This is a genomic window from Komagataeibacter sucrofermentans DSM 15973, assembly GCF_040581405.1.
Lineage (GTDB): Bacteria > Pseudomonadota > Alphaproteobacteria > Acetobacterales > Acetobacteraceae > Komagataeibacter > Komagataeibacter sucrofermentans.
Genome location: NZ_CP137157.1, coordinates 192724 through 247598 on the forward strand (window position 1 = coordinate 192724; position 54875 = coordinate 247598).

Genomic DNA, 54875 nt, shown 5'->3' on the forward strand with positions numbered 1-54875 from the left:
TACGCAGGTATCAGGGCCAGCAAGCATCGGGCTGGGCCTGGCTGTGGCGGTGGGGCTTGTGGCGAGCGCGGTGTTCCTGCGCCGCAATGAACAGCGCCTGACCGCGCAGGCCCTGCGTGAGGCCGAGGCGGAAAATGCGGCAGACGGAACACGCGCCGCCTGAACGTTGTGGTCAGGCGCTTTTGGCCAGCGGCTGCTGCGTCTGTTGAAGCTGGGTTGGCCCGGGCAGGCGGGTGAGCAGATGCGGGCGCTCATGATCTGGCAGCAGGTCGGCCAGCGTTGTTGAATCCAGCACGCTCATGAAGGCGCCGAGCGCGGTGGAGAGCACGCCGCGCAGCTTGCACATGTCCGACAGGATGCAGCAGTTGCCATCGGCCTGGCTGGGTTCACAATGGACCAGCTGCAGGTCATCCTCGGTCTGGCGCACGACATCGCCAATGCGGATATCTTCGGGGGCATGGCCAAGGATAAGGCCACCACCACGACCGCGCCGCGCATCAATCAGCCCAAGGCGGGACAGTCGGTGAATGACCTTGACGAGGTGATTCTCGGAAATGTCATACGCGCCGGCTATCTCATGGATCGAGACACGCCTGTCGGCATGCAATCCCATGTATAACAGCGTACGTAAGGCATAATCGGTGTGCAGGGTCAGGCGCATACCGATAGCTAGCATGGCGTGAATGAGCAGAAACAGACCTCTATAAATTGCATAATAAATGCATATTAAAGGGCAAAACTCCCTCCAGGCCTTGGTTTTGGGGCCTTGATTGCGCTTAAAGACGACAGATTCGGTGCTGTAGTATCACGGTAATGTGATTGAAGTAACAGATAACCACCATCATCCTGCCTCTATCCCTTCGGGCGGGTCCGGTTTGCGTTCTGGTATGGAAAAACACGGCTCATTCTGCAATAAAAAACAATATTTTCAGTAGTTTAATATTTAAAACCTGTGGTTGTGCACCCTGCCTTGCTGTGGAAAGGAAGGGAAGCTGACACACGTTTTCATCATGCGAGTGATTAGGGTGAGCAATAAGCAGTTGCATCAGCGGTGTCAGGACGCGCGTTTCCATGCGCCGGGCCGGAGCCTGGCACGGGCCAGCTCTCGTTGCCCCGCATTGAGACAATACTAAAAAATGAGGGAAAACTGCCAAAAACAGGCATATCTTGCATTGCCATGCCATCATTCGTGGCAGGGGTTCGTGCAGGCGCGTAGCCGCATCCATCATGCCGCCTGCATCTTGGAATGCGATTCGTATTCCCTTTTCCCGCACCGGCTGGGAGGGGAATCATGGGGCAACACCGCTGCCCGCCAGCCTGACCTTGTGGTGATATATCGGCCAAGGTGGCCAGAAACTGCCGCCAACCCATGGCTGGCCAGCCTGCATGCATGTCCATCTGCTTTGTTTCTTCCTTGCCCGTCCCGGTGCGCCCTACGGGTCAAGGAAAAGATAATGCATCAGGCGCATGATCGCGCAGCAATGTCTCCATAATCACATTCTATTCAAAAGGGTAGGGGGGTATGCGTATAACAGTTGTGTGATGTCGGCCCTGCCTGCCCGTCCGCTCAGGGGTGGGCTATGCGTCTGCCTTGCAAAACCGGGGGGGCGTGCGTTACTCCCGGCGTTATCTTCTGATCAATGGCAGCAGGATGAGTGATTTGGCCGAGCCCGGAAAACGTAATGCCAGCGGACGCACGCGCGCCATTGTGGTCGCGCTGTTGCTCGGCGTGGTCGTGGGGCTGGGGCTGCATGCGGCGGGGCCTGCTGCGGTCGAGGGCGCCACCCGCTGCGCAACCCTGCTGACGGGGCTGTTCCTGCGGCTTGTGCGCATGATCATCGCCCCGCTTGTTTTTGCCACCCTTGTGTCGGGCATTGGCAGCCTTGGTGATGGCACGCAGGTGCTGCGCATCGGGGGGCGCATCCTGCTGTGGTTTATCGTCGCCTCCTTCCTGTCGCTCGTGACCGGCCTGCTTGCCGCCAACCTGCTCCAGCCCGGCGTGGGCTTTACCGTGCCCACGGCAGCAGGCGATATGGGGCTGGCGCATGCGCATTTTGATCCGGTCGAGTTCGTGCTGCATGTGGTGCCCACCAGCATTTTCGATGCCATGGGCCGCAACGACATCCTGCAGATCGTGGTGTTCTCTGTCCTGTTCGGCCTGGCGCTGCCCGCGGCGGGCAAGGGGGCGCAGCGCATGATCCTGCCCTGGACGGCCGAACTCGCCCGCATCATGCTGCGCATGACCGATATGGTGATGTATGCCGCCCCCGTGGCCGTGTTCGGCTCGGTCATGGGCAGCGTGGCCCATAGCGGCATTGGCATTCTGGGCATGTTTGGCGTGTTTCTGTGCAAGTTCTACGGCACGCTGGGCGTGCTGTGGGTGCTGCTCACCGCCATGACCTTCTGCGTGCTGGGGCGGCGCGTGTTCGCGCTGGCCAGGCTGCTGATCCAGCCCATCCTGCTTGGCTTCGCCACCGCGAGCAGCGAGGCCGTCTACCCGCTGCTGGTCGAGCGGCTGGAGCTGTTTGGCGTGCCCGACCGCATCAGCGGCTTCGTGCTGCCGCTGGGCTACAGCTTCAACCTTGATGGCTCGGTGCTGTTCCAGTCCTTCGGCGCGCTGTTCATTGCGCAGGCCTATGGCATCCACATCCCCGTAGGCCAGCAGATCGCGATGGTGCTGGTGATGATGCTGAGCAGCAAGGGCATTGCGGGCGTGCCGCGCGCGGCCCTGGTCACGCTGGCTGCCGTCATGCCGCAGTTCGGCCTGCCCGAGGCGGGGCTGGCGCTGATTCTGGGCATTGACCATTTTCTCGACATGGCGCGCACGGCCACCAACGTGCTGGGCAATGGCTATGCCGCTGCCGTCGCCGCCCGGTGGGAAGGCGAACTGGCCGACCACGCGCTGGAGGAGGGGGCGTAACGCCCTGCAGGGTATGAAAAGTTTCTGATGAGGCTTTTTGCAGAAAGCTTCACAAAGAATGCCGCCTTTTTGAAAAAAGGCGGCATCCAAAAACTTCTGTTTTAGGCTTTTGCCAGCGCCGCGCGCAGCTTTTCATCCAGCACGTCAAGGAAAGGCTGGGTATCGAGCCATTTGGTGTCCTTGCCCACGAGCAGGGCGAGGTCCTTGGTCATCTGCCCGCCTTCCACCGTCTCGATGCACACGCGCTCGAGCGTATGGGCGAAGTGGGTGACATCGGGCGTGTCATCGAACTTGCCGCGATAAGCCAGGCCGCGCGTCCAGGCAAAGATCGAGGCGATGGGGTTGGTGCTCGTCGGCCGCCCCTTCTGGTGTTCACGGAAGTGACGGGTCACGGTGCCGTGGGCGGCTTCCGCCTCCACCACGTCGCCCGTGGGGTTGAGCAGCACCGAGGTCATCAGGCCAAGGCTGCCGAAGCCCTGGGCCACGATGTCGCTTTCCACGTCGCCATCATAGTTCTTGCACGCCCAGACATAGCCGCCCTTCCACTTGAGCGCGCAGGCCACCATGTCATCAATCAGGCGGTGCTCGTAGGTCAGGCCCAGCTTTTCAAACTCGGCTTTGAACTCACGCTCGTACACCTCCTGGAACACATCCTTGAACATGCCGTCATAGGCCTTGAGGATGGTGTTCTTGGTGGACAGGTAGACCGGCAGCCTGCGGTCGCGCCCATAGGCCAGCGAGGCACGGGCGAAGCCCTCGATCGAGGCGCGGGTGTTGTGCATGCCCAGCGCCACGCCGGGGCCCTTGAAGTCATGCACGTCGAGCACCTGCTCGGGGCCGCCATCGGCGGGGGTGTAGCGCAGCGTGACCTGGCCGGGGCCGGGAATGCGGGTTTCAGCCGCGCGGTAGATGTCGCCATAGGCATGGCGGCCGATCACGATGGGCTGGGTCCAGTGCGGCACGAGGCGCGGCACGTTGGAACAGATGATGGGTTCGCGGAAGATGGTGCCATCAAGGATGTTGCGGATGGTGCCGTTGGGCGAGCGCCACATCTTTTTCAGGCCGAATTCTTCCACCCGTGCCTCATCGGGGGTGATGGTGGCGCATTTCACGCCCACGCCGTAGCGGCGTACGGCCTCGGCGGCTTCCACGGTCACACGGTCATCGGTCTCGTCGCGGTGGGTGATGCCGAGGTCATAATATTTCAGGTCGATATCGAGATAGGGCAGGATCAGCCGCTCGCGGATGAAATGCCAGATGATGCGGGTCATCTCGTCGCCATCCATCTCGACAACGGGATTCTTGACCTTGATCTTTGCCATGGTACGTCTTTGTGCCTTTGTTGAATCTGGTTTTTTTGAAGGGTGTTTTTTTGTGGCGCCCGTCTGCGCGGGCCCTCCCGGCGGTCAGCATTATTAGGCGCGTGCCCGGACGATAAAAAGCATTGCCGCGCGCCGGTTCGTTCACAAACGTGCCAGCCATGATGCGCGTGGCCGTTCGCCGCCATTGCGCGCGGGTCTACCCGCCTGTGCGCACCCATGGCATGAAGGCGGCATGAACTGGCATTTTCCCCCATGCAGCCTGTTGCGCAGGCCCCGGTCATGGCGGCAGGCCTGGCCCGATGCGCTGTTGGGGCTGATGGCTGGCCTCGCGCTGCTGCCCGCCTGCACGGCGTTGCAGGGCATTGCGCGCGCGCTCATGCTGTGGGGGGTGGTGGCGCTGGTTTTTAACAGCAGGCGGGTGCTGCTCGCCTGCCTGCTGCCTGCCGTCGTGCTGCTGCCCGGCGCGCTGTATTACATCCATATCAGCGGGGTGCCCCCGGGTTATCCGTTATGGCTGATCCTGTTCTACTGCTCGGTGCCTGTGGTGATGGGTTATGTCGCCCCGGTGCTGCCGTGGCTGTGCGCGTGGGCGGTGTTCTGGTCGGGACTGGCCGCGCTTTACGTATCGCGCCCGCGCGGGGCGGTGGTGCCGTGGCCTGCCCGGTGGCGTCTTGGCGCGGTGGCGGTGCTGGTGGCGCTGACGGTCGTGCCGCTGATCCGGCTGTGGCACAGCCTGCCGCCCACCCGCGCAGGCACGGAAAACCCGCTGGTGGCCATCCATGCCCGCTTTGACCGCGCCTGGCCGTGGAGCCTGCTCAGCGGCTATGCCGCAGCCCGGCGCGAGACATGGCGCGTGACCGCCATGGCGCGGCGGATCAGCCATGAGCCGGTTCACTTCCTGGCCCCGCCCGCCATCGATGCGCCGCAGGTGATCGTGCTGGTCATTGGCGAGAGCGCGCGCCGCGACCACCATCACGGCTTTGGCTACCCCCTGCCCACCACGCCCGAAATGGACCAGCTGCCCGGCCTGCTGCGCTTTGACAATGTGGTCACGCCCTTTGACTACACAGTGGGCGCGGTGCCGGTCATCCTGTCGGGCTATGACCGGCTGCGGCCGGGGGCCGTGCCGGGGCATGACCTTATATCAGTATTCAATGCGGCGGGGTTCGATACGTGGTGGATCAGCAACCATCCCCGTCTTGGCCCGTATGACAGCGTGATCGGGGCCTATTCGGAGCAGGCGCACCATATCGCCTACACTACCGTGCAGGGCGGCGTGATGAGCCGGCCCGTGCTTGATGAACGGATGCTGCCGGTGTTCAATCAGGCCGTTGCCGGGGCGAAGGGGCCGGTGCTGATCGTGCTGCACCTGTTTGGCAGCCACGAGAACGCGGCAGACCGCTCCCCGCCGGGCTTCGCCCATCTGGGCAGCGCCTATGACAACAGCATTGCCTATACCGACCATATCCTCGCCCGCGTGCAGGCCAGCCTGCAGGCGCGCGGGGGGGTGTCGGCCCTGTTCTACGTGCCTGACCATGGGGTGCGGGTGAATGAATGCACGGGGGGCATCCCTGCGCATGGTGATGTGCGCGCGGCGTATGAAGTGCCGCTCTATTTCTGGGCCTCGCCTGACTGGCAGGCCACCCACGCTCCGGCCATGCAGGCTGCGCGCGCCAACGTGCACGGGCCCTTTACGCTGGCCAGCATGCCCGCCAGCGTGCTCGAGGCGGCGGGGCTGGCCTATGTGGGGCTGGATCGGAGCCTGTCGGTGCTGTCAGCAGGTCCCGCCCGCCCGCGCAGGATCGTGCATGGCGATGGGGCCGCCAACCAGAACGTGGATTATGACCACAGCCATGACGACCAGGCCTGCCACATCACACGCGATTAACCAGTGATGACTGAAGACGTTTTTGGTGAAGCTTTTTTCAAAAAGCTTCAAAGGAACGCCGCCTTTTTGGAAAAAGGCGGCACCCAAAAACTTTTACTTTTTATAGGATATTACTTCCCGTCGGGGTGGTCCTTGCGCCAGGCGTCATAGCGGCGCTTGTCCAGGCAGTAGGCCAGGTCACGATAGAGCTGGATGTGGCGGATGTGGGTCACTTCCTCCTGGCAGGCGATCTTGTCGCTGTCCTTGTATTCCTCCCACGCGGGTTGCAGCACCAGGGCGCGTTCCTTTTCCGCCGTGACGCAGGCATTGGTCACCTCATCGCCAAATTCGGTGGTGCAGACATCCACCACCGGATAGTTGGGGAATGTCAGTGCCGGGGCGGCAAGCTGCACCTCGGGGCGGATGTAGAGCGAGTTCAGTTCCGCCTCGGGCACGTCGGCGCGGGCGGCGGGTGCGCAGGTCACGGCCAGCGCGCCCAGCAGGGCACAGGTGATGATCTTGTTCATGTCTGTATGCCTTCATTCGAAAAAGCGCGGCACGGGGCTGCGCGCCTTATGTGGCCATAATGCCAGTTCCTGCCAAGGGGAATGGGGCGCGTGCGTGTTCCTATCGCGGCGCGGCCATCAGATCCCGCCAGGCGGGCCAGTCCCGCACGAGCCGGGCCAGCACGGCATGGCCCGCCCCACCGGGATGCAGCCCATCGCCCCGGCTGATGCCGCCACACCATGCGGCGCTGCTCAGCAGTGGCGCCCATACCGACAGGAAGGGCACGCCAGCCCGGGCGCATAATGCCGCCATGGCCTGCTCCAGCACGCGGGTGCGCCCATCGGGGCCGGGCCGACCTACGGGCGGGGGGCCGATCATCAGGGTGGGCCACGTGGCGCGGGCGCCCTGCAAAATGCGCTCGGTGGCGTGCAGGCTGTCCTGTAGCGCAAGCCGGGGATGGCCTGTGGCATCGGTTCTGGCGTCATTGGCCCCGAAGGACAGGATAATGCCGCCATCATCGCGCCCGTGCAGGCGGGCCTGTGCTTCCGCCTGCCAGCGCAGCGCGATGTCATGGCTGGTCTGGCCCCTTACGCCAAGGTTGTAGAGGGTGAGATCATGCCCGGCCTGCCGCTCGATTGCGCAAAGCCGGCCGGCCCAGCCCTGGCAGGTTTCATCGCCCGTTCCCGTAACGTAGCTGTCACCGATAAAGCAGAGTCGCATAGCGGGCATGATAGGCCCCATCCCTGTGCGAAGGCACTGGCATTTCTATACTTTCTTATTTTGTTCTCATGTTTTAGACTGGTTGCGCCACGAATGCAGGGGAGCAGGAACACACATGCGGGCAGGCATCACGCCATGGTTGGGATTGTGCCTTCTACTGGCCCCCGCACCTGCACTGACAGCCCCGACGCCTTATCAGGTGACCCCTGCGGCCATAGGGTGCACGCAGGCTGCAAGCCTGCGCCGTGTGGCGGAACTGCCGCCTTCCATGCCTGCCGCCGCCCATGCGCAGGCACTGGCCCAACTGCATTGCCAGCGCGTTGACGGGGCGGGAACGTGGCAATTACTGGGCACGCGTGATGATGAGGCCGTGGCGCGGTTGCGCCCCCTGCCTGCGCGGCGGGGTGAAGGGCCGCTGTATTTTGCAGCCAGTGCCGTGAGTGTGGCGGGCGCAGCCCCCGCAGCCCTGCTATCGGGGGTGTGGCGGCTTGTGCTGGCGGGTGGCGTGGCGATGGTGCTGTGGCCGGTGCTGCGCTACGGCGGGCGGTGGTGGCGGCGCAGGCAGGCGTGGCGGCTGTGCGGGCAACTGGTGCACCGCCATGGCGAGGCGCTGCGCATCCGCCGCCGGCAACTGGTGCAGTTCAATAGTTATGGGGTGGAGCGCACCACGAAGTGGGAGCGCGAGCAGGCGGAATTCATCAAGACGGTCATCCAGCCCGCCCTGCGCGGCAAAAGGCTGGCGGCAACGTGGCCAGCCCTTGCCCGGCGCGTGCTGGCGCTGATCGATCAGGTGGCGCGTCAGGTCCCTTCTGGCGGCCAGGCGGCGGATGGCTTTTCACCAGACATGGACCCCATCGCCTATGAGCGTTATTGCGCCGCGCGGCTGCGGGCCTGTGGCTGGGATGCCCACGCCACCCCGCCGGGTGGTGACCAGGGAGCGGATGTCATTGCCGTGCATGGCCATGTCAGGCTGGTCGTGCAGTGCAAGCTGTACCGCAACGCCGTGGGCAATGAGGCCGTGCAGCAGATTGCAGCCGCCCGCCTGCATTACCATGCCGATGTGGCGGCTGTGGTCTCGAATGCGGATTACACGATTCCGGCCCGGCAGCTTGCGCGGTCCAACAACGTGTTCCTGCTGCATCACGATGAACTGCCCGCCTTTGCCGCCCGGCTGGCGCGGGCGCGCAAGAAGGCATGACAGACATATTGTGTCATAACATGACACGAACCTGCCTGCCGTCTCGCGCGCATTGGCCTGCGGGGGTGGCGGTCAGTCCTTCGTGGGCTGGGAAACTGTGGAAGAGGGCCGATTGCGCGTGCTCAGCCGGACCGTAATCAGCAGATGGGCGATCATACGTGCAGAGTTGCTCATGGATCATACCTCCTATCCTCTTCATACATGAATCGTTTCGCAAAAGCGAAGGTTTCCTGAAAAATGATCTCACTTCGTGCCGCTGTTGCGCCTTGCGGCCGTCATCCCCATCTTCAGACAGGAACGAAACAGGACAGGATCAGGGCTTGAGACGACATCGTGTGATGCTCGACGGGCGTGAACTCTATGCAGGCGCGCAATGGACGCACGTGCAGCGCTTTGCCGCCGCCCTGCAGGCCAGGGGGCAGAATGCCGTGGCGATTCGCGATGAGGCGCCCCGCCCGCCCCGTGCGCCACGCGCCCGCCTGCGTGGCCTGCCCCCACGCCCCACGCCGCCCGCGGGGGAGTGAGGGATGGCCTATTGTTATCTGGTCATCGCCATCGTGGCGGAGGTGACGGCCACGTTCTGCCTGACCCTGTCCGCGGGCTTTACGCGGGTGGGGCCATCATGCGTGACGGTGGTGGGGTATGGGGTGGCCTTCTATGCGCTGTCGCTGGCGTTGCGGGTTATTCCCACCGGGGTGGCCTATGCCATCTGGTCGGGCATTGGCACGGTACTCATTACGCTGGTCTGCCGCGTGGTGCTGGGGCAGAAACTTGATCTGGCCGCCATTGCGGGCATGGCCCTGATTATATGCGGCGTGCTGGTCATGAACCTGCTTTCGGGGGCAGGACAGCACGGATAAAAGTTTTCGATAAATACGGCTTATTAAAAAAGGCCGACTCCGCAAGGAGCCGACCCAATCTCACGCTCAGCGGTGATGGTCACCGCCGCCGCCCGGACCACCGGGGCCATGGCCGCCCCCTCCGGGTCCGTGCCCGCCACCACCAAAAATGCCACCGCCATGATCGCCGCGCGGTCCTCCCCCGCCCATGGGAGGCCCACCGCCGCCGCCGCCGGGGCCATGACCGCCCCCTCCAGGCCCGCGTCCGCCACCACCAAAAATGCCGCCGCCATGATCGCCGCGCGGGCCTCCCCGGCCCATGGGCGGCCCGCCACCACCCCGGCGCGGGCCGCCAAAGCCGCCGCCACGGGGGCCGCCGCGGCCTACATATTCCGGTGCGCCGCCATAATAGTCGCCGTAGCCATTGTAATAGCCACTACCACCATAACCGTAATCACCATATCCGCCGTAATAGCCGCTACGCGGGCCATCCACGCAGGCGCTCAGGCCACTGGCCATGGCCAGCACGCACAGGGATCGTGTCAGTTTTTTCATGGGGCAGATCGTCCTTAAATGTCATTGCGGGGGCCGGGCCTGGGCCTGCGGGGCGCATATGAGTGCAGTAAGGCGACTGTTCCGGTCTTTTCACGCGCATGCAAGGGCGTGTGGAAACCGTGATCCTGTTTTTTCACCAAAGATAAAGTCTTTGGTGACACGTTTTTCAGGAAGCTTCGAAAAACGCGCTTTCCTTCATCCCTTTCCCGCCATGGGAAAAAAGGGATTGGCCGGGGGAAAGAACGGGGCCCTCTCCATCCCGGCCAGCCTGCGTGGCTTATTTCAGGCCATCGGCCTTGGCGAGTTCCTTGACGCGACGCAGCAGGGAGGTCGCGTAGTCTTCCGCTTCCATCTTGGAGCTGAACCCGGCAATGGCGCCGGTCAGACCACCGATGTTGATTTCAAGCGAGAATTTGCCCTGTGCGTCGGGTCCGGTCGCTACGGCTTTGCTCATGATGGCATCCTGTTCGTCATGTTGTGGATCAGGGACACACGCGGTGTCCGTTCCACCATAATTGGGGTGGCGCAGGGCCATCATCCAGACCCGCCCCTGCATGGCAGGATGCCACGGCGCAATCTTGACATGGCAGCACGCGATACAGGGGGCCTGTCGCCAGTTTTGCACAGGCAGGGGTAAGCTTGTTACAAGGGCCGCCTTTCATGGCGCGGCATGACTGCCGTGAGCGCCCAGCCAGGAGACTGCCCCGCATATGATGAAGCGCCTGCCCGGTTTCTTTCAGATGGCCCGCCTGTTCGACCTGTTCGAGGAGGGGGTGATGCTCATCCTGACCCTGCTGATCGTGGTGATCGCGGGCACGTCGCTTGTGCATGTGGTGGTGGCGGTGGGGCGCATGGTGCTGACATCGGGGCTGAACCCAACCAGCCCGGAGGTGTTGCAGGGCATTTTCGGCATGTTCTTTACCGTGCTGATTGCCCTTGAGTTCAAGCATTCCATTCTGGTGCTGCCCGATGCGCAGCCCCACAGCATGATCCGCATGCGCTCGGTGCTGCTGATCGGCATGCTGGCCACGGTGCGCAAGTTCATCGTGATCGACCTCAAGGAAGTCGATGTCATGGAACTGTTGGCCCTCTCGGCCGCCGTGCTGTCGCTCGGTATTGTCTACTGGCTGGTGCGCGCGCCTACGCCCGGTGCCGCAGCACCTTCCGGCGAGACGCCCGCCATGCCGGAAGGATGAAAGCATAAAAGCTTCCGCATGCCGCCTTTTTCAAAAAAGGCTCCGTACCAGAAACTTTTATTCTTTCGGGGTCATTTCGTGCGGGCAAGCTCGTCTTCAAGCTTTTTCAGGCGCGTGGCGAGCGCATGGGCGTGCTCGGGGCGGTCTTTGAGCGCAATGGCGTGGTCGCGGCGCACCTGTTCGAGTTCACGCTCAAGATCGGTGGTGGACGGCATGTGATGGTCTGCGGACATGAACTGGCTCCATGAAAATGTGGTTTCCGTTCATGTCGGAACGTGTCGGGGCTGGCGCAACCTGTTTTTTGCGCGGATGTGCTATGTCGTGGCGGATCAGTGGCTTGCAGCGTGCAGGGGCGCTGGCATGATGGGCATGGCGATGTTCAACGCGCCCGCACGCGGGGGCATGAGGGATAGGGAGTAAGGGCTGATGGATTTCAAGGACGGCGATATCGTGGTGGTGAAGGATGATGCGGTGGTCAAGCCCGAACAGCGCGGCTTCAAGGGCGCCATCGTTGAGATGATTGAAAACGGGCAGGTTCGCGTGCGCAATGACAGCACCGGTAATGATGCCTGGTTCTCGACCAGCGACCTGCGTCACGAATGAAGAACGGGGGCTGTGGTCAGTCTCCATCCCACAGGCGCAGGAAGGCGTATGGATAGGCCATGCAGGTCCGCATCAGATGCATCATGCGGCTAGACCATTCGGTGCCAGGTGCGGGGGCTGTCAGTATCTGCATGGCCATGCTCCTTGAATGCTTTTGACAGGCGGGCAGGCCATGGAGGCCAGCCTGTAGACCCTGTAACGAAATGCAAGCATGAAAGTGGCATGGGCGGGTATCACATCTGCATGAGTGATGCGGCGCTGCGCGGCTGGCGCATTGCCGCCGCGCATGCCGGGTTTGGACGGTTGCGCCCACATGGTGATAGAAGTACCCAGACCGGCCCCGCCGGGAACCGGACCGACAGACAGCGAAGAGATTTGATGAACCGCGGCAAGATTGTGAAATGGGGGACCATCGTGTCCCTGCTGCTGATGATGGGCAGCGTGGGCGTGCTGGTACGCGGCATGACGGCTGATGGCATTGGCCCCATCTCATGGATGGTGGCCGAAGGGCTTGCGGGGCTTGGCCTGCTGGGGCTGGGCATCATCAACATAAGTGGCGGGCGCGACTGAACGCCCGCCAGGACCGTGAAGCCTAACCGCCCATGCCGGGGCCGCCCGAGCCGCCCGGTCCGTCACTGAGCGAATCCTGGCCGGGCGAGCCGGTCATGCCGCCCACGCCGCCGCTCTGGTCGGGATCGCTGGGCGGGCGGCTGGACTGGCAGGCCGCCAGCCCGGCAAGAAGCAGCAGAACGGTAATTTTTTTCATTGAGGGTTTGCGTCCTTCGATCACGATATGGCGAGGTATGTAAGGATATTGGCGCCGGAATCAAAGCCTTTCCCCGCATCTTTAAGGGGCGGAGGCTGAAACGGGTTCCACGCCAAAGCGGTAGATGGTCGTTTCATCATATATCTGGCCGGGGCGCAGTTCGATCGAAGGAAAATCGGGGTGGTTGGGGCTGTCGGGATAATGCTGGGTTTCGAGTGCTATGCCGTCGCCCTGGCGGTAGGTGCGGCCTGAAGGCCCGGCATAGGCGCCATCAAGGGAATTGCCCGTATAGACCTGCACGCCGGGCTGGGTGGTCAGCACCTCGAGCACCCTGCCAGATGCCGGGTCGCGCAACCGGGCCGCAGGCACCGGTGCTGTTGCATGGGCATGGTTGATGACCCAGTTCTGGTCATAGCCGTGGGCATAAAGCATCTGGGTCATGCTGTTGTGCAGGCGGGTGCCAATGCGGTGTGGCATGCGAAAATCGAGTGGGGTGTCGGCCACGGGGGCGATGGTGCCTAGCGGTAATGAATTGGCATCGGTGGGCGTATAGGCATCGGCATTGAGCTGGAGCACGTGGTTTTCCACCGTGCCACTGCCTTCGCCGCTCAGGTTGAAGTAGCTGTGGTTGGTCAGGTTGACCACCGTGGGCCGGTCCGTCGTGGCGCGGTAGTGTAGCGAAAGCTCGTTGCGCGTGTTGAGCGCGAAGGTGACATGCGTGGTCAGCGTGCCGGGAAAGCCCTCCTGCCCGTCGGGGCTGACGAGCTTCAGGGTCACGCTGGCGGTGTCTGCCGTAAGGCCCGTGCCCTCCACGGTCCAGACCTGTTTGTCAAACCCCCTTCGGCCGCCATGCAGCGCGGTCGTGCCCTCGGTGGGGGGAATATGGTAGCGCTGGCCTCCCAGCACGAAGGTGCCGTGGGCAATGCGGTTGGCCACGCGCCCTACCGTCGCCCCAAAAAACAGGCCGCCCTTCGCGTTGTCCACCGTGTAGCCCGCGAGTGTGGGGAACCCCAGCACCACATCATCGACATGCCCGGTGCGGTCCGGTGCCTCAATGGCGGAAATGATGCCGCCATAGCTCAGCACCCGTACGCGCATGCCATGCGCATTGGCCAGGGTGAACTGCTCGACCGGCTGCCCGTCGGGCGTTGCGCCAAACGGCGCGCGGGCTAGGGTGGGCGCGGGCACGGGCTGCGCCATGGTCGTGCTGGCCATGACCATGGCGGCCGCGCACAGGGCGACGTTCATGCGTAAAAAAAGGGCCTGCATGGCGGCTTCCTGTCAGCGCGAAGCGATATGCGATGTGTTTGCGGGTGGTTTATCTTGCCGCTATTGGCATGATCCTGCAAAACAGTCTCGTGATGTGGGGTCTGGCATGCATGGGCATCGCGCATGCACATGAAAGGGAGACGATGGGATACAGGGTAGTGTTGGCAGTGATGGCCGGAGGACTCGCCTGTAGTGGCCTGGCGGGCGGCGCGCGGGCGGCACTGGCGCAGGAACCTGCTTCCCCCGCCCCGCATGTGGCGGCAAACCTGCAGAAACTGCCACCGTACCAGAACAAGGTGAATGAATATATCGACCTTGCTTCGGTGCAGGCGCGTGGCACCCATTCGTCGGCTACGTTCATCCAGGATTTTGACGAGGACATGATCCGTCACGGTCTGCCTTTTGCCTCGGTGCGGTTTTCCGTCGTCTATAACTGCGCGGCCGATACCTATCGCACAATGGCCTATTCCACCTGGTCAGGGCATATGGGCACCGGCCACCGCATTGCCGATGGCCCGGTGCCCCGTGGGGAAATGACGGTCGACCCCTCCCTGCGCGACGGGCGCCGCATTGCCTGCGGCAAAGGCGCGCATGGCGAGGGGGAGTGAGTCTCCGCCCTGTGGATAAAACGGTAAATAATGTGGATAAACGGGTGGACGGGCCACGGGCTTACGCACCACATGGCTTAGGGAACACATGAAAATGAGCGATGAGGCGACTGTGGACAATCAGGTGATTGATGCCGTGGCAACCGCCCTGAAAGGGGATGCGGCCACTCCTGCGCTTACTCCCGCCGCACGCGCGCAGGCCCGCGCCTTCGTGCAGCGTCTGGAACAGCAGGGGCTGAGCGTGACCCCGGCAGATGGCGGATCCGCCCTGCGCCTGATTTCAGACGGGTTTATCGACCTGTTCTCAAGCGAGGACCGCAAGCTGAAATACAGCTCCCTCCTTGTGCTGTTCGTGGTGCTGGTGGTGCTTTACGTGCAGCCGCTGGTCATTCTGTTCGGCCTGCTGTTGAGCGGCGTGATCTTTTTCATACAGGCGCTGCGGCGCGACAACGCGGCGAACTGACCGCACAACGGCTGGGCTGCGCGCAGGTTGCACGCCCCGCCCGCCTTGCCGGTCATAACAGTTTCCGGGTGCCGCCTTTTTTAAAAAGCTTCACCAAGAACTTTTAGTGTTTCTGCTCAGGGGTCTGTCCTGTCGCGGCCGCGTTCTTGGCGGGCAGGATGTCGTCGCTGCCGCTCGAACCCGATACGAGCTGCCACTGCCGCCGGTCATCCTGATAGCGTGAGAGGCACATGAGCAGGGCCTGATATTTTTCCAGCCGGCCCGGATCATTCACCAGCGACAGGCACGCCCCGCGCAGGTCGCTGTCATAGCCGGTCCAGTGCGCGCTCAGCATGGCCTGGCTTTTCTGCTCGGCGCTGACGCATTCGCCATCCGTATCGAGCATTTCCACATGGGCGCGGTCGCAGTTGGCGGCAATGTCGTATTGCGGCAGCGCCACCTTGCGCCCGCGCTGGGTGTCATACGGGTGGTGGGCCAGTTTTTCTATGTCCAGCCCCGGCTGGGCGGGGGCTGCTGCTGCGGCGGGTTGCAGCGGTGGCGGCAGGCTCTCGCCATGGGCCATCGCGTAATGGGCCAGATCCTCAAGCGCAGGCATCGCGCCCTTGAGCGAAAACGGCACGGGATCATGCTCGAAGGGAATAAGCGCGCCGGTGCTGGCGTTTTTCAGCGCGTTGACCATGTCGGGCACGGTATCGGGCTTGAGGTCGCCGCCTGCGGTGTCCCATTTCTGGCCGGTCAGAAAGGTCTGGAGGGCTATGGTGAACTTGCCGATCATCGCCATGGCGGTTTCCACGCCCTTGGGGTTGCGGTACTTGCCATGGCGCTGGTGAAAGGCAATGCCCAGCGTGCTGCTGGCCGCGCGGTAGAACATCACATCCAGCGTGCCCTGATGCGATATGATCATGGGCTGGCCGCCGGGGCCACTATTGGCAAAGATCCAGTCTGGATCGGCAGCGCGTGCCTGTGTGGTGGCGCAGAGGGTTCCGATTGCCAGGATGGCAGCAGGTAACAGGCGCATCCCGGCTTTTTCCTTCCAGATTCATGAAAAAACAGTGTGAGGGAACTGCATGATAACGGCCCCGCGCCCGCAGGCCAATGCCGCGCACGCACGGCGGCCGTGTCCGGGGCGTGTCGGGGCGCGAAAATGAAAATCTTCTTTACTATTATTATGCGCGCCTGCGTGGCAGGCATCGGCTGGGTGAAGAGACATGCTTTGTCGCAGGGGCGGCGAGACCCCTTTCTTTATCCATAATTATGACAATATATGTCAACATCACGCCTGGGTGATGCTGAAACCGTCCACCATTCCGATTCGTCGGTCCTTGTTGCAATGGGATTGTCGCAAAGTGAGCACGAAATTTAAGGTTCTTCTGGGTTGCCTCGCCTGTCTTGCCCTGCCGGGCGGGGCGTGGGCGCAGTCCTATGATGACACGGCGCATGCCATGCCGGTGGCCATGCAGCCCCAGGATGAAAACAGCAGCCCCAGCCCGTCGCAGATGCTCGTTGATGAACATGGCGGCGGCTGGGTTGCCATCCATCACACGCCCGATGCCGGGGTGCATACCGACCTGTGCATTGCCGGGTCGGAAAGTGAGATCCTGATGTTCCGCGCCGATGCCGACTCGCTGCAGGTGCGCAGCGCGGATGATCACTGGACCCTGGCCAATGGCGAAAAAGGCGACATGACGGTAACGGTCGGCGCCTATACGCATGTCTTTCACATGCAGGCCAATGACGCCACGACGCTGGCGGCCACCATGCCTGCGGCCGACATGACCCGCCTGCTCGATGCCATGGCCCGTCAGCACCTTGCGGTGGTGCGCTTTGGGGACCAGCCGCCGCTCAGCGTCAATCTCGCGGGCAGCGTGCCCGTGCTCGACCGCTTTCGCGGCTGCGCGGAAACCCAGCATTTTGCCGATCTTGGTCAGGGGGCAGGGCAGAAATCCTCGCCGTTCTGAGCGTTTGTCCAGCCGCGCATGCATGGCTGCCCGCACGTTGCGTTGTGGTGACAAGCCGCGTGTCTATGGCAAAAACTGCCTTCCGAATGCCAGCCGCAGGCTGATTTCTTGACGGAAGGAAGACACGACGTGAGGCGACGTTTTCATCTTGGTGCGCTGGCCGGGCTGGCTCTCATGGCCACGGGCATGGCTGCAGCACCCGCCATGGCCCGCGACCCAAGGGGGCATGGCGCCCCGCCCGCGCCGCCACCCACGCTGGATGTCGCGTCTTTTCAGGCGCAGGCGGCGCAGTATGTGGGCAGGCCCGTGCGCATCGAGGGGTGCACCATCACCTCCGCCAATTCGGGCGGGGCGGACTGCGCGGCCTTCCGTATTGCCGACCTGCCGGGCAAGGTGGACTGGAACGGCGCCATACCGCTCGATGGCCCCACGATGGAGGATGCCTCCTTTCGCAAGGCGCAGCAGATCTGTGGAGATACCGGCCAGCATGAGCAGTGCCGTGCCGATGTGACGGGCGTGGTCTATGACCCGTTTGGGGATATGGGTGTGCAGGGCCAGCGCAATTTCGAGCTGCGTCAGGTCCGCATTCACTGGCTGGCGGAACCGGCCCCTAAAAAGGGTGATGGCCACCGCGTCATGCGGCACGCGACCCGATAAGCCGCCCGTTTGGGGCCAGAAGCCGAGACCATTTTTTGAAAGACGCCGCCCTGTTGCGCAAGGGCGGCGTTTTTTTATCCCGCGTGGTCCAGCAGGTGTGAAAGCAGGGTGAACACGCCGCCGCACAGCACGCTGCCCATGACCACGATCGGCACGATCCAGGCCTCGCGGATGAAGGTTGTCACATGCGTCATGGCGCGGCGTGTGGCCGGGTTGCGCGCGGGCGACAGGGATGGATTGAACATGGTTGTCATGGCGTGACGTCCCGGGGCGCGAAGGCCCAAAAAAGCGACTGCGGTGCGTGACCGGTGGCGCGTAATGGAGACAGGGCGCGACGCTGTCAAGCACGAAAAACGGCTGCGTGCGGAGCGAGGAGCCAGGGGGCGGAAAAAAGGCTGGTTTTCCGCCCATTTTCCACGCCAGCATGTTTTGCATGCAGGCCGGTCCTGCTGCGCCTGATGGGGTCAGGCAGGGCAACATGCCCGTGGCGTTTCAGCGTGTGGTGATTCGCGGGGGGGAGGTTGGCTGGCGTGCGGGGTGGGGCTGCGACTGAGGGGTAAAGATGCCCGATCAACAGGGCTGCGCCTTTTTGGAACGGTGTATGGACTACTGTTTTTAATGGATGTGGTGACAGGATCGTTCATGCGTTTTTATCAATGGATCATTGCGGCGGCCTGCCTCGCTGGTGTGTCCCCGGCCCATGCGCAAACGCCAAGTGAAAAACAGGCCGTGCCCGATATCAGGGCGGCCCTTGCCAGTCCGGACATAAAAAATGCTGTCCATTGCAACGCATGAAAAGTACAGGTTTTGTATAGAATACAAAAATTGGAATGACCGGTATGATACCTGCAATATCTTTCTATACAGCATAAACAACAGGTTCTTCAGCAACGCAGAGATATTTGGGAATAATAATACGAATCTGGTTTTCTTTGGGTTCTTTCCGCCGCCGCAAGCGAGAATCATGTGATTGGCCAGAACATCAATGGCATTCAGGTTGTGACCAATGGCCAGTCTTATGATGAGAAAGCAACAGGCACCTGCATGCTCTCGCCCGAGACACAGGAACTGGTCTGCAGTGCCCAGGACAGCGACAGGATTGGAAAGGTTTCCGTCAATGAAGCCGGGGCCATTAAAAAGTTGAAATAAACGCCTCTCTGTTCGGGGCGGCATAAACCAAACGAACCGCCCGCCTACAGGCAGCCGCCGGGCGCGGCTCAGCGGGCCGCAGGCCCCCCGGGCGGTTGTCTGGTGCGGTGGCTGCGCCCGCATTGCAGGGGCGTGTGGCGCGGCCTGTTCGGGGCAGGTGCGCAAGGTTGTTGCTTTCTCGCAGGGCTGCCCCTTAAAAGGCGCGTTTGGCTGGACGAGACTGGCCACTCTCACGCACGGGACCGCCCCATGACTCCGCTCGCGCTGATCCTGACCGGCATTGGCTCCATTGCCGTCCTGCTCCTGCTTATCCTCAAACTCCGGCTGCATCCCTTCGTTGCCCTGCTGGTGGTGGCCGTGGCCGTGGCCCTGCTCACCGGCATGCCCGTAACAAAGCTGGCCGATGCCATTCAGGGCAGCATGGGCCGCATCATGGGCCATATCGCCATTATCGTGGCCTTCGGGGCCATGATCGGGCGCATGGTTGACCTTTCGGGTGGGGCGGCAACCGTGGCCAATGCGCTGATCCGCCGCGTGGGGTCCGCCCATGTGCCGCTGGCGCTGGTCATTGCCGCCTTTGGCGTGGGCATTCCGGTGTTTTTTGAGGTAGGCGTGATCATGCTCATGCCGCTGGTCTATGGCATGGCGCGGCAGACGGGCCGCGTGCCTGCCGTGTTCGGCATTCCCATGGCCGTGACCATGCTCACCGTCCATGCCCTGCTGCCGCCCCACCCCGGTGCCGTGGCGGTGGCGGCGGCACTGGGCGTTGGCGCAGGGCACATGCTGTTGCTCGGCCTGCCGCTGGCAGCCGTGGCCACGGTGCTGACCTATGTGCTGACCCGGCCCATCATGGCGCAGCCGCTGCGCTGCGCGCCCGATATCCGCGCCGTGGTGGACGAAGCCCGCACGCCCGTGCAGGGGCAGGAGGCGGGGCATGACGCAGCGGCTGCCTTCATGCAGGCCACCGCGCGCAGCCCGGTGGGCGTGGGCGAGATCCTGACCGTCATCGCCGTGCCGGTGGTGCTGATGGTGGCGGGCACGCTGGCGGGCGAACTGATGGGCTCAGGGCGGTTGCGCACGGTGCTGGTCTTTGCCGGGATTCCCTTCGTGGCGCTGGGGCTGGATGTGCTGCTGTGCGCGTGGCTGCTGGGGCTGCGGCGCGGCATGGCGCTGGCCACGGTGTCCGACGTCGTGGCTGCCGCCCTGCCGGGCACGGCCATCATCATCCTCATTACAGGGGCGGGCGGGGCGTTCGCGCAGGTGCTGGTGGGCAGCGGCGTGGGCGATGCGCTGGGCGGCCTGCTGGCGTCGACCGGCCTGCCGCTGCTGGTGCTGGCCTTTGTGCTGACCATGATCCTGCGCGTGGCCCAGGGGCCGACGACCGTGGCGCTCATGACCACGGCAGGCATCCTTGGCCCCATGATCGGCCGCCTGCACCTTGACCAGACCCATCTGGCGCTGATGGCGCTGGCCATGGGTGCGGGCGGCATGGCGCTGTCGCACGTGAATGATGCGGGGTTCTGGATCGTGACAAGGCTGTGCGGCGTGAGCGTGCGCGAGGGGTTGCGGAGCTGGAGCCTCATGACGCTGGTGGCGGCCCTGCTGGTCTTCGCGGGCGTTGCGGCAATGTGGGGCGTGCTGCCTGCATCAAAGGGATAAAAGTTTTTGGGCGCCGCCTTTTTTCAAAAAGGCGGCGTTTTTTGGTGAAGCTTTTAAAAAACGCTTCACCAGGAACCTTGACCTTATCAATCAGCCGGTAAGGGGCAGCAGGAAGGGCGCGGTGGCGCTGCCGTGGGCGCGGGCCACGTCATGCGGCGTGCCAGCGGCCACGATCGTGCCGCCCCCGTCGCCCGCGCCCGGCCCCATGTCGATAATCCAGTCGCTTCTGGCCGCCACCCGCATGTCGTGCTCGGCCACCACCACGGTGTGTCCGCCATCCACCAGCGATTGCAGGTGGGCCTGCAGCCGGTCCACATCGGCGGGGTGCAGGCCGGTTGTCGGTTCATCAAGAATATACAGCGTATGGCCCCGGCGCTGCTTGCGCAGTTCGGTGGCAAGCTTGATGCGCTGCGCCTCCCCGCCCGAAAGCTCGGTGGCGGGCTGGCCCAGCCGCAGGTAGCCAAGCCCACCCTGCTGGAGTGTGGCGAGCGTGGTGGACAGGGTCGGGTTGTGGGCAAAAAAGGCAGCCGCTTCATCCACCGTCATGGCCAGCACATCGGCAATGGATCTGCCGCCTATGGTCACTTCCAGCACCTCGGGCCGGTAGCGTGTGCCGTGGCAGGTGGGGCAGGGGGAATACACGCTGGGCAGGAACAGCAGTTCCACCATCACCGAGCCCGCGCCCTCACAGGTGGGGCAGCGGCCTTTTGGCAGGTTGAACGAAAAACGGCCCGCATCATAGCCGCGCGATCTGGCCAGGTCGGTCGCGGCATAGATCTGGCGGATCGTGTCGAACAGGCCGGTATAGGTGGCCAGGTTAGAGCGCGGGGTGCGGCCGATGGGTTTCTGGTCGATCATGACCAGCCGGCTGATTTTCTTCACGCCCTCCACGACATGCCCCTGCGGCGTGCCTTCGGGCATGTCCTCGATGGCGTCGGCGTCTGGCGCATCGGGCAGTTTCTGCCCCAGCGCATGCGCCATGATGGCGGGCAGCGCCTGACTGACAAGGCTGGATTTGCCCGAGCCTGACAGGCCGGTCACGGTCACGAATGTCCCTAGCGGAATATCCACGCTCAGGTCGTGCAGGTTGTTCCACGTCATGCCCGCAAGCTTCAGCCACCCTCTGGCCGGGCGGGGCGTGCGGGCAATCGGGGCATTGCTGCCAATCAGGTAGGGTGCGGTGCGGGAGTTTTTGACAGCCCGCAGGCCATCGGGCAGGCCGCTATACAGCACCTCGCCCCCGCGCGTGCCCGCATCGGGGCCGACATCGACAATCCAGTCCGCCCGGCGGATGAGGTAGAGGTTATGCTCGACAATGAACAGCGAGTTGCCTGCCTGCTTCAGCCCCTCCAGCGCATCGAGCAGGTTGTGGGCATCGGCGGGGTGCAGCCCGCTTGAGGGCTCATCGAGCACATACACCACGCCAAACAGGCTGGAGCGGATCTGCGTGCCCAGCCGCAGGCGCTGGTACTCACCGGGCGAAAGCGTGGTGACCGAGCGGTCGGCCTGCAGGTAGCCAAGGCCCAGATGCTCCAGCACCGCAATGCGGCCAAGCAGGTCGGTGGCCATGCGGCGGGCGGCAATGGCGGTGGCATCACCTGCCTGCGGGGCCTGTTCGGGCACATGCGTGCCATCAGCCAGCGGGGCCAGCGTGCGGGCGATGGCGGCAAGCGGCAGGCGGGTGAGCCGGGCAATGTTCAGCCCCGCGATGGTCACACGCAGCGCATCGGGGTTCAGCCGCGCGCCATGGCAGGTGGGGCACGGCGTGGCGGTGAGAAACCGCTCGGCCCGCCTGCGCATGTTCGCACTCTGCGATGTGGCAAAGGTGTGCAGCACATAGCGCCGCGCGCCGGTGAAGGTGCCGTTATAGGCAGGGGGCACCTTGTCGCGTATCGCGCGCTGCACGGCGGCATGGTCCAGTCCGGGATAGACGGGGTAGGTGGGTGTTTCCTCGGTGTAGAGAATCCATTCACGGGTCTTGGCGGGCAGGTCGCGCCAGGGGCAGTCCACATCCACGCCTTTGGTGATGAGAATATCGCGCAGGTTCTGCCCCTGCCATGCCGTGGGCCATGCCGCGACCGCGCGCTCGCGGATCGAGAGGCTGTCATCGGGCACCAGCAGCGCGGTCGTGGTGTCCATGATGCGGCCCTGGCCGTGGCATTGCGGGCATGCGCCTTCGGGCGTGTTGGTGGAGAATGATTCCGCCTCCAGCCGTTTCATGCCCGCAGGGTAATGCCCCGCGCGGGAATAGAGCATGCGCAGCAGGTTCGACAGCGTGGTGATGCTGCCCACCGTGGAGCGCCCGGTGCCCGTGCCGCGCTGCTGCTGGAGTGCGATGGCGGGCGGCAGCCCCTCGATTGACGTGACATCGGGCACCGGCATCTGCCGGAACAGCCGGCGGGCATAGGGCGAGACTGACTCCAGGTACCGCCGCTGTGCCTCCGCATACAGCGTGCCGAAGGCCAGCGAGGATTTGCCCGAGCCCGAAACCCCGGTGAACACGACCAGCCGGTCACGCGGAATGTCCACGCTCACATCCTTGAGGTTGTGCTCGCGCGCGCCACGCACATGCACGAAGTCGGGCCGGGTGGACGGGTCAGCCGCGGGAGCGGGAACGGGGCGCTGTGACATGGGGAGAACGGGCCTTTGATGCAGTGGGCGGCCACGGGGCCGACAGGGTGCACTGTTATAACCCGCCTGCCTGGGTCTGTGCGCGCCTTCTTGCGTTAAGATATTATCACTCATGACACAATTGCTGATGCCGGGGCCTGCCAGCTCCGGCTTGACCGATGCAGGCGGGCAGCGCATCACAACAAAAGCAAGCTATGGCAATATGAATGATCAGGCGGTGGAAGCATGAAACGAGTCATTATACTGGGCGTGTCGCTCTGCCTGTATTCCGGGCTGGCCCATGCGGCGGGCGGTGCCGCCATCATTACCGAAGCCGAGCGCCACGTGGCCGCCACCCTGCCTGACCCGCATGCCGCAACCTTCCGCAATGCCACGGTGCATGCCATGGATGGCGCATCGGTGGTGTGTGGCGAGATGGCGGAGCACAACCCGCCTGCCGATGGGGTCTATAAGAAATTCGGCTATGTGCAGGGTCAGGATGATCCGGTGATTTTCAGCGGGCGCCCGGTCCCGGCGAAGATCCAGTTCAACGAGGTCAATTCCTGGCTCAATGACAGCATCAAGCTTGAAGACCTTGAGGAGATGGGCTGCGTGCCAAAGGGCACCTATCACCATTACAACGAGCAGCTCAATCAGGTCATGGCCAAGCGCAGCCAGTTTGGCGTGAACTAGGCCAGGACAACTTCGGCCCGTGCCGGGCGTTGAACCCGCAGATACGCCCGCACGGATCTGTGCCGGGTGACCGTGCGCGGCATGGGTAAGGCCGGAACGGTTGCTGTAAAGGCGCCGGCGCACGGAAGGCGGCCGACAGGGTCCGCCATGTGAAAAACAGGGCATGGGGCGGCACGCAGGTGCCTGCCCGCATGTCCGGCAAGGAAAGGGAATTCATGACGGAAGTAACGCAGGCCATGCTGGGTCAGGACGTGATCGCGGCGGGCACGGGCCGCATGGGCACGCTCACGGCAGTCAATGCCGATGGCACGATTCAGGTGACCGTTGATGGCCCGGCAGAGAGCGCCTTTACCATTCCCGCCGCATGGGTGCAGTCTGCCGATAACGGCAAGATCCTGCTCAGCCATACGGTGGAAGATGTACAATCCTACACACCGCCCACGAACTGAAGGGCCGGTACTGCCCCTGACCGGGGTGCGGTAATGCCCGCTTCCCCGCCCGGCCCCGTGCTTGAGGGCGATGACCTGTTTCGCGTGCCCGCGCGCCTTGCGCCCGATGCGCTGCGGGCTTTGGCCGGGCAGGCGGTCATGCCTGCCTTTGCACCCGCACCAAGGGTTGCGGACCTGGTTGACATTACGCAGGTTGATCCGGCGATTGCGCTGGATGTCCGTTATGCTTCTAGCCGCAATTTTCTGGGTTTTCCGGTTTATCCGGCGGCGCGGGCGTTTTTGCAGCGCCCGGCGGCGCTGGCCCTGTCGCATGCGCGCGGCCTTGCGGCGTGGCATGGTTACGGCCTGCTGGTTTATGATGCCTATCGGCCATGGCATGTCACGGCGCTGTTCCGCGCTGCCGTGCCGGAGGCATTGCATGAATTCGTGGGGGATCCGGCCATGGGGTCACGCCATAACCGGGGCTGTGCGGTGGACCTGACCCTATGGGATCTGGCAACGTACCAGGTCGTGCCCATGCCGTCGGGCTTTGATGAAATGACGCCCCGCGCTCATGTTGACTATGCCGGTGGGGATGCCCTGGCGCGGCAGCGGCGCGACCTGCTGGCGCGCATCATGCAGGCCAGTGGCTTTGTGCCCCTGGCGGAGGAATGGTGGCATTTCGACTTCGCGGACTGGGCAGATTACCCGGTGCTCGATCTTTCGTTTGATGCGGTAGCGCAGGCTGAAAAGAAGTAAAAGTTTTTGGGTGCTGCCTTTTTCCAAAAAGGCGTCGTTTTTCTGGAACTTTTGAAAAAATATTCACCAAAAACGTTTATCTGCATAATAAAAATACCGCCCTGTTGAAGTGAAAGGCGGCATTTTTCAATATTTCCTACAAAATATCAGTCATCATGCAGGGTGCGGTCTATCGTGCGGCCTGCCTTTTCCCCCGGGCCTTTGGGCGGGTCGAAGGTGTCCTGCATCTTGTCGCCAAAATGATCGATTTTCTCGCCCGTTGTCTCGTGGTGGCGCTTGCACCCGCTCAGCCCCGTGCCCGCGACCACAAGGGCCAAGCCAATGGCGGCTACCGAGCGCAGGCGCCGCTGGCCAGCAGGCGCACGGGCCGTGGTGGCGGGCGCGCAATGGCGCAGGGCAATGCGGAACTGGAGGCGGGCTGGTTCTGTGCTGGAGGGGGTCTGCGTGCGGTTGCGTAAAGCGCTATCCATGCCCGGTATCCTGTTGCGATGTCATATGCACCTTTAAGTGAGCAATCCCCGGTCCGGTTCCGACATCACGGGAATGTGAGCATCGTTAGCTGAACATGGCCCGGCATTCCGGGCACAGCCGCAAAAAGCGGCCATCGGCCACAAAGGCGGTGTCGCAGTTCAGGCAGGTGCGGCGCACCTGGTCGGGGCGGTCCATCGGTATGGCATGGCGGATGCGGTGGCGGCGCAGATGGGCCTCGAGTGTCTTGATGTTCATGTCCAGCCTGCGGGCGGTCTCGCGCGTGGAACAGCCCTGCGCCCGCAGGGTGGCCACGCGCGGGGCAAGGGCGGCCCAGTCAACACGCGGTGGGCGTGTGCGGCGTGGCGGAACAGGGGAGGGTGCAGTGGTGGATGTGTTGTGCATATTTTTCATACACAGAGTATGTGCTGAAAAAACACACATACAGCAAGAACTTTATGAGAACATCTGCGCCTGCATCGCTGCCTTCCATGTCATTGTGTATCTTATTCACACACATGGAGTGCAAACAGATGCAAAGTGCCTATCTGCCGGCCGGGTGCACGCAGGCTGATGTCGATGCCCGATTCGCACCCGATGAACCCGCATGGGTTGCCCGCTACACCACCCAGCTTGCCCGCCAGCTTGAGCGGATTGCCGCCATGCGGGCCGAACTCGCGGCCACCCGGTTTGATGGCGCATATGACACCACCGACATCGTGGGTTACCTTGATGACGAGATGCACACACTGCGCCAGCACATGGCGCACCCCGTGCCGGAATAGGCCGGTCGGGGTTTGCAGAACGGGCTGCGCGCACAAGGCCTGCTCTGCACGATATACGATGAAGGATGCCTCATGACCGACCTGCTGCCCGATCTTGATCACGCGCATTTCCTGCGTCGCGCCTTTGCAGTGGCCGAGCAGGCGCGGCAGGGGGGTGATCATCCTTTTGGCTGCATTCTGGTCGATGCGCAGGGGCAGGTGGTGCTGGAACAGGGCAACGGCTTCACTGCTGAAGGCGGTGACATGACCGCCCATGCCGAGCGCCTGCTGGCCACGCGGGCCTCGAAGCGCTTCCCGCCCGCCGTGCTGGCGTCGCACACCATGTACACATCAGCCGAGCCGTGTGCGATGTGTGCAGGTGCGGTGTACTGGAGCGGCATTGGCCGGGTGGTTTTTGGCCAGAGCGAACACAGCCTTAAGGAAATGACGGGCAACCACCCCGAGAACCCGACCCTCGACCTGCCCTGCCGCACGGTTTTTGCTGCCGGGCAGCGCCCGGTGGCGGTGATCGGCCCGCTGCTGGAAGCCGAGGCCGCGGCCCTGCAGCAGGCTTTCTGGAATGAAAGCAAGACCTCCGAGTCATAAAAGTTTCTGGTGAGGCTTTTTTCAAAAAGCTTCGAAGAACGCCGCCTTTTGAAAGAAGGTCGTCCCCGAAAACTTTCGTTCTCCCTGCCCGCCATCAGTCGGGCCTGCCTTCCCTTGCATGCGCGTTTCTGGCCAATCGTTTCGGATTCAATCTATAACGACAGATGAAATCGGGCATGATGCCGTGGCGGCAAAGGGAGAGTCATATGGGATTGGCACGGAAGTGGCGGCTGGGGCTGTGCCTCGGCGCGGGCCTGGCCGTGGCGGGTGGAAGCCACGTGGCCCGGGCCGCCAAGGCAGGGCATGATGAAATTCTGTGGGACACGTTTGGCGTGCCCCATATCTATGCCACGACCGAGGCCGGTGCCTTCTACGGCTTTGGCTGGGCGCAGGCGCATAGTCACGGCAATATTGTCCTGAAGCTTTATGGCACCGCCCGCGGCCGGGCCGCCGAATACTGGGGCGTGACAGAAGAAGAGTCGGATCGCTGGGTGCGGGGCAATGGCGTGTATGAACGCGCCAGAACCTTTTATGCCCGCCAGACGCCGGGCTTTCGCAGGGATCTCGATGCGTTCGCGCGCGGCATCAACGATTATGCCGCAGGCCACCCCGCTGATATTGCCGATGACATGCGCGCCGTCCTGCCGGTCAGTGGGGTTGATGTCGTGGCCCACGGCCTGCGGCTGATGAATTATGTCTATATTGCCGAGGAGCGGAAAATGCTCGGCGATGCGCCCGAGCGCAGGGCAGGCGGGTCGAATGCCTGGGCCATTGCCCCTTCGCGCACGACCGATGGGCACGCCGTGCTGCTGGCCAACCCGCACCTGCCGTGGAGCACGCCGTTCTATACCTATTATGAGGCGCAGCTGAATGGTCCCGGCTTCAGCATTTACGGCGCAACGCATGTGGGCCTGCCGGTGCTGCGCTTTGCCTTTACGCCGGATGTCGCGTTTACCAATACCGTCAACACCATTCTGGGCGCCGTGCGCTACAGGCTCACCCCCGATGGCGACGGCTACCGGCTCGATGGCCGGAAGCGGAAATTTGCCACCCGCACCCTGTCCTATAAGGTAAAGATGCCGGACGGCACGCTGGCCACCCGTAGTTTCGTGCAGCGTTATGCAAAACAGGGGCCGGTCTTTAATGAGGCGGATGGCACGCCCATTGCGCTGTATGTGGCGGGCCTCGATCGCCCCGGCATGCTCAGGCAGTATTGGGACATGGCGCGATCGCACAATTTTAATGAGTTCCAGGCAGCGCTCAGAAAGCTGCAGGTGCCCATGTTCAACATTGTCTATGCCGATCATGATGGGCATGTCATGTATCTCGACAACGGTATCCTGCCAAAACACAATAATGGCGACTTTGATTACTGGAACAGCATCGTGCCGGGTGACCGGTCGGATAACATACCCAAAGGCGTTGTTGCTTATGACAATCTGCCCAAAGTGATTGATCCGGCATCAGGCTTTGTGCAGAACGCCAATGATCCACCCTGGCTTGCCACCTATCCGCGCCTGCTCGACCCCAAGACCTATCCGGCCTATGTGGCGCAGACCGGCCCGATGACATTGCGCGCCCAGATGTCGACCCGCATGCTCGCGGGCGAGGTGAAAATGTCGTTTGACGACATCATGGCCCGCAAGCTCAATACCCGTTCGCTGCTGGCCGAGCGTATTCTGCCCGAACTCCTTGCCGCCGCCCGCAAGGACCGCCGCGCTGATGTGAAGGCGGCCGTGAAGGTGCTGCAAGACTGGGATGGCGCCGATGACGCCACCAGCCGCGGCGCATTGCTGTTCGAGACATGGGCGCGGCTGTTCATGGGCCCCAGATTTGCAGGATCGGATGGATTTGCCCGGCAATGGTCGCTTGATGACCCGATCAGCACGCCATCGGGCCTGAAGGATCCCGCCCATGCGGTCAACCTGCTTGCACAGGCGGCGGTCGAGACCAGAAAGCTGTATGGCGCAATCGACCGCCCGTTTGGCGATGTATCACGCTTTCACATCAATAATGTCGACCTGCCGGGCAATGGTGGCTTTGGCAATACCGGCATTTTCCGCACCATCACCTGGGGGCCCATGAAAGATGGCGAGCGCACGCCGCTGCATGGCGAGACATGGGTTTCGCTGGTCAGTTTCTCCACGCCCATGAAGGCGAAGGGACTGCTGAGCTATGGCAATTCCAGCCAGCCCGGCTCGCCCCATCATGCCGATCAGCTTTCCTATCTGAGCAGCAAGACCCTGCGTGATCTGTGGCTGAGCCGCGATGTGGTGGAGCAGCATGTGGAATCCGTTGACCGGCTGCCTGACTGAGAGGGATTTCAGACCATTAAAGAAGTTTTTGGTGAAGCTTTTTTCAACAAGCTTCGAACAACGCCGCAGCACATTATCGGCCCCCGATCAGGGGTGATGAGGAGACACCCCCTGATGTCAGCCCCTTACATGATGCGGCTTTGCTATCTGGCGGCCTGTGGCGTGCTTGTCAGCCTGTCGCCCCGGCCGGTTCGGGCGCAGGTTGCGGTGCCGGACCCCAACCAGATCTTCAGCCCGGTCGTGATGCCAACCCCGGTCAGCGCCTACCGCTCGGGTGATGGCACACCAGGGCCGATGGCATGGAAAAACCAGGCTGATTACCGCATTGCCGTCACCCTTGACCCCACGACCCATGAACTCTCGGGCGAGGAAACGGTCACCTATCACAACAACAGCCCGAGCAGCCTGCCGGTGCTGTGGGTGCAGCTTGACCAGAACATGTACCGCGCCGACAGCAGGCGGGCCGGCCTGTCCAGCCCCGCTGGCGCGCCGCATACGGATGGGGTGCAGATCGGGGCGGTGACCCTTATGGAGGGCACCGCCACGCATGAGGTAACGCCGCTGATCTCCGATACCCGCATGCAGATCACCCTGCCACACCCGCTGGCGCCGGGCAGGACGCAGGTGTTCCGGGTGCGGTGGCATTACACCATGCCCGGCGCATGGGGCGGGCGCACGGCGGTCAGCCCCTCCAAAAACGGCGATCTTTACGAAATCGCCCAGTTCTACCCCCGCATGGCCGTGTTTGATGACGTGCACGGGTGGGATACGCTGCCCTATGTGGGCGATGAGTTCTATCTCGATTACGGCAATTTTGATTACGCGGTGACCGTTCCCGCCAGTTTCATGGTCGTGGGCTCAGGCGCGCTGGTCAACCCGGCGGAGGTGCTTTCACACGCGCAGCAGCAGCGCCTTGCGCAGGCCCGGCGTAGCGAAACGCGCGTCATGATCCGTGATCAGGCGGATGTGGAGGCGGCAGCCCACGCGCCGCCCGCAGGCAGCCGCACGTGGCGCTTTCATATGGACAGCACGCGCGACGTGGCCTTCGTCGCCTCGCCCGCCCTGTTGTGGGATGCAGCCAGGCTGGACCTGCCGCCCATCGCCCCCGCGCCGGGCATGAAGCCCGAGGCCCGGCTTGGCATGTCGGTCTACCCCGTTGAGGCCATGGGGCCGCAGGCATGGGACCGCTCGACCGAATACGTAAAACACACGATCGAGTATTTCTCGCATGACTGGTACCCCTACCCGTGGGCCACGGCCATCAATGTGGGCGGCCACGGCGCGGGCATGGAATATCCGGGCATCGTGTTCGATGGCATGAAGGACCGCGATGCCAAGCTGTTCTGGATCACCACCCATGAACTTGGCCACACGTGGTTTCCCATGATTGTCGGCTCGAATGAACGCCGCAACGGCTTTATGGATGAAGGCTTCAATACGTTTATCGATTCACTGGCGTCGCTGCATTTCAACAAAGGCGAGTTCGCGCCCAAGCATGATGGCGAATACGCGCCCGATACCGGCAGGCCCGCGGATGATATCGTCAAGGTGCTCAAAGACCCGGTCTACCAGCCCATCATGGGGCCTTCCTACATCCCCGGCAGGGGCGACCGGCATGCCATCGCGTATTTCAAGGCGGCTTACGGGCTGGAACTGCTGCGCAGCCAGATCCTTGGCCCCGCGCGGTTTGACCCGGCCTTTCGCCACTACATTGCCGCCTGGGCCTATCGCCACCCCACGCCGTCGGACTTCTTCCGCCTGATGGAAAGTGACGCGGGGGAGGATCTGTCATGGTTCTGGCGTGGCTGGTATTTCACCAATGCCGCACCGGATTACGCGCTGGCGGGGCTGGAATATGTCAAGAATGACCCGGCAAAAGGCGTGCAGGTAAAGGTGCGGAACAAGGGCGCCCTGCCGCTGCCGGTTACGTTGCAGGTAACATGGGCCGATGGGGCGACCACGCGGCGCATCCTGCCCACCGGTATATGGGCGAAGGGCAATGAGACCGTCGTGTTCCTGCCTGATGGCAGGCCGGTGCGCTCTGCCATTCTCGATCCCGACCACGCCATTCCTGACATCGACCGCAGCAATAATGAAAGCACATCCATAATACCGGAGGGCGCTGGCATGGTCGTGGCGCGGCGCAACCTCAAGCCGTGACGCCCGGCCATGCGCCCCGGCGGGCGGGGGAACGTAAAGGAGATGTTTGAAAATATATAATGACGTATAAAAAATAAATCATGGATATGGCAGAATAAATTTGTGATCCCGACTGCCTTCATAAAAAATTCACGCAAGTAACCACTGTTGTTTTGTGGGTGTGGCACTGCTGCACTGTCATGAAACCTTCACATCAAAAAGAGTAACCGCGCTGATAGACGATGATTCGCCTTCTCATCGCGGAGATCTTCAGGTGTCGATCAAGTTACTATGTAATGGTCATGTTGCTTTTGGTCTGTTCTGTTCTGCCCTGGCGCTCTCCACGGCGCATGCACAGACGGTCCAGCCTGCCCTCAGGGAAAAAAATCCTGAGCGGGCACCGCATAAAAAGATGGCCGGGGCGCGCAGTGATGATGCGCGGCCTTCTGCCGCCAGTGTCGAGCAGATCATGGCAACGGCCCGTCGCACGCGCTCCGAGCAGACCGTCAACCGCACCCAGTTGCAGCGCATCCTGCCCGGCATCAACCCGGTCAAGGCGCTTGAGATCCTGCCGGGCGTCGTGTTTGAAAATGCTGACCCGTGGGGCAATAACGAACAGAATTCATCGCTCTACATCCACGGCTTCAACCAGAACCAGCTCGGCTTTACGCTTGATGGCGTGCCGCTTGGCGACCAGTCATATGGCAATTATAACGGTCTCTCCCCCCAGCGCGCGGCCATAAGCGAAAACATCGGCTCCGCTACCGTTGCAACGGGTGCGGGCGCGCTTGGCACGGCCTCGACCAGCAACCTTGGCGGCTCGCTGGAATTCACGACACAGGACCCGCTGCACAAGGCCGGTGGCCAGCTTTCCCAGACCTTTGGCAGCTGGTCCACCTTCCGCACCTTTGCCCGGGTTGATACGGGTGATTTTGGCCATAACAATGCGGCCTATGTTTCATGGGCGCGACAGGATGCGCGGGCCTGGGACTTTGCAGGCCATCAGGGCGGCAATCAGGTCAACGCCAAGTTCGTGCATGACGGGTCGCACGACAGGATCACGACTTTCTTTGACTGGTCCGACAAGGTGGAACCCAATGAGGACGGGATTGTCGAGCCATCAGGCGGCAGCATGTACGTACGCCCGTTCCTGTACCCCAACCTGAACGAAGCCGTGAACTATTACAAAAACGCAGCCAATATTGCGGGCAATAATTACCGTAACTATTACTCTGATGCCCAGCGTGAGGATTTCCTGGCCTATACAAAATGGACACATGATTTCAGCGCGCACCTGCACTGGACCAACCAGATCTACTACCATCATGACATGGGCGAGGGCGTCGTGGCCGGCCCGATCAGCGCGGCCGGATTGCCGACCCTTTTCGGGGCCTATTTCCCCAATCAGTCTTCCACCGACCTGTCCAACGTGTTTGGCGGCTCGGGCATGGCAACGCGCACGACCGAATACTGGGATAATCGTGGCGGCCTGATGTCCACCCTGCGCTACGAGGTGGGCCACCACCATATTGAACTTGGTGGCTGGTACGAGCGCAACAACAACACCCAGGCCCGGCGCTGGTATGCCTTTGACATCAATAACCCCACAACACCCTATGACCGCCAGCAGAACCCGCTGATCCACCAGTACACCAACTATTTCTATACCAATACCTGGACCACGCACCTGCAGGATAGCTGGCAGATCACCAAAAACTTCATGCTGAATGCGGGCTTCAAGTCGGAGCTGGTCTATACAAACGGCACCCTACCGGTTGCTGCCCTGCCGGGATCACTCTCCCCCAAAACGGCTGAAACCATTCCCGGCGGCCGGATTGCGGCGGTCAGGCCGTTCCTGCCTTCCTTTGGTGCATTGTGGAATTTTACGCCGCATGAGCAGTGGTTCGCCAACATTCAGGAAAACATGCGCTCGTTCCAGGATACGGGCTACGGCAATGCCAGCCCCTGGGGCATGACCAGCCAGGAGGCATTCGAGAACTTCAAGAAAAACGGCAAGCCCGAAACGGCATGGACCTACGAAACCGGCCTACGTACCAACCGCAGCGTCAAGCTCGGCCCACTCACCCATATCAGCGGGCAGCTTGAATACTATCACGTCCATTTCTCCAACCGCCTGCTTGCCGTAGCCTCATCGGCTTACAATAGCAACGTTTCCTATATTATTGGTTCATCCACTATTCTGACCAATGTCGGTTCCGTTTCGACCGATGGCATGGATTTCTCGTTCACGGCACAGTTCGGGCCGCATTTCTCTTTCTATAATGCGCTGTCCTATAACAAATCTGTCTATAATGATGATTATTTTTCAGGCACCACACAGGTGCATACGGCGGGCAAGAATGTTGTCGGCCTGCCTGACTGGACCGAAAAATTCGTGGCCTCCACCAACTGGGGCAATTTCTATGGCCAGTTTATCGGTGATGTCATCGGCCGCCGTTACACGACCTATACCAATGACCTTTCGGTCAAGTCCTATGCTCTGTTCAGCATCAATGCCGGTTATACCATCAAGGGCATTCCGCATGTGCAGGGGCTCAAGGTGCAGGGCAACATCACCAACCTGACCAATACCCGCGCCTGGTCCACCCTCAACACCTCGCAGGCCAGCGGGCAGTATACGGCCTACCCGATGGCGCCGCGCATGTTCTTCCTGACGGTTGGCGCAAGCTTCTGATCGGGTGGTAAAGACTTTTTTCTAGAAACTACTAATATATTGGAATTACAAAAGTTTTTGGTGAAGCTTTTTTCAAAAAGCTTTAGACGGTGTCGCCTTTTTGGAAAAAGGTGACACCGTCCGTGGCTTCTGCCCGCTAGAACCCGTTCACCGTCGTCTGCCCGGTGGCCATGGAATATGAGCAGGCGCGGTCGCCATCGGTTACGACCAGCCAGATGATGTTGCGCAGCCCGATATAGAACTGCCCTGCATCGCGCAGCGAGGTGTAGCCATGGTGGCGGAACCATGAGGCGATGATGGTGGTGGGCTGGTTGCCAAACGATTTGTGGATCGTATCAAGCAGCTTGTCGCATTGCGCGCGGCTGAAGCTGTCATGGTTCTGGTACCATATGCCCACCAGGATGCTGTTGCGCCTTGGGTCAAAATCGGCCACCGGCACCATGTCGCTGTCATAGGTGTCGGGCAGGCTGTCAATTTCGTGCTGCATGGCGCGCTCGGCGCGGATCAGGCCAAGGTCCATCATGGTCAGCTTGTCGGAAAACAGGGTGCTGATGACCTGTGAGGCCGGTGTCTGGGCCGCAGCGGTGGCACACCCCCACCCCAGCAGGGCAAGAAACACGAACAGATGGCGCAAGATATCCCCCATGGCGGACTGAAGTCGGTTCATCCTTGTCATGGATGGGCGGGCATGATGGCGCGCGCCGTGGCGGCAGCATTCATGTCATGACAGGAATTAAATAAAAATAACCTTTCAGGCCATATATGTTGACTTGAATGTTATGCACATAAGACTTATCTGCCATGAACATAACGACTGACTTGGCGATAAACGGGAGTGCGCGCGATATGACACGGATGAAACTTGCCCTGCGTGGCTGGTTGCAGGTGCTGTGGGGCCAGATCGTACGCGAAACCGGTTACGCCATCAGCCATGAACGCCTGCAGCGCCGGGGCCTGCTGATTGAAAAGCTCGGCCATGGCCTGCTGTACCGCGCCCATCGCCTTGAGGCCACGACCGCCCGCGCTACGGAAGGCTGAAGCCGGGTGCGGCCATCGTGCCTGTTATTTGCAGGATTCGTGACAAACGTGCCCGTTTTCCCCTGTTTCTGACAGGTCTTTCCACAGGGTTGCCCGAAAATCCTTCCCCCGAATCTGGGGATAAACCAAGCCCCGCAGTGCTGATGAAAAAGAAAAAAAGCTTTGGAAGACGTCGCCTTTTTGAAAAAAGGCGACACCCAAAAGCTTTTATCACTTCACCTGCCTTTAACGGTGCCCCGCCAGATGCTGCATGTCATCGCCCACATGCCGCAGTGCGTCACGCACCGACATGTGGCGGCGGTTTCCCGCCTCTGATACGACCGTGACGGTAGCGGTCATGCCCGCGGCCAGCACGAGGCCGGGCGGCACGGTATCAATATGCACCCGCACGGGAATGCGCTGCGCCAGCCGCACCCAGGTATAGACCGGGTCCACCGCCGGCAGGCCCTGTATGGAGGTGGCGGCGTTGTTGCTGGCAATGCCGCGCGTAATGCTTTCCACATGGCCGAACAGCGGTTCATGAAACCCCATCAGGTCCAGCCGCACGGGTTCGCCTTCACGGATGGAATGGATTTTCGTCTCCTCGAAATAGCCATCCACCCAATAGGAATCCGCATCGATGATCTGGATGTTCACATGCCCTGCGCTGGCATAGTCGCCCGCGCGCATGGTCAGGTTGGTGACATAACCGTTGATCGAACTGCGCACTTCGGTGCGCTCCAGGTCGATGCGCGCCTGCCGCAGATCGGCCAGGGCCGAGGCATACTGCGCTTCCGCCTGCTGGGCCACGGCCTCGAACTGCTGCTTTTCCTCGCCCGATACCGCCACGCCCGAGATCTTCTGGCGGCGTTCGTATTGCGATGTCTTGAACTCAAGGTCGGCACGGCGTTCGTTGACCGCCGCCTCGGCAATATCCACCTTCACCCGGAAGTCGAACGGGTCGATCACGTACAGCACGTCGCCCTTGTGCACGAAGGCGTTGTCATGCACGCGCACTTCATTGATCTGGCCCGAAATGCGCGGCGCGATATTGGCCACCTGCGCGCGGACCTGCCCGTTCCGCGTCCACGGTGAGGCGGTATAGTAATCCCACAGCACGATCACCACGATGGCCGCGACACAAAGAATGGTCGCGGTAATGGCCAGGCGTACGAAGCGGTTTGCATATGCGAACACGTCAGCAGTCTTTCACAACATCAGGGTATACAGGCCGACAAGGCAGATCAGCAGGCCGAACTGGGCCAGCGGCGGGTTCCACACAAAGCGCCACAGGTTGAACCACGAGAGTGCCACCCGCAGCACGAGCAGCGTGCACAGCGCCAGCCCGAGATTCATGACAAAGGCCGAGACCAGCACGCCTTCCACATCCACAACCTGCCGCATCAGCCTGCCTTCCCTGTCTTGATGATGCCGTAATGGCGCAGCCGCGGTTGGGCCGCGCGCCATGAGTGCAGCACCGCATCGAGCCCCGCCAGCAGGTTGATCGCGGCCACCTGCTCGGGTTGCGGCAGGTGGGCGGAGGGGGCGGGCACGGCGGCACAGGCGTGTTGCAGGCGCGCGTCAAGATCGCCCCATGGCGCGTGCAGTTGCAGTTCGCGTGCCGCCAGTTCGGCCGCGGGCCGCAGCAGGGCGTAGCCCGTGGCCTGGCGGGCATAGACCCGCGCCCGCGCCAGCGCGCCATCGAGTTCGGTAAAGGCGGTAAAGCTTTCAAGCTGTCGGGTATTGCTGGGGCTGGAGGGCAGGCGGTCGCACCAGAACTGCATCTGCGCCAGCCGGTCATAGGCGCGGGTGAGGCGGGTCGGGCCATCGGCCTCGCCCCGGCCCGCCATCTGGCGTTCAAGCGCGCGCACGATGGTGGATGCCATCCAGAAGCGCTGCCTGCGCGCTGATGGCGGAAACAGCAGCACGAGGATGATGAAGGCCAGCAGGGCGGCGAGCAGATAGAAGATGTTGCGGTTGAGGAATTCGGTCGGGTTGTAGCTCTGGTGGTTGTCCAGCCCCAGAATGGCGAAGAAGAACACCCCGTAATTGAACCCGATCGCAGCCGTGCCCGGGCGCATGAGCAGCAGGCAGGCCAGAAAGGTCTGCGGCAGCAGCGCCAGGGCAAGGAAGGGCATGTCCGCCCCGTGCAGAAGCACAAAGAAGTTCAGTGCCGCCGCCGCCAGCACGCTGCACGGAATGCCGATCACCGCCCCCATGCCAAAGCGGGCCGTATCGACATTGGTGGCCGCCAGCGTCAGGGTCAGCGCGGTCTGCGCCAGCGCTACGGTCGCACCCGGCAGGCCGGTGATCACGCACACCCCCGCCGCGAACGAGAAACCCACCAGCACCCGCAGCGCCCCGATGAAGGCAAGCAGGATGTTGGGTTGCGTTGCGATGGCAATGGTCTTGCTGTCAGCAGCGCTCCCGGTGCCATCGACCAGCATCTGCTGGCCTGCATGCAGGCGCACGCGGGCGGTGAGCATGCGGGCCGCGCGCTCTATGGCGAACGCCTCATCGGCATTGGGCGCATGGGCGGGGCGTTCCTCCGTACGGATGGCCTCGAGGATGCGCAGCGTAAACCCCGCCTGATCCAGCCGCAGGTCGGTCTGGCGCGCGATGCGGGCAATGGCGTCCTCCACAGCGGGGTCAATGTTGCCATGGCCCGTGTGGCGGCCAAGGCCACGCGCGCAGTCCAGCACCGTCAGCATGGACACCATGGCCAGGCGCGCCCCGTTGGTCCGCGTGCCGCCACGCTCGAATTCCGTGCGGGCATAGGACAGGCGCGTGGTCAGGGCCAGAATGCCCCCGGCCAGCTTGATGTCGGTCTGCGCGCCCCGGTCATACAGGTGTTGCAGGGCCGCGCGCGCGGTCTCGCTGATGGGGCGGGTGAGCTGCTTCAGCCCGGCTGCCAGCCCGCGCGAGGCCTCGGGCGAGCCGGAGATGATATTGACCACCGCCACCGCAAACACCCCGATGGTGATGGCGGAGGCACGCGAGACGGCAATGTTGAACACGTTCTGCGGCGTGTCGATGCAGTTGACCGCCACAAGTGCGACCGTATAGCCCGACAGCAGCGCGCCATAGGAGCGGAAGTCACGCTCGAGCGACCCCACGAACGCACACGCCGCCAGCCACAGCGCCACGCCGCCCAGAAACGGCCCGCGCTGCTGGTTCCACACCGCCACGAGCACGATGGACACGCCCATGCCCACCACCGTGCCGACAATGCGGTAAAATGCTTTGGAGAGCGCCTGCCCGCGCAATGGCTGCGCCAGGATCATGACGGTCACGCCCACAAGCAGCGGGTTGTCGATCTGGACCCAGAATGCCGTGGCCAGCCCGATGACAAGCGAGAACCACGTGCGCAGGCTGAAACCCAGCCACCCGGGCGGCAGCCGCTCGGCCCAGGGGAAATGGAGACGTGCCATATCGCGCAGGCGATGCCCTGCGTTAGCTGCCGATGTGTCGGACATGGCCTCCCTGACCGTCTGGTGGTCTTGGCATTCCATACAACGGAAGTTGCAGCAAAATCATAACAAATGATGTACGGCGTCCTGCCTTTCGGCGGGTTTCATGCAGGCGAGAGCACCCGGTGGCGCACCACTTCGCCCACAATGATCAGCGCGGGGCTGGCTACGCCCGCCTGCGCGGCCTGCGTGGGCAGGTTGCCCAGCGTGCCGGTCAGCACGCGCTGGTCGGCACGCGTGCCGCGCTCGACAATGGCGGCGGGCCACTGGGGCGGCAGGCCGTGTTCGATCAGCTTCGCGCACAAGGCGGGCAGGGCGGAAACACCCATATAGATCACCACCGTCTGGCCGGGGCGGGCCATGCTGTCCCATGGCAGGTGCAGGGTGCCGTCGGCGCGGGCGTGGCCGGTCACGAACAGGCAGGCCTGCGCGCAGTCGCGGTGAGTGAGCGGAATGCCCGCATAGGCCGCGCAGCCATTGGCCGCCGTAATGCCCGGCACCACCTGGAAAGGAATGGCGGATTCAAGCAGCGCCTCGATCTCTTCTCCACCGCGCCCGAACACGAACGGGTCGCCGCCCTTGAGCCGTAGCACGCGCTGGCCCGCCTGCGCGCGGCGGATCAGCTCGGCGTTGATCTCCTCCTGCGGCATGGTGTGCCTGTTGCGCTGCTTGCCCACGAACACCAGCTCCGCATCGCGGCGCACGCGGTCGAGCAGGGCGGGCGAGAGAAGCTGGTCATACAGCACGCAGTCGGCATTCTGCATCAGGTGCAGGGCGCGCAGCGTGAGCAGGTCCGGGTCGCCGGGGCCTGCGCCCACCAGCCAGACCTCGCCCCGGGTGGCGGTGGTGGCGATGATGTCATCAAGCACCGCGCGGGCGCGGGTGGTGTCGCCATTGCGGGCGGCCTGTGCGCCCGTGCCATCGAGAAAGGTTTCCCATACCTGCCTGCGCCGCGAGATGTCGGGGCAGGCGGTGCCCACATGCTCGCGCTGCTGCTGCATGAACACGGCCAGCGCCCCGGTGCCCTCAGGTATGGTGCTTTCCACCTGCTCGCGCAGGCGGCGCGCCAGAACGGGCGCGGCCCCGCCAGTGGAAATGGCGATGCGCACCAGCCCGCGATGGATCTGCGCAGGCGTGATGAAGGTGGAGGGCTGCGGGTCATCAACCGCGCAGACGGGAATGTTCATGCCGCGCGCGATGCCTGCCGCCTCGCGGTTGACATCACGATCATCGGTCGCGGCATAGACCAGCCGGCAGCCGGGCATGGCGGCGCGCAGCGTGGTTTCATCCGCCGTGGGCGCGATGCGGGTGATGCGGCCATCGTCTTCCCAGCGCTGCATCTCGGGATCGAGGCGGCCTGCAATCACCTCAACCCGCGCACGGTGGGCGAGCAGCAGGCGCACCTTGTTGGCGGCGATCATGCCGCCACCCACCACCAGCACCCGGACACCGTCCAGCCGCAGCGCGATGGGAAACCATGCGGGTTCGGAAATATTGGTCATGCGCTTGAAATCGCCGGGCGTGCCGGCATCCTGTCAACTGAGGAAAGCGTGTCGGTTCCGCGCCGGGCAGGGGCGTGGGGCGGGTTTAGTGGGAGGCGACGTTCTTCACCCCTTCGGCATAGCCCCAGCGTGCCCATGTCGAGCGGTCCTTGACCGATCCCGGCGTGTTGGTGGCACAGGCGGCCAGTGACAGCACGATGGCACAGATGCCAAGAACGGGAAGAAAACGGGCCAAAAAAACCTCCTGCACGACGCAGCCGCCAGCCTAGCAGAAAAGCCCCGCCATCACCACGCCCCGCGTGAAGGGATGTGCACGCGCCCCGCCCCTCGCCTGTTACGGCCAAAAGATGGTAAGCCGCACAGGCATGAAGCCCGTGGCACGCCGGGGCACGAACAGGGGAGTTGCCGCTGATGGAAACCGTAAGCACCGTGGCTGAACTGCGCGCGCATGTCCGTGCATGGAAAAAGGCAGGCGCGCGCGTGGGCGTGGTGCCGACCATGGGCGCGCTGCATGAAGGGCATCTTTCGCTGATGCAGGCGGCGCGCGCGCAGGCGGACCGGGTGATCGCGACTGTTTTCGTCAACCCCATCCAGTTCGACAATGCCGATGATCTGGCAACCTATCCCCGCACGCTTGAACAGGACGGGCGGCTCCTTGCCGGGGCCGGGGTGGACCTGCTCTATGCCCCCACCGTGGGGCAGATGTACCCGCCAGGCTTCGCCACGCGCATCAGCGTATCGGGCGTGTCGGAGGGGCTGTGCGGTGGCGCCCGCCCCGGTCACTTTGATGGCGTGGCCACGGTCGTGTGCAAGCTGTTCATGCAGACGCTGGCCGACTGCGCCTTTTTTGGCGAGAAGGATTTCCAGCAGGTGCAGGTCGTGCGCCGCATGGTGACCGATCTTGACCTGCCTATCGAGATCGTATCCTGCCCCACCCTGCGCGAGGCGGACGGGCTGGCGCTTTCCTCACGCAACCGGCGGCTGAGCGATGCGCAGCGGCAGGTGGCCGTGGCCCTGCCGCGTGCCCTTGCCGCCTGCGCGGACGAAATCGCTGCTGGCGCGGATGTGGCCACGGCGCTGGAGCGGGTGGCGCAACAGTTACGCGCGGCGGGCTTCGGCCCGGTGGATTACGTGGAACTGCGCCACGCAGCCAGCCTGCAGCCGCTGGCCACCTGCCCGCCCGGCACGCCCGCGCGCGTGCTGGCCGCCGCATGGCTGGGCGATGTGCGGCTCATTGATGGCATGGCCGTGCCCACGGTAGCAGGCTGAAGAAAGAGAAAAGTTTTTGGGCGCCGCCTTTATTTCAAAAAGGCGGCGTTATGTTCAGGCATCCACCCTGCGGGCTTCATCGGGCAGCATGATGGGAATGCCGTCGCGCACGGGAAAGGCCAGGCCCGCGCGCTTGCTGATCAGTTCACCCGCCTCGCGGTCATAGACCAGCGGCCCCTTGGTCACGGGGCAGACGAGGATGGACAGCAGCCGGGGGTCGAGGGGCGGCGCGAGGGGCTTTTCGGTCATGGTGGCGGGTTCCATGCAGGTTGCGGTGGGTAATGATTATGCCGGGGATGCACCCTCATCGGGTTCATGTCCAGTCCCTTCCAGCAGGTCGCGCAGGATGCGCGCGCGGTCGGCAGGCGTAGGGGCTTCGAGCATTTTCTGGCGCGGGCCGGTGCCAAACGGGCAGATCATGGGCAGGGTGACCAGCAGGGCGGCATCATCCATCTGGTGCAGCGCGTCCCACTGGGTGCTCACGCCCTGTGCCTCGCAGAAATCATGCAGCGCGTTGAGCAGCCCCTCGCGGTCGAAGGGGATGTCATCTTCCACGTCGGTCAGGTCGGACACGAAGGACGAGGTATCGACCCGCGCCACCCGGTAGCCACGGCGCAGCCCCGTCTCGCGCAGCAGGCGGAAACGCGCAATGCCGGTGAGCGTGATGGCGTAGGTGCCATCCGCCCGCTCGGTCATGGCGGTGATGCGGCCCACGCAGCCGATGTTGTACAGCGGCGGGGTGTGGCTGTAGCCATCATCCATGCCGGGGTCATCGGCTTCATCCTCAAGCGGGGTGTCGTCCATGCCATTGAGCAGGCGGGGCTGGATCATGCCGATCAGCCGGTTACCCGCCAGCGCGTCCTCCACCAGCGCGATGTAGCGCGGCTCGAACACGTTGAGCGGCAGCCGCCCCTGCGGCAGCAGCAGGGCCTCATCAAGCGGGAACAGGCCCAGCTCGGCGGGGAAATCCGCCAGCGTCATTTCGCTTACCAGCGGGATGCGGCGCGGGATGTCGTCATGAATGACGACCACCCCGCTTTCGTCATGCCGCGTCACGAAAACAGCAGAGAGGACATGCGCCGCCGCGCGGCCACGGTGTCGGGGTCGGTGTGGCCCCAGGCCTCGAACAGGCGGATGAGCTGCAGGCGGGCGGCATCATCATTCCATTGCCGGTCCTCCTTCATGATGGTCAGCAGTTCATCGGCAGCCTCGGCCCGCTTGCCCGCGGCGTTCAGCGCGACCGACAGCTCGAAGCGGGCGGCGTAATCCTTGGGGTTGGCGGCAATGCGCGCGCGGATTCCCTCGGCTTCCTCCGCCGCCTTGCGGCCTTCGCGCTTGAGGTCAAGCGCTGCCCTTGCCCCCGTTATCTCGGCATGGGTGGCAATGGCGGCGGGCACGTCAGCCAGCGCGGTCTCGGCACCTTCGTCATCGCCCATCTCGATCAGCGCGCGGGTCAGGCCACCCCAGGCGGCAGGGTTTTCGGGCTCGATTTCCAGCACCTGCGAGAACAGGCCAGCCGCTGCTTCCGCCCGGCCTTCGGCCATGTCCTTGCGGGCGGCCTCGATCAGTTCGGCTGCGGGAAGGGCGCCGCCACCTGCGGCCTTGAGGGCATTCTCGACAAAACGCCGCACTTCGCTTTCGGGCTTGGCACCCTGCATCATGTCCAGGATCTGCCCCTGCCAGAACACGGCCACGAGCGGGATTGACTGCACCGGCAGCCCGATCTGGCCAAGCTGCTGCACCAGCGCGCGGTTTGCATCGACATCAATCTTGACCAGCCGCACGCGCCCGCGGGCTGCGCGCACCACTTTTTCCAGCACCGGGGTGAGCTGTTTGCACGGGTTGCACCATGTGGCCCAGAAATCGACCAGCACTGGCATGTCGCGGCTTGCATCCACCACGTCGTGCATGAAGGTGTTCTGCGTGCCGTCCATGACCGGGTCGGGGCCGCCGCCAGGTGCAGCGCCCGCGGGGCCGGAACTGTCAGGGCGGGGAGTCTGGCCGATGATGTAGTCCATATGGTCGTATATCCTGTCGGTCTGGCGGCATGCGCGGGCGGGCTGCTCGCGCATGGCCCGTCCTGCCGGTTCATTGTTGTGCAATAGATTGGCATTCCCCGCTACAGTCGCAACCGCCTTGTGGAGGGATGAAAAAAAACTTCGGAAAACGTATTTTTCCCCCTTGCGGCCTCTACGGGTTTACCGTAAAAACCGCTTCACCGACACGGAGCGCGGGCGTAGCTCAGGGGTAGAGCACAACCTTGCCAAGGTTGGGGTCGTGGGTTCGAATCCCATCGCCCGCTCCAGATTATAAAAAATCAGTTGGTTACGAGAAAGCCGCCATAAGGCGGCTTTCGTCGTTTCAGGCTGTTTCCCCCCGCCGTCCTGCCCCACAGGGGCAACCCGCTGGCGCCACAGGCGTTGGCGTGGTGATGGATGATGGGAAGGATCACGCCATGACGCATGATGACCCTGAAAAATCTGGCCCCAACAATGGCGAAGGCGCGCGCTACCCGGCGCCTGGTGTCAGTTCGCCGCCCGAGGCGCAGCCTGACCCGGATGCCCGGAAAACGCCCCGCCCCGAGCCCGTTCCCACCGATCTGCCTGATCCGCTCACCCTGCCGCAGCATGATGGCGAGGATGATACGGCAGGCTGAAGCGGGGCGTGTTTACAGCAGCTTCATGATCTTGAGCAGGAACCACGTAATCATCATGAAGATGAAGCAGATGCCCCCTGCCTCCACCGTGCCCAACCCGCCCGAGGCCAGGAACATGCCGCCGGTGTTCATGCCAAAGAAACCGGTGACGAAGGTGGCAGGCAGCATGAGCGTGGTCACGATGGAGACGGTATAAAGGCGGCGGTTGGTTTCTTCCGCCTGGCCTGATGCCAGTTCATCCTGCAGCGAGCGCGCGCGGTCCTGCAGGGCCAGAAGGTCATCAAGGGCCGCATGGATCTGGCGCTGCGAGCGGTCGCGTATGTCATCTTCCGCCCATTCGGGCAGTTCAAGGTCTTCGTTGTGGAAGATGCGGTCCACGGGCGAGATCACGCGCCGCAATTCGGTCGAGCGGCGACGCACGCGCCCGATCAGCCCGCTGATGCGACCGAAATCGGTGTGCTGGTCCAGCGTCAGCAGCAGGTCCTCGGCGCGGTCGAGCTGGTCATCGAGCATGGCAATGTTGCGCCGTACGGTATCGGCGAATTCCAGCAGCGTGTGGTCCACGACCTCGGCAGGCGAATCAAAGGATTCATTGCGTTGCAACGCGCGGTACACCACGCCAAGCGCGGGCACCGGCTGGCGGCGTGTGGTGATGAGCAGGTCGGGCAGCACGGCAAAGCGCCAGGCGGAGAGGTTCTTGTCATCCTCCGACATGGCATCATCAAAGCCGGGCAGCGCGCCGTACACGATGTCGCCTTCCGCCTCGACATTGGTGCCACGATCGGTGCTACCGAGTGCGAGGCGCACTTCCTCGGGCAGGCAGGGTATGGCCTGAATATGGGCGCGGCTGGCGGTGTGAACGATATCGTAATGCAGCCAGACCCATGAATCGGGGGTGTCGGGTGAGCCGCCTTCAAGCGCCCGCGCAATCTGCTCATCATTGAGGCGCACGGGGCGGTGGCCGGACTGGCAGCCAACGGCCCAGACCAGCCCGTTCGAGATGGACGAGGCGGGCGGTCTGCCCTCCATCGGCATGGCGGTGGCGTCCACTGCGGGAAAGTCGGGAACGGTTTCCATCGCTTGTCCCTCCATCATGCCGCCTGCTGCGGCTGTCGAGTCCGGGCGGTGGCTGACATGAAAACGGGCGGGCGGCGGCCATAGGCCACGCGTCCGCCCGCTTCAGGCAACCGTGCCTTATTTCATCAGGTCGGGGGAGACCTTGCCGCCATTGGCCGCAAGCTTCTGCATGACCTGCTTGATCAGCCAGACATTCATGGAAGCGGAATCGTTCATGTCACCGCTGTAGTGCAGTTCGGTGGCCAGTTCCTTGCGCGCGGCAAGCGAGCTGTCCAGGCCGAGTAGCTTCATCAGGTCAACGATCGAGGTCTGCCAGTTCAGCTTCTCGGGGTTCTTGGCGGCCAGCGCGCTCAGCACGGCGTCCACGTCAACCGGCTGGGCCGGCGCTGCGGGGGCAGCGGCAGGCGTCGCGGCGGCGGGGGCTGCAGCGGGGGTTGCCGCCGGGGTGGCGGCAGCAGCGGTGTGGCTGCCAAAAATCTTGGACAGGATCGTACCAAAAATGCTCATGGTATCTTTCAACTCCATCAAATCGGCCCGGCAGGTGCCGGGCCTTTCAGGCCGTATGGCTGGCCTTAGTAGCGGTAGTCCTTGTTCTTGAACGGACCGTTGACCGGCACGTCAATGTATTTGGCCTGTTCGTCCGACATCCGCGACAGGTGGGCCCCGACCTTGGCCAGGTGCAGGAAGGCCACCTTTTCATCAAGGTGCTTGGGCAGGGTGTAGACCCTGTTCTTGTACTTGCCCTCAGGCGCCTGCCACAGCTCGAGCTGCGCCAGCGTCTGGTTGGTGAACGACGCGGACATGACGAAGGAGGGGTGGCCCGTGGCGTTGCCAAGGTTCACCAGGCGGCCTTCGGACAGCACGATCAGGCGCTTGCCATCGGGGAAGACGACCTCATCGACCTGCGGCTTGATGTTGTCCCACGTGTAGTTGCGCAGGGCATTGATCTGGATCTCGGAATCGAAATGCCCGATGTTGCACACGATGGCGCGGTGCTTCATCTCGCGCATGTGCTCGATGGTGATGATGTCGATGTTGCCCGTGGCGGTAACGAAGATGTCGCCGCGCGGGGCGGCTTCTTCCATCGTCACGACCTCATAGCCTTCCATCGCGGCCTGCAGCGCGCAGATGGGGTCGACCTCGGTCACGAGCACGCGGCAGCCCGCGTTGCGCAGCGATGCGGCGGAACCCTTGCCCACGTCGCCATAACCGGCGACCACGGCCACCTTGCCGGCCATCATCACGTCCGTGCCACGGCGGATGGCGTCAACGAGGCTTTCGCGGCAGCCATACAGGTTGTCGAACTTCGACTTGGTCACGCTGTCATTGACGTTGATGGCCGGAACCTTCAGCGTGCCCTTCTTTTCCATCTCCCACAGGCGGTGCACGCCGGTGGTGGTCTCTTCCGACAGGCCGCGCACGTTCTCGAGCAGTTCGGGATACTTGTCGTGCATCATGACGGTCAGGTCGCCGCCATCATCGAGGATCATGTTGGGCGTCCAGCCATCGGGCCCATGAATGGTCTGCTCGATGCACCAGTTGAACTCGTCTTCCGTCAGGCCCTTCCAGGCGAACACGGGCACGCCGGTGGCCGCGATGGCGGCGGCGGCCTGGTCCTGCGTCGAGAAGATGTTGCATGACGACCAGCGCACCTCGGCGCCGAGCGCCGTCAGGGTCTCGATCAGCACGGCGGTCTGGATCGTCATGTGCAGGCAGCCTGCGATCCGCGCGCCCTTGAGCGGCTGGGTGGGGCCATATTCCGCGCGCAGGGCCATCAGGCCGGGCATTTCGCCTTCAGCGATCGAGATTTCCTTGCGGCCCCACTCGGCGAGCGAGATGTCCTTGACCTTGTAGTCGGTGCTGGTGGTCATGTTTTATCCTGTATTCGTTAATTCGGCACAGGATATACCCGTTTGGGCGCGACTGATCCAGAGCGGGCGGGATTTGCGTTCACGCGGTCGTGCGGGCGACCGTGTCGGCCTGGTCGAGCAGGCGCAGGAAGTTCTCGCCCCACAGCGCCGCGATCTGGGCGTGGTCATAGCCCCGGCGCAGGAGTTCGGCGGTGAGGTTGCCCGATTCCGAGGCATCGGCCCAGCCGCGTATGCCGCCGCCGCCATCGAAATCCGATGAGATGCCGACATGCTTGATGCCGATTCGCTGCACGGCGTAATCGATATGGTCCACGAAATCCGCCACCGTGACGGGGCGGATGTCGCGCACGTCGCGCGGGCGCAGGAAGGCGTCCATCGCGGTGATGTGGATCACGCCGCCACATGCGCGTAGCGCATCAAGCTGGCCATCATCGAGGTTGCGGGGGTGATCGCACAGCGCCCGCACGCAGGAATGGCTGGCAAAGACCGGCGCGCGCGAGAGTTCGACCGCCTGCATCATGGTGTCGCGCGCGGTGTGCGACACATCGATGAGCATGCCGGTGCGGTTCATCTCGGCAATGGCTGCCCGGCCCAGCGCCGACAGGCCGCCATGCAGGCTTTCGGGGTCGTTGAGGTGGTGCATGGGGCGCGCCGAGTCGGCCAGGCTGTTATGGCCGTTATGGGTCAGCGTCATGTAACGCGCGCCAAGCGCGCGGAACTGCCCGATCAGTGACAGGTTGTCGCCCATCGCGTAGCCGTTCTCCACGGCGGGGATGATGGCGATGTCGCCGGCTTCATACGCCGCGCGCACGCCTGCCGCCGTATCGCACACGCGCACGCCCTCGACCCGGCCCGCATCGTTGATCACGCGCAGCATGGCCAGCGCGCGGGCCGAGGCGGCCGCATGCCCGTCCGTATCGCACGCGCCCTGGCCCACATAGGCCACGAGGCACGCCGCCCGCAGGCCGCCTGCGCGCATGCGCGGCAGGTCCACCCGGCGCGAGGGCGCGCCGGTGGCGAAGTCACCCCGGTCGGGCCATGGAATATCGACATGGGTATCGAGGGTCAGGATGCTGTGGTGCAGGTCGGCGGATGTATCGGTCATTCGGTCCTCGTCTGGTGCTGATAATGAACCACATGCAGCCCAGTCCTGAAAACTGGGCATAAAACAAAAGCCGCGTGATGTCGTTAGGGTGACAGACGGCGACACGTCCTGCCCCGGCCTGGTCGCCACCCTGCCGCCCTTGCGCCGGGGCACCATGCAACGCCGGGGCGCCAGGCGAAGGAACGACCATGACCACCATCCCCCTGCTGACCCTCAATGACGGACGCAATATCCCCGCAATCGGGTTTGGCACCTATCCCCTCGACAACCCCCAGGCCGAGGCCGCCGTGCGCGAGGCGCTCGACGCGGGCTACCGCCTGTTCGACACGGCCGCGCGTTACGGTAACGAAAGCGGGGTGGGCACCGGCCTCCTCAGCTATGATGTGGGGCGGGAAGATATCTTTGTCACCACCAAGCTGCGCGGGGCCGAACAGGGCTTTGACAGCACGCTGCGTGCCTTCGAGGCCAGCCTCGAGCGGCTCAAGATGAGCTATATCGATATGTATCTCATTCACTGGCCGCTGCCGACCAAGGATCTGTACGTGGAAAGCTGGAAGGCGATGATCCGCCTGCAGAAGGAGGGGCGGGTGCGCTCCATTGGCGTATCCAACTTCCTGCCCGAGCACCTGCAGCGCCTTGTGGATGAAACGGGCGTGACCCCCGCGGTCAACCAGATCGAGATGCATGTCGATTTCGCGCAGGCGGCACAGCGTGAAGTTGATGGCAAGCTGGGCATTCTCACGCAGGCCTGGAGCCCGCTGGGGCGTGGCGAGATCCTGAAAGACCCCACGCTGGCCCGCGTGGCTGAGCGGCATGGCCGCACGCCCGCGCAGGTCATGCTGCGCTGGGTGGTGCAGACGGGCTCGGTGCCCATTCCCAAAAGCGCCCACCCCGAGCGCATGCGCGCCAACCTGCGCGTGTTCGACTTCCAGTTGACCGATGAGGACATGCGCGACCTCGCCACCCTCGATGCCCCGAGCCACCGCACCGGCGGCGACCCGGCCACCTATATCGAGGAATAACCACGCCGGAACCGTCCTGCCGCCACCACGCCACGGTGGCGGCAGGCAGGATTGCACAAGCCTGAACCACGCTGTTATGGTGCGGCGCCCGTTCCCTGCCGGGCGGGCCATGTCGGCACGTCCTTTACGGGTGCGCGGGCATGAGCAGGATCACGGCACGACATGGCAGTAGCGCAGGCATACGCAGCATCCGGCAAGGCAGGTCATCGGACAGGCAGACCATCGGGTCCATCGCCCCGCAGCCTCCTGCGCTGGCTGGCGCTTGGGCTTGCGGGCGCGCTTGCGGCCTGCGCCCATAATGGCGCGGGCACCATGAGCGAAGAGCAGATGATTCACGAGGCCGAGTCCTACCGCGCCCGTGCCCATTCCAATTACACCCCGCCCGGCCCGCCCGATGACCCGTGGGGGCCTTACATCAACGAGGCTTCGCAGCGCTTTGACGTGCCTGCGGTGTGGATCCGCGAGGTGATGCAGCGCGAGTCGGGTGGCCAGCTTTACCGCAACGGGCAGTTCGTGACCTCGCTGCCCGGCGCCATGGGGCTGATGCAGCTGATGCCGCCCACCTATGACGAGATGCGCACGCGCTACAATCTTGGCCCCGACGCCTTCGAGCCGCATGACAACATCACGGCGGGCACCGCCTATATCCGCGGCATGTATGACATCTACGGCTCGCCCGGCTTTCTGGCCGCCTATAATAGCGGGCCGGGGCGGCTCGATGATTTTGTCGATCACTACCATACCCTGCCCAAGGAAACGCGCGACTACGTGGCCGCCATCGGGCCGCGCATCGCGGGGAGTTCGCCGGTCAACCGCTCGCAGGCCGACCTGCTGATCGAGGCGCGCGCCATGGCCCGCGCGCAGGCCGCCCAGAACAGCCGGGGCAGCCGCAGCCGGGGGCGGCAGCTGCTGGCATCCGTGCCCAGGGGGCGCGCGCCCGATACATCCTCGCCCGAGGCGTCCGCCGTGCGGGCCGCCTGGCGTGCGCGTGAGCAGACCGGCGAGGCCCCCATGTCGGCTGCGGGCGAGCACCCTGGCGTGATCAGCATGGCCGGTGGGCATGACTGGAGCGTGCAGGTGGGGGCCTATGGCTCGGCCGGGCAGGCGGAGCACGCGGCGGGGCAGGCGCGGGCCAAGGTTTCGCTCAACGGCGTGCGCACGCAGGTTGCAAGCGTTGCATCCGGGCATGGTCATGTCTATCGTGCAAGGCTGATCGGCCTTTCGCACGATGCTGCGCAGCAGTTGTGCCAGAGGCTGGGCGGCTCAGGCTGTCAGGTTCTGCCGCCTGCCACATGATGGCATTGGCCTCTGTAACGGGGTGTGAGGAAACATGAGGTATTTTTACAGGCGCCCACGCGGGGCGCTGCCGGGGCTGTGCCTGCCGCTGGTGGGCCTGGTGGCCTTTGCGGGGTTCATCTGCTTCTCCCCCGCGCGCGCGGCCCTGCCGGTGGGTAGCCAGGCCCCCCTGTTCGATGCCCAGGCCACACGCAATGGCAGCGAGTTCAGTTTTCGGCTGGCCGATGCGCTCAAGCAGGGGCCGGTAGTGCTGTATTTCTACCCCGCCGCCTTCACCCGTGGCTGCACCATAGAAGCGCATGATTTTGCTGATGCCATGGACCAGTACAAGGCGCTGGGCGCCACGGTCATTGGCGTTTCCACCGATGATATGCCCACGCTGGACCGTTTCTCGGTCAGTGAAGGGCATGGCCGCTTTCCCGTGGCCGCCGACCCGCATGGCGAGATCGCGCGCAAGTATGACAGCCGCCTGCCGCTGCTCAACCGCGCGAGTCGCACATCCTATGTCATCGCGCCTGATGGCAAGGTGATCTATGCCTACAGCGCGCTTTCGCCTTCAGGTCATGTGAGCAAAACGCTTGATGCGCTCAGGCAGTGGCAGGCTGCGCAGGGCCGGGCCACCAGGGTATCGCTGCCCGCAGGCCCTGCGGCTCAATAGTAAAAGTTTCTGGGCGCCGCCTTTTTTCAAAAAAAGCGGTGTTTGCTGGTGCCCGCTGCCCTCATGCCCGTGCGCCGCACCAACATTGACTTGGCACGTCCGCGCGGTATTGACAGCCCGCGCACCCTGCCGCGGTGGGGGGAGCCGGTCGAATGCCGGCACGGTTGCGCCACTGTGCGCCGCAGGGACCATGCGGAAGTCAGGACAGTGCACAAGCCTCATTTCCGTTACGGGACGCGCTTTCGCGACAGGAGCACAGCCATCATGATCATCCTTTCCTCCCCTTCACGCCGGGGCATGGCCTGATGGCCGGTCGCCTGCTGCTGCGTGGCATGCTGGCCGGTATTGTGGCCGCCTGCCTTGCCTTCCTCTTCGCGCGTGTGTTTGGCGAGCCCCAGGTCAATCTTGCCATCGGCTATGAAGCTGCGATGGATGCTGCCGCCGGCGAGCCGCCGGAGGTGGAACTCGTCAGCCGCGCGGTGCAGGCCACGGCAGGGCTGCTGACGGCGGCGGTCATGTATGGCGCGGCCTATGGCGGGGTGTTCGCGCTGGTATTCGCCACCGCCTATGGTCGTATTGGCCGTTTCTCGCCGCGCATGCTGGCCATGCTGCTGGCGGGGGCGGGTTTTCTGGCCGTGGTGCTGGTGCCTGACCTCAAATACCCCGCCAACCCGCCCGGCGTGGGCAATCATGAAACGATTGGCCTGCGCACGGCAGCCTATTTCGAGATGGTGGTCTTTTCCATCTGCGCCCTGATCATGGCGGTGCTGGCCGGGCGGCGGCTTGCGGCAAGGCTGGGCAACTGGAACGCCAGCCTGTGCGGCGGGGTGGCGTTTGTGGTGCTGGCAGGCCTGCTGCAATGGGCGCTGCCCACCGTCAATGAAGTGCCGGACAACTTCCCCGCCCAGGTGCTGTGGCACTTCCGTGAGGCGGCGCTGGGCATGCAGCTTGTGCTGTGGGGCAGCATGGGCTTTGGCTTCGGCCTGCTGGCCGAGCGCGTGCTCGGCCGCCCCGGCACCCTACGGCATTACGGCTGAGAAGCCGGAGCCTCCGCCGTGGCCGCATCGCCCGCGGGTTGCGGTGTGGCCATGGTGGCAGGCGTAGGCGGGTTGGCGTCCGCAGCATTCTTCATCACGTCGGCCCACAGCGCGCGCAGCTTCGCATCCATGGCGTCATTCACGATGGGGAAGGTGTGGCTCGCTGCGATATAGGCGGGCTGCTGCGCCCAGTGCAGGGCGGTGCGGGTGGTATCATCAAGCGGGGCGCGCGTATTGGCGGGCATGCCCCAGTAGCACGATGACGTGGCCAGCCGTGCCTGGGCCTCTGGCGTGCGCAGGTATCTGGCAAAGGCCAGCGCCAGCGCCTTGCGCTGCGAGGCCTCGACAATCGAGATGCCATGCTGCCAGCGGATGCCGCCCTGCCGGGGCACGGTAAAGGTCAGGTCCGGCCGGGGCTGCGGGGCATGGGCATCGGCCGTTGTCACGGTGCCGCCTTCGTCCACGCCTGCCGTGGTCCAGCCGCCGCCGCCCACTACAATATCCACCTGCCCGTCGGCCAGGGCCTGCTGCACGCTGGCGGTGTCGCCCACCAGGGTGGCGCTTGCGCGCAGCGCCGCCAGCCTGTCGTGCAGGGCGGGCAGGTCGGCCTCGGTCAGATGGGCCGGGTCAAGGCCGAGTGCGAGCGCCACGTAGGACAGGATGGGCAGGTAGCTGTCATAGATGGCGATGCGCCCGTTATAGCGGGGCTGCCAGGGGGCGTTGATGTCGTCCATGTCTGCGGCGGAAACGCGGGTCTGGTTGAAGGCCACGGCATGGAAGCCATATTTTTCCGGCACGGAATAAAGCTGCCCCTGATACGACCCGCTTGCAGGGCTGGCGATGGCGGGGGGAATGTCTGTCGTGGGGAAATCCGCCGGGTCGAGCGGGGCAAGCAGCCCTGCCGCCGCAAGTTGCGGGGCGGCTGTCTCCTCCATGATCACCACATCCCAGTCACCGGCCTGTGCCTGGCGCAGGATGCCGCGCACGGCCTCGGTGCCGTCGATATCCTTGAAGTGGATGCGCACCTTGTTGGCCTGCTCGAACGGGCCGAGCAGTTCGGGGTCTTCATGGTCGCACCATGTCAGCACGTTCAGGACCTCGTCGGCCGCCCGCAACGGCGCAGGGGCCATGGCGGCAAGGAGCGAGAAGGCGGTCGCGGCAGCAAGGACGCTGCGACGGCTGCGTGCGGACATGGGAAATTCTCCTCCAGGATCAACCCCCAGCATGAACGGGTCGGCGGGTGAGGTCCAGTGTACAGGTGGCGTTTCACGCGGTCATTCCGCACTCCCAACGGGAGAGGGGGCGTGTCATGACAGGCGTGGCGTGCAGGACACGCCGGGCTGCCCGCCCGTCTGTCCCATATTGTCGCACGCCATGATGGCGGGCTATGGATAGCCGCATGATCGCCGATTTCATCCGCCGCCTGACCCGGCGCCGTTCCCCGTCGCCCGCCATCTCCCGATCCGCCATGCGGGCCTCGCGGCAGGTGATTGCGCCCAGCCCGGGCTCGGCGGCGGCCGTGGCCATTGCCACGACCACGGTCATGCCCTCGGGCCGCCTGCGTGAATATGCCCGGACAGCGCGCGCCGTGGGGCGGCTTGCGGCCATTACGGTGTGGGTGCCGCTTTCGGTCGGGTTCGAGGCGGTGCTGCTGCTCGTGCCCGGCACTGCCAAGATCCGCTGGACGCGCATGGTCTGGGGCGGGCTGTGCCTGCTTCTGTCGCTGCGCATCCGCGTGGTGGGGCGCAGGGCCGGTGGCGTGGGCGGGCGCAGGGCGCGCCAGAATGGCGAGCGGCCTGTCATCTATGTTTCCAACCACTCCACATGGCTTGACGTGCCGGTGCTCGGCACGGTGCTGCCATCGAATTTCGTGGCCAAGGGCGATATCGAGGGCTGGCCCATCATGGGGCTGGTCTCGCGCATTGGCCGCACCATATTCGTCAGCCGCCAGCGCAGCACCACGGGGCGCGAGCGCGACGAGATGCTGCACCGCCTGATGGTGGAAGGCGACAACCTGATCCTGTTCCCCGAAGGAACATCATCGGATGGCTCGCGCGTGCTGCCCTTCCTGTCCGCCTTCTTCGCCATTGCCAAGCCGCCGCGCCTGCCCAAAGGCAAGGGGCCGGTCGAGCCTGACAGCGAGGCCGCCGCCATTGCCGCCCGCCCGGGCATGACGCCGCTGATCCAGCCGGTCTCGGTCGTGTATGACGAACTCGAGGGCCTGCCGGTCAACCACGCCCGTCGCCCGGTCTTTGCGTGGTATGGCGACATGGAACTCGGGCCGCATGTGTGGCAGCTGCTCAAATGGCGCTCCATGCGCGCAACCGTGCTGCTGCACCCCGCACTCGACCCCGATGACTTTCCCAGCCGCAAGGCGCTGGCGCAGGCAGCCTGGCGGGCCGTGGCGGCAGGTGCGGCCGAACTGCGCCAGAACCAGCCCCAGCCCGAGCAGGACAGTGCCTATGCCTGCCGCCCGCTTGCAGGCATGCTGCCGCAGGATCTTGAGCGCCACGGCGGCTGAGGCGCGAAGCTGGCCGCTTTGTGTCAAGATTGAGGCATGTCATGTTTCCGCATCGGCATAAATCATAGTATGATGCCCGTGCCGAGTGGTCCGGTGCCCGTTATCGCATGGTCATGATCGAATCTGGCCGCGTGATGACGCGCCGGGCGGATGCCTGCCCAGGTCAGGGAAATGATCTCACATGGCGCGGTTGGTCGTGCCGATGTTCTGGAGTTTACGGTGGATCAGCCGAAGATTAGCGCCGATGTCCTGCTTTCTGCGATGGAACAGGCCATTGATCCCATGGTCGTGATTGATGAGCATAATCTCATCATCTTCTTCAACGCGGCGGCCGAGAAGATATGGGGCTGCTCGCGCGAAGAGGTCATGGGCCACAATGTCAGCTGCCTCGTGCCCGAACCCGAGCGCGCCAGCCATGATGGCTACATCAACCGCAACCGTGAAACCGGGATTGGCCGGATTGTCGGCACCTCGCGCGAGGTCGAATTCCGCCGGGCCAATGGCGAATATGTGTGCGGCGAGCTGTCCATCTCGCGCGTGCAGGTAAGTGACTGCGGCAAGATCTACTACATTGCCGTCATGAAGGACGTGACCGAGCCCAGCCGCCAGCGCAAGATCCTGGTGCTGCAGAATGACGTGCT

General features: G+C 63.6%; 61 protein-coding genes and 1 tRNA gene (2 of these 62 only partly in view). 32 read left to right on the forward strand and 30 right to left on the reverse strand.

The features are described 5' to 3' along the window. On the forward strand, nt 1–163 hold the 3' end of the coding sequence (locus R5N89_RS00925; RefSeq protein ID WP_110567853.1) for a DedA family protein. Its footprint begins 425 nt before the window's first position; the window shows 163 of its 588 coding nt (coding positions 426–588); its start codon lies beyond the left edge, outside the window; the stop codon is at nt 161–163. Nucleotides 164–172: 9 nt separating this feature from the next. On the opposite strand, the gene R5N89_RS00930 is transcribed toward R5N89_RS00925, so the two are convergent. Next, complete coding sequence (locus tag R5N89_RS00930) at nt 173–661, reverse strand: Rrf2 family transcriptional regulator (RefSeq protein ID WP_110567855.1); 489 nt, start codon at nt 659–661, stop codon at nt 173–175. 241 nt (nt 662–902) lie between these two features. Then, the gene (locus R5N89_RS00935) at nt 903–1229 is read right to left on the reverse strand and encodes a hypothetical protein (RefSeq protein ID WP_146220188.1); all 327 of its coding nucleotides are present in this window, start codon (nt 1227–1229) and stop codon (nt 903–905) included. 422 nt (nt 1230–1651) lie between these two features. On the opposite strand from R5N89_RS00935, the gene R5N89_RS00940 reads away from it, so the two are divergent. After that, nucleotides 1652–2920, forward strand: coding sequence for a dicarboxylate/amino acid:cation symporter (locus R5N89_RS00940; protein ID WP_208624642.1), 1269 nt, complete (start codon nt 1652–1654; stop codon nt 2918–2920). 101 nt (nt 2921–3021) lie between these two features. On the opposite strand, the gene R5N89_RS00945 is transcribed toward R5N89_RS00940, so the two are convergent. Then, a complete protein-coding gene (locus R5N89_RS00945; protein ID WP_110567859.1) occupies nt 3022–4242 on the reverse strand; it encodes an NADP-dependent isocitrate dehydrogenase in 1221 nt (406 codons plus the stop codon). Between the two features lie 232 nt (nt 4243–4474). On the opposite strand from R5N89_RS00945, the gene R5N89_RS00950 reads away from it, so the two are divergent. Then, a complete protein-coding gene (locus tag R5N89_RS00950) occupies nt 4475–6130 on the forward strand; it encodes a phosphoethanolamine transferase (RefSeq protein WP_110567861.1) in 1656 nt (551 codons plus the stop codon). Between the two features lie 110 nt (nt 6131–6240). Here R5N89_RS00950 and R5N89_RS00955 read toward each other — a convergent pair whose 3' ends face one another. Further along, nucleotides 6241–6636 carry a hypothetical protein gene (locus tag R5N89_RS00955; protein WP_110567863.1) on the reverse strand — a complete coding sequence of 132 codons (396 nt, stop codon included), beginning with the start codon at nt 6634–6636 and terminating at the stop codon, nt 6241–6243. A 100-nt stretch (nt 6637–6736) separates the two neighbouring features. Continuing rightward, entirely contained in the window at nt 6737–7345 is a 609-nt protein-coding gene (locus R5N89_RS00960) for a GDSL-type esterase/lipase family protein (protein WP_244192099.1), read from the reverse strand. Between the two features lie 106 nt (nt 7346–7451). Here R5N89_RS00960 and R5N89_RS00965 point away from each other — a divergent pair, with 106 nt between their 5' ends. The 3 genes from R5N89_RS00965 (at nt 7452) to R5N89_RS00975 (ending at nt 9394) form a co-directional block, all read left to right on the forward strand. Further along, the gene (locus tag R5N89_RS00965; protein WP_110567868.1) at nt 7452–8534 is read left to right on the forward strand and encodes a restriction endonuclease; all 1083 of its coding nucleotides are present in this window, start codon (nt 7452–7454) and stop codon (nt 8532–8534) included. A 320-nt stretch (nt 8535–8854) separates the two neighbouring features. Further along, nucleotides 8855–9058, forward strand: coding sequence for a hypothetical protein (locus R5N89_RS00970; RefSeq protein ID WP_244192100.1), 204 nt, complete (start codon nt 8855–8857; stop codon nt 9056–9058). Nucleotides 9059–9061: 3 nt separating this feature from the next. Beyond that, nucleotides 9062–9394 carry a multidrug efflux SMR transporter gene (locus R5N89_RS00975; protein ID WP_110567871.1) on the forward strand — a complete coding sequence of 111 codons (333 nt, stop codon included), beginning with the start codon at nt 9062–9064 and terminating at the stop codon, nt 9392–9394. A gap of 66 nt (nt 9395–9460) precedes the next feature. Here the strand turns inward: R5N89_RS00975 and R5N89_RS00980 are convergent, their stop codons facing one another. Both R5N89_RS00980 and R5N89_RS00985 read right to left on the reverse strand, forming a co-directional pair. After that, nucleotides 9461–9928 carry a hypothetical protein gene (locus R5N89_RS00980; protein ID WP_167400833.1) on the reverse strand — a complete coding sequence of 156 codons (468 nt, stop codon included), beginning with the start codon at nt 9926–9928 and terminating at the stop codon, nt 9461–9463. A 277-nt stretch (nt 9929–10205) separates the two neighbouring features. After that, complete coding sequence (locus tag R5N89_RS00985; RefSeq protein WP_167400834.1) at nt 10206–10382, reverse strand: hypothetical protein; 177 nt, start codon at nt 10380–10382, stop codon at nt 10206–10208. A gap of 256 nt (nt 10383–10638) precedes the next feature. Between R5N89_RS00985 and R5N89_RS00990 the strand changes: the two genes are divergently transcribed. Continuing rightward, the gene (locus R5N89_RS00990; RefSeq protein WP_110567877.1) at nt 10639–11124 is read left to right on the forward strand and encodes a phosphate-starvation-inducible PsiE family protein; all 486 of its coding nucleotides are present in this window, start codon (nt 10639–10641) and stop codon (nt 11122–11124) included. A gap of 71 nt (nt 11125–11195) precedes the next feature. Here the strand turns inward: R5N89_RS00990 and R5N89_RS00995 are convergent, their stop codons facing one another. Continuing rightward, the gene (locus R5N89_RS00995; RefSeq protein WP_167400835.1) at nt 11196–11357 is read right to left on the reverse strand and encodes a hypothetical protein; all 162 of its coding nucleotides are present in this window, start codon (nt 11355–11357) and stop codon (nt 11196–11198) included. 193 nt (nt 11358–11550) lie between these two features. Between R5N89_RS00995 and R5N89_RS01000 the strand changes: the two genes are divergently transcribed. Further along, nucleotides 11551–11727, forward strand: a complete 177-nt coding sequence (locus R5N89_RS01000) for a hypothetical protein (RefSeq protein WP_167400836.1) — start codon at nt 11551–11553, stop codon at nt 11725–11727. 378 nt (nt 11728–12105) lie between these two features. After that, nucleotides 12106–12297 carry a hypothetical protein gene (locus tag R5N89_RS01005; RefSeq protein WP_061273682.1) on the forward strand — a complete coding sequence of 64 codons (192 nt, stop codon included), beginning with the start codon at nt 12106–12108 and terminating at the stop codon, nt 12295–12297. A 22-nt stretch (nt 12298–12319) separates the two neighbouring features. Here R5N89_RS01005 and R5N89_RS01010 read toward each other — a convergent pair whose 3' ends face one another. Next, nucleotides 12320–12493 (reverse strand): hypothetical protein, encoded by a 174-nt coding sequence (locus R5N89_RS01010; RefSeq protein ID WP_167400837.1) that lies wholly within the window; start codon nt 12491–12493, stop codon nt 12320–12322. 81 nt (nt 12494–12574) lie between these two features. Further along, entirely contained in the window at nt 12575–13762 is a 1188-nt protein-coding gene (locus R5N89_RS01015; protein WP_110567882.1) for an aldose epimerase family protein, read from the reverse strand. Nucleotides 13763–13932: 170 nt separating this feature from the next. Between R5N89_RS01015 and R5N89_RS01020 the strand changes: the two genes are divergently transcribed. Further along, complete coding sequence (locus tag R5N89_RS01020) at nt 13933–14370, forward strand: surface-adhesin E family protein (protein ID WP_244192102.1); 438 nt, start codon at nt 13933–13935, stop codon at nt 14368–14370. Between the two features lie 94 nt (nt 14371–14464). Continuing rightward, the gene (locus tag R5N89_RS01025; RefSeq protein ID WP_110567886.1) at nt 14465–14833 is read left to right on the forward strand and encodes a hypothetical protein; all 369 of its coding nucleotides are present in this window, start codon (nt 14465–14467) and stop codon (nt 14831–14833) included. Between the two features lie 103 nt (nt 14834–14936). Here R5N89_RS01025 and R5N89_RS01030 read toward each other — a convergent pair whose 3' ends face one another. After that, nucleotides 14937–15851: a hypothetical protein gene (locus tag R5N89_RS01030; protein WP_110567888.1), complete on the reverse strand. Its 915-nt coding sequence runs from the start codon at nt 15849–15851 to the stop codon at nt 14937–14939. Nucleotides 15852–16179: 328 nt separating this feature from the next. Between R5N89_RS01030 and R5N89_RS01035 the strand changes: the two genes are divergently transcribed. Together R5N89_RS01035 and R5N89_RS01040 are read left to right on the forward strand one after the other, a co-directional pair. Beyond that, nucleotides 16180–16791, forward strand: a complete 612-nt coding sequence (locus tag R5N89_RS01035) for a hypothetical protein (RefSeq protein ID WP_208624643.1) — start codon at nt 16180–16182, stop codon at nt 16789–16791. 129 nt (nt 16792–16920) lie between these two features. Beyond that, nucleotides 16921–17448, forward strand: a complete 528-nt coding sequence (locus R5N89_RS01040; protein ID WP_208624644.1) for a hypothetical protein — start codon at nt 16921–16923, stop codon at nt 17446–17448. A gap of 74 nt (nt 17449–17522) precedes the next feature. Here the strand turns inward: R5N89_RS01040 and R5N89_RS01045 are convergent, their stop codons facing one another. Beyond that, on the reverse strand, nt 17523–17702 hold the full coding sequence (locus R5N89_RS01045) for a hypothetical protein (protein WP_110567892.1): 180 nt from the start codon (nt 17700–17702) through the stop codon (nt 17523–17525). A 361-nt stretch (nt 17703–18063) separates the two neighbouring features. Beyond that, nucleotides 18064–18825: a hypothetical protein gene (locus R5N89_RS01050; protein WP_146220189.1), complete on the reverse strand. Its 762-nt coding sequence runs from the start codon at nt 18823–18825 to the stop codon at nt 18064–18066. Nucleotides 18826–18846: 21 nt separating this feature from the next. Between R5N89_RS01050 and R5N89_RS01055 the strand changes: the two genes are divergently transcribed. Continuing rightward, on the forward strand, nt 18847–20256 hold the full coding sequence (locus tag R5N89_RS01055) for a gluconate:H+ symporter (RefSeq protein ID WP_110567898.1): 1410 nt from the start codon (nt 18847–18849) through the stop codon (nt 20254–20256). Nucleotides 20257–20346: 90 nt separating this feature from the next. Here the strand turns inward: R5N89_RS01055 and R5N89_RS01060 are convergent, their stop codons facing one another. Next, the gene (locus tag R5N89_RS01060) at nt 20347–22887 is read right to left on the reverse strand and encodes an excinuclease ABC subunit UvrA (protein WP_110567900.1); all 2541 of its coding nucleotides are present in this window, start codon (nt 22885–22887) and stop codon (nt 20347–20349) included. 225 nt (nt 22888–23112) lie between these two features. Between R5N89_RS01060 and R5N89_RS01065 the strand changes: the two genes are divergently transcribed. From R5N89_RS01065 to R5N89_RS01075, 3 genes are all read left to right on the forward strand, one after another. Next, nucleotides 23113–23559: a hypothetical protein gene (locus tag R5N89_RS01065; protein WP_110567902.1), complete on the forward strand. Its 447-nt coding sequence runs from the start codon at nt 23113–23115 to the stop codon at nt 23557–23559. Nucleotides 23560–23708: 149 nt separating this feature from the next. Further along, entirely contained in the window at nt 23709–24008 is a 300-nt protein-coding gene (locus R5N89_RS01070) for a DUF2171 domain-containing protein (protein WP_244192103.1), read from the forward strand. A gap of 33 nt (nt 24009–24041) precedes the next feature. Further along, nucleotides 24042–24746 carry a M15 family metallopeptidase gene (locus R5N89_RS01075; RefSeq protein ID WP_110567904.1) on the forward strand — a complete coding sequence of 235 codons (705 nt, stop codon included), beginning with the start codon at nt 24042–24044 and terminating at the stop codon, nt 24744–24746. 146 nt (nt 24747–24892) lie between these two features. Here R5N89_RS01075 and R5N89_RS01080 read toward each other — a convergent pair whose 3' ends face one another. Then, complete coding sequence (locus R5N89_RS01080; RefSeq protein ID WP_110567906.1) at nt 24893–25216, reverse strand: hypothetical protein; 324 nt, start codon at nt 25214–25216, stop codon at nt 24893–24895. Nucleotides 25217–25301: 85 nt separating this feature from the next. Further along, nucleotides 25302–25619 carry a helix-turn-helix transcriptional regulator gene (locus R5N89_RS01085; protein WP_244192104.1) on the reverse strand — a complete coding sequence of 106 codons (318 nt, stop codon included), beginning with the start codon at nt 25617–25619 and terminating at the stop codon, nt 25302–25304. A gap of 128 nt (nt 25620–25747) precedes the next feature. Here R5N89_RS01085 and R5N89_RS01090 point away from each other — a divergent pair, with 128 nt between their 5' ends. From R5N89_RS01090 to R5N89_RS01110, 5 genes are all read left to right on the forward strand, one after another. Next, a complete protein-coding gene (locus R5N89_RS01090) occupies nt 25748–25999 on the forward strand; it encodes a hypothetical protein (RefSeq protein WP_110567909.1) in 252 nt (83 codons plus the stop codon). A 72-nt stretch (nt 26000–26071) separates the two neighbouring features. Further along, a complete protein-coding gene (locus tag R5N89_RS01095) occupies nt 26072–26584 on the forward strand; it encodes a nucleoside deaminase (protein WP_110567911.1) in 513 nt (170 codons plus the stop codon). Nucleotides 26585–26790: 206 nt separating this feature from the next. Next, nucleotides 26791–28899: a penicillin acylase family protein gene (locus R5N89_RS01100; protein ID WP_208624645.1), complete on the forward strand. Its 2109-nt coding sequence runs from the start codon at nt 26791–26793 to the stop codon at nt 28897–28899. Nucleotides 28900–29013: 114 nt separating this feature from the next. Beyond that, nucleotides 29014–31059 (forward strand): M1 family metallopeptidase, encoded by a 2046-nt coding sequence (locus R5N89_RS01105; protein WP_244192105.1) that lies wholly within the window; start codon nt 29014–29016, stop codon nt 31057–31059. Nucleotides 31060–31312: 253 nt separating this feature from the next. Beyond that, on the forward strand, nt 31313–33733 hold the full coding sequence (locus R5N89_RS01110; RefSeq protein ID WP_208624646.1) for a TonB-dependent receptor: 2421 nt from the start codon (nt 31313–31315) through the stop codon (nt 33731–33733). 136 nt (nt 33734–33869) lie between these two features. Here the strand turns inward: R5N89_RS01110 and R5N89_RS01115 are convergent, their stop codons facing one another. Further along, nucleotides 33870–34400 carry a hypothetical protein gene (locus tag R5N89_RS01115; RefSeq protein WP_244192106.1) on the reverse strand — a complete coding sequence of 177 codons (531 nt, stop codon included), beginning with the start codon at nt 34398–34400 and terminating at the stop codon, nt 33870–33872. A gap of 179 nt (nt 34401–34579) precedes the next feature. On the opposite strand from R5N89_RS01115, the gene R5N89_RS01120 reads away from it, so the two are divergent. Further along, nucleotides 34580–34771 carry a hypothetical protein gene (locus R5N89_RS01120; RefSeq protein WP_110567917.1) on the forward strand — a complete coding sequence of 64 codons (192 nt, stop codon included), beginning with the start codon at nt 34580–34582 and terminating at the stop codon, nt 34769–34771. A 225-nt stretch (nt 34772–34996) separates the two neighbouring features. On the opposite strand, the gene R5N89_RS01125 is transcribed toward R5N89_RS01120, so the two are convergent. The 5 genes from R5N89_RS01125 to R5N89_RS01145 all read right to left on the reverse strand — a co-directional run bounded on the left by R5N89_RS01125 (nt 34997) and on the right by R5N89_RS01145 (nt 39957). Continuing rightward, nucleotides 34997–35947, reverse strand: a complete 951-nt coding sequence (locus R5N89_RS01125) for an HlyD family secretion protein (RefSeq protein ID WP_110567919.1) — start codon at nt 35945–35947, stop codon at nt 34997–34999. Nucleotides 35948–35959: 12 nt separating this feature from the next. Then, entirely contained in the window at nt 35960–36154 is a 195-nt protein-coding gene (locus R5N89_RS01130) for a DUF1656 domain-containing protein (RefSeq protein ID WP_110567921.1), read from the reverse strand. Beyond that, a complete protein-coding gene (locus R5N89_RS01135; protein WP_110567922.1) occupies nt 36154–38226 on the reverse strand; it encodes an FUSC family protein in 2073 nt (690 codons plus the stop codon). Before R5N89_RS01135 ends, R5N89_RS01130 begins: the two co-directional genes overlap by 1 nt. Nucleotides 38227–38324: 98 nt before the next feature. Next, nucleotides 38325–39722 (reverse strand): siroheme synthase CysG, encoded by a 1398-nt coding sequence (gene cysG, locus R5N89_RS01140; RefSeq protein WP_110567924.1) that lies wholly within the window; start codon nt 39720–39722, stop codon nt 38325–38327. Between the two features lie 85 nt (nt 39723–39807). Further along, a complete protein-coding gene (locus R5N89_RS01145; RefSeq protein WP_019087433.1) occupies nt 39808–39957 on the reverse strand; it encodes a hypothetical protein in 150 nt (49 codons plus the stop codon). A 176-nt stretch (nt 39958–40133) separates the two neighbouring features. On the opposite strand from R5N89_RS01145, the gene panC reads away from it, so the two are divergent. Continuing rightward, complete coding sequence (gene panC, locus R5N89_RS01150) at nt 40134–40991, forward strand: pantoate--beta-alanine ligase (RefSeq protein ID WP_110568071.1); 858 nt, start codon at nt 40134–40136, stop codon at nt 40989–40991. A gap of 54 nt (nt 40992–41045) precedes the next feature. On the opposite strand, the gene R5N89_RS01155 is transcribed toward panC, so the two are convergent. Genes R5N89_RS01155 through R5N89_RS01165 form a run of 3 tightly spaced genes read right to left on the reverse strand, consistent with a single transcriptional unit; the run spans nt 41046 to nt 43009 of the window. Next, on the reverse strand, nt 41046–41240 hold the full coding sequence (locus R5N89_RS01155) for a Trm112 family protein (RefSeq protein ID WP_110568073.1): 195 nt from the start codon (nt 41238–41240) through the stop codon (nt 41046–41048). Between the two features lie 36 nt (nt 41241–41276). Beyond that, on the reverse strand, nt 41277–42047 hold the full coding sequence (locus R5N89_RS01160; protein WP_110567926.1) for an LON peptidase substrate-binding domain-containing protein: 771 nt from the start codon (nt 42045–42047) through the stop codon (nt 41277–41279). After that, on the reverse strand, nt 42044–43009 hold the full coding sequence (locus tag R5N89_RS01165) for a tetratricopeptide repeat protein (protein WP_110568075.1): 966 nt from the start codon (nt 43007–43009) through the stop codon (nt 42044–42046). The genes R5N89_RS01160 and R5N89_RS01165 overlap by 4 nt, the downstream gene beginning before the upstream one ends. Nucleotides 43010–43221: 212 nt before the next feature. Here R5N89_RS01165 and R5N89_RS01170 point away from each other — a divergent pair. Both R5N89_RS01170 and R5N89_RS01175 read left to right on the forward strand, forming a co-directional pair. Further along, nucleotides 43222–43296, forward strand: a tRNA-Gly gene (locus R5N89_RS01170). Between the two features lie 150 nt (nt 43297–43446). Continuing rightward, nucleotides 43447–43647 carry a hypothetical protein gene (locus R5N89_RS01175; protein ID WP_110568077.1) on the forward strand — a complete coding sequence of 67 codons (201 nt, stop codon included), beginning with the start codon at nt 43447–43449 and terminating at the stop codon, nt 43645–43647. A 12-nt stretch (nt 43648–43659) separates the two neighbouring features. On the opposite strand, the gene R5N89_RS01180 is transcribed toward R5N89_RS01175, so the two are convergent. The 4 genes from R5N89_RS01180 to R5N89_RS01195 all read right to left on the reverse strand — a co-directional run bounded on the left by R5N89_RS01180 (nt 43660) and on the right by R5N89_RS01195 (nt 47700). Beyond that, on the reverse strand, nt 43660–44742 hold the full coding sequence (locus R5N89_RS01180; protein WP_110567928.1) for a transporter: 1083 nt from the start codon (nt 44740–44742) through the stop codon (nt 43660–43662). Nucleotides 44743–44841: 99 nt separating this feature from the next. After that, nucleotides 44842–45231, reverse strand: coding sequence for a DUF3597 domain-containing protein (locus R5N89_RS01185; RefSeq protein WP_110568079.1), 390 nt, complete (start codon nt 45229–45231; stop codon nt 44842–44844). A 65-nt stretch (nt 45232–45296) separates the two neighbouring features. Continuing rightward, the gene (gene ahcY / locus R5N89_RS01190; RefSeq protein ID WP_110567930.1) at nt 45297–46595 is read right to left on the reverse strand and encodes an adenosylhomocysteinase; all 1299 of its coding nucleotides are present in this window, start codon (nt 46593–46595) and stop codon (nt 45297–45299) included. A 79-nt stretch (nt 46596–46674) separates the two neighbouring features. Then, nucleotides 46675–47700 carry a dipeptidase gene (locus R5N89_RS01195; protein ID WP_110567932.1) on the reverse strand — a complete coding sequence of 342 codons (1026 nt, stop codon included), beginning with the start codon at nt 47698–47700 and terminating at the stop codon, nt 46675–46677. Between the two features lie 188 nt (nt 47701–47888). On the opposite strand from R5N89_RS01195, the gene R5N89_RS01200 reads away from it, so the two are divergent. From R5N89_RS01200 to R5N89_RS01215, 4 genes are all read left to right on the forward strand, one after another. Next, nucleotides 47889–48722: an aldo/keto reductase gene (locus R5N89_RS01200; RefSeq protein WP_110567934.1), complete on the forward strand. Its 834-nt coding sequence runs from the start codon at nt 47889–47891 to the stop codon at nt 48720–48722. A gap of 162 nt (nt 48723–48884) precedes the next feature. Then, entirely contained in the window at nt 48885–50018 is a 1134-nt protein-coding gene (locus tag R5N89_RS01205) for a lytic transglycosylase domain-containing protein (RefSeq protein ID WP_110567935.1), read from the forward strand. Nucleotides 50019–50052: 34 nt separating this feature from the next. Then, nucleotides 50053–50676, forward strand: coding sequence for a peroxiredoxin (locus tag R5N89_RS01210; RefSeq protein WP_110567937.1), 624 nt, complete (start codon nt 50053–50055; stop codon nt 50674–50676). A 305-nt stretch (nt 50677–50981) separates the two neighbouring features. Continuing rightward, nucleotides 50982–51713, forward strand: a complete 732-nt coding sequence (locus R5N89_RS01215; protein ID WP_110567939.1) for a CbtA family protein — start codon at nt 50982–50984, stop codon at nt 51711–51713. Here R5N89_RS01215 and R5N89_RS01220 read toward each other — a convergent pair. Next, on the reverse strand, nt 51704–52906 hold the full coding sequence (locus R5N89_RS01220) for a PotD/PotF family extracellular solute-binding protein (protein WP_110567941.1): 1203 nt from the start codon (nt 52904–52906) through the stop codon (nt 51704–51706). The genes R5N89_RS01215 and R5N89_RS01220 overlap by 10 nt on opposite strands. Before the next feature lie 206 nt (nt 52907–53112). Between R5N89_RS01220 and R5N89_RS01225 the strand changes: the two genes are divergently transcribed. Both R5N89_RS01225 and R5N89_RS01230 read left to right on the forward strand, forming a co-directional pair. Next, nucleotides 53113–54234, forward strand: coding sequence for a lysophospholipid acyltransferase family protein (locus R5N89_RS01225; RefSeq protein ID WP_244192107.1), 1122 nt, complete (start codon nt 53113–53115; stop codon nt 54232–54234). A 171-nt stretch (nt 54235–54405) separates the two neighbouring features. Further along, nucleotides 54406–54875, forward strand: the 5' end (the start) of a protein-coding gene (locus R5N89_RS01230; protein ID WP_110568081.1) for an EAL domain-containing protein. The gene runs 1768 nt beyond the window's last position; the window shows 470 of its 2238 coding nt (coding positions 1–470); it begins with the start codon at nt 54406–54408; its stop codon lies off the right edge, out of view.

Coding starts and splice junctions, on each gene's coding strand:
- R5N89_RS01205 (WP_110567935.1), top strand. CDS start 48,885: ATGGCAGTAGCGCAGGCATACGCAGCATCCGGCAAGGCAGGTCATCGG.
- R5N89_RS01225 (WP_244192107.1), top strand. CDS start 53,113: ATGATCGCCGATTTCATCCGCCGCCTGACCCGGCGCCGTTCCCCGTCG.
- R5N89_RS00935 (WP_146220188.1), bottom strand. CDS start 1,229: ATGATGGATGCGGCTACGCGCCTGCACGAACCCCTGCCACGAATGATG.
- R5N89_RS01080 (WP_110567906.1), bottom strand. CDS start 25,216: ATGGATAGCGCTTTACGCAACCGCACGCAGACCCCCTCCAGCACAGAA.
- R5N89_RS01120 (WP_110567917.1), top strand. CDS start 34,580: ATGACACGGATGAAACTTGCCCTGCGTGGCTGGTTGCAGGTGCTGTGG.
- R5N89_RS01075 (WP_110567904.1), top strand. CDS start 24,042: ATGCCCGCTTCCCCGCCCGGCCCCGTGCTTGAGGGCGATGACCTGTTT.
- R5N89_RS01000 (WP_167400836.1), top strand. CDS start 11,551: ATGGATTTCAAGGACGGCGATATCGTGGTGGTGAAGGATGATGCGGTG.
- R5N89_RS01030 (WP_110567888.1), bottom strand. CDS start 15,851: ATGCGCCTGTTACCTGCTGCCATCCTGGCAATCGGAACCCTCTGCGCC.
- R5N89_RS01200 (WP_110567934.1), top strand. CDS start 47,889: ATGACCACCATCCCCCTGCTGACCCTCAATGACGGACGCAATATCCCC.
- R5N89_RS00950 (WP_110567861.1), top strand. CDS start 4,475: ATGAACTGGCATTTTCCCCCATGCAGCCTGTTGCGCAGGCCCCGGTCA.
- R5N89_RS01210 (WP_110567937.1), top strand. CDS start 50,053: ATGAGGTATTTTTACAGGCGCCCACGCGGGGCGCTGCCGGGGCTGTGC.
- R5N89_RS01085 (WP_244192104.1), bottom strand. CDS start 25,619: ATGCACAACACATCCACCACTGCACCCTCCCCTGTTCCGCCACGCCGC.
- R5N89_RS01105 (WP_244192105.1), top strand. CDS start 29,014: ATGTCAGCCCCTTACATGATGCGGCTTTGCTATCTGGCGGCCTGTGGC.
- cysG (WP_110567924.1), bottom strand. CDS start 39,722: ATGACCAATATTTCCGAACCCGCATGGTTTCCCATCGCGCTGCGGCTG.
- R5N89_RS01135 (WP_110567922.1), bottom strand. CDS start 38,226: ATGTCCGACACATCGGCAGCTAACGCAGGGCATCGCCTGCGCGATATG.
- R5N89_RS01115 (WP_244192106.1), bottom strand. CDS start 34,400: ATGAACCGACTTCAGTCCGCCATGGGGGATATCTTGCGCCATCTGTTC.
- R5N89_RS01185 (WP_110568079.1), bottom strand. CDS start 45,231: ATGAGCATTTTTGGTACGATCCTGTCCAAGATTTTTGGCAGCCACACC.
- R5N89_RS01090 (WP_110567909.1), top strand. CDS start 25,748: ATGCAAAGTGCCTATCTGCCGGCCGGGTGCACGCAGGCTGATGTCGAT.
- R5N89_RS01095 (WP_110567911.1), top strand. CDS start 26,072: ATGACCGACCTGCTGCCCGATCTTGATCACGCGCATTTCCTGCGTCGC.
- ahcY (WP_110567930.1), bottom strand. CDS start 46,595: ATGACCACCAGCACCGACTACAAGGTCAAGGACATCTCGCTCGCCGAG.
- R5N89_RS01215 (WP_110567939.1), top strand. CDS start 50,982: ATGGCCGGTCGCCTGCTGCTGCGTGGCATGCTGGCCGGTATTGTGGCC.
- R5N89_RS01100 (WP_208624645.1), top strand. CDS start 26,791: ATGGGATTGGCACGGAAGTGGCGGCTGGGGCTGTGCCTCGGCGCGGGC.
- R5N89_RS01195 (WP_110567932.1), bottom strand. CDS start 47,700: ATGACCGATACATCCGCCGACCTGCACCACAGCATCCTGACCCTCGAT.
- R5N89_RS01130 (WP_110567921.1), bottom strand. CDS start 36,154: ATGCGGCAGGTTGTGGATGTGGAAGGCGTGCTGGTCTCGGCCTTTGTC.
- R5N89_RS01175 (WP_110568077.1), top strand. CDS start 43,447: ATGACGCATGATGACCCTGAAAAATCTGGCCCCAACAATGGCGAAGGC.
- R5N89_RS00965 (WP_110567868.1), top strand. CDS start 7,452: ATGCGGGCAGGCATCACGCCATGGTTGGGATTGTGCCTTCTACTGGCC.
- R5N89_RS01060 (WP_110567900.1), bottom strand. CDS start 22,887: ATGTCACAGCGCCCCGTTCCCGCTCCCGCGGCTGACCCGTCCACCCGG.
- R5N89_RS00930 (WP_110567855.1), bottom strand. CDS start 661: ATGCGCCTGACCCTGCACACCGATTATGCCTTACGTACGCTGTTATAC.
- R5N89_RS01165 (WP_110568075.1), bottom strand. CDS start 43,009: ATGGACTACATCATCGGCCAGACTCCCCGCCCTGACAGTTCCGGCCCC.
- panC (WP_110568071.1), top strand. CDS start 40,134: ATGGAAACCGTAAGCACCGTGGCTGAACTGCGCGCGCATGTCCGTGCA.
- R5N89_RS01155 (WP_110568073.1), bottom strand. CDS start 41,240: ATGACCGAAAAGCCCCTCGCGCCGCCCCTCGACCCCCGGCTGCTGTCC.
- R5N89_RS01055 (WP_110567898.1), top strand. CDS start 18,847: ATGACTCCGCTCGCGCTGATCCTGACCGGCATTGGCTCCATTGCCGTC.
- R5N89_RS01015 (WP_110567882.1), bottom strand. CDS start 13,762: ATGCAGGCCCTTTTTTTACGCATGAACGTCGCCCTGTGCGCGGCCGCC.
- R5N89_RS00985 (WP_167400834.1), bottom strand. CDS start 10,382: ATGAGCAAAGCCGTAGCGACCGGACCCGACGCACAGGGCAAATTCTCG.
- R5N89_RS01220 (WP_110567941.1), bottom strand. CDS start 52,906: ATGTCCGCACGCAGCCGTCGCAGCGTCCTTGCTGCCGCGACCGCCTTC.
- R5N89_RS00940 (WP_208624642.1), top strand. CDS start 1,652: ATGAGTGATTTGGCCGAGCCCGGAAAACGTAATGCCAGCGGACGCACG.
- R5N89_RS00960 (WP_244192099.1), bottom strand. CDS start 7,345: ATGCCCGCTATGCGACTCTGCTTTATCGGTGACAGCTACGTTACGGGA.
- R5N89_RS01005 (WP_061273682.1), top strand. CDS start 12,106: ATGAACCGCGGCAAGATTGTGAAATGGGGGACCATCGTGTCCCTGCTG.
- R5N89_RS00990 (WP_110567877.1), top strand. CDS start 10,639: ATGATGAAGCGCCTGCCCGGTTTCTTTCAGATGGCCCGCCTGTTCGAC.
- R5N89_RS00980 (WP_167400833.1), bottom strand. CDS start 9,928: ATGAAAAAACTGACACGATCCCTGTGCGTGCTGGCCATGGCCAGTGGC.
- R5N89_RS00975 (WP_110567871.1), top strand. CDS start 9,062: ATGGCCTATTGTTATCTGGTCATCGCCATCGTGGCGGAGGTGACGGCC.
- R5N89_RS00955 (WP_110567863.1), bottom strand. CDS start 6,636: ATGAACAAGATCATCACCTGTGCCCTGCTGGGCGCGCTGGCCGTGACC.
- R5N89_RS01180 (WP_110567928.1), bottom strand. CDS start 44,742: ATGATGGAGGGACAAGCGATGGAAACCGTTCCCGACTTTCCCGCAGTG.
- R5N89_RS00995 (WP_167400835.1), bottom strand. CDS start 11,357: ATGTCCGCAGACCATCACATGCCGTCCACCACCGATCTTGAGCGTGAA.
- R5N89_RS01045 (WP_110567892.1), bottom strand. CDS start 17,702: ATGACAACCATGTTCAATCCATCCCTGTCGCCCGCGCGCAACCCGGCC.
- R5N89_RS01065 (WP_110567902.1), top strand. CDS start 23,113: ATGAAACGAGTCATTATACTGGGCGTGTCGCTCTGCCTGTATTCCGGG.
- R5N89_RS01020 (WP_244192102.1), top strand. CDS start 13,933: ATGGCCGGAGGACTCGCCTGTAGTGGCCTGGCGGGCGGCGCGCGGGCG.
- R5N89_RS01025 (WP_110567886.1), top strand. CDS start 14,465: ATGAGCGATGAGGCGACTGTGGACAATCAGGTGATTGATGCCGTGGCA.
- R5N89_RS01010 (WP_167400837.1), bottom strand. CDS start 12,493: ATGAAAAAAATTACCGTTCTGCTGCTTCTTGCCGGGCTGGCGGCCTGC.
- R5N89_RS00945 (WP_110567859.1), bottom strand. CDS start 4,242: ATGGCAAAGATCAAGGTCAAGAATCCCGTTGTCGAGATGGATGGCGAC.